This is a genomic window from Pedobacter alpinus (assembly GCF_042684645.1).
Lineage (GTDB): Bacteria > Bacteroidota > Bacteroidia > Sphingobacteriales > Sphingobacteriaceae > Pseudopedobacter > Pseudopedobacter alpinus.
Genome location: NZ_JBHULV010000008.1, coordinates 205239 through 262909, shown reverse-complemented (window position 1 = coordinate 262909; position 57671 = coordinate 205239). Strand labels below are relative to the sequence as shown.

The 57671-nt window shown below is 32.6% G+C and carries 58 protein-coding genes and 1 tRNA gene (2 of these 59 cut by a window edge); 16 read left to right on the top strand and 43 right to left on the bottom strand.

The features are described from left to right. The 3 genes from ACFSSE_RS02260 to metG form a co-directional block, all read right to left on the bottom strand. A protein-coding gene (locus ACFSSE_RS02260; RefSeq protein ID WP_379040726.1) for a tetratricopeptide repeat protein crosses the window boundary here: on the bottom strand, positions 1-63 show its start. Its footprint begins 1287 nt before the window's first position; only the first 63 of its 1350 coding nucleotides appear in the window; it begins with the start codon at positions 61-63; its stop codon lies off the left edge, out of view. Between the two features lie 372 nt (positions 64-435). Beyond that, positions 436-507 (bottom strand) — tRNA-Arg (locus tag ACFSSE_RS02255). Positions 508-513: 6 nt separating this feature from the next. Next, complete coding sequence (gene metG, locus ACFSSE_RS02250) at positions 514-2577, bottom strand: methionine--tRNA ligase (protein WP_379040727.1); 2064 nt, start codon at positions 2575-2577, stop codon at positions 514-516. 101 nt (positions 2578-2678) lie between these two features. Between metG and ACFSSE_RS02245 the strand changes: the two genes are divergently transcribed. After that, positions 2679-3572, top strand: coding sequence for a S66 peptidase family protein (locus ACFSSE_RS02245; protein ID WP_379040728.1), 894 nt, complete (start codon positions 2679-2681; stop codon positions 3570-3572). A 1-nt stretch (position 3573) separates the two neighbouring features. On the opposite strand, the gene ACFSSE_RS02240 is transcribed toward ACFSSE_RS02245, so the two are convergent. The 4 genes from ACFSSE_RS02240 to ACFSSE_RS02225 all read right to left on the bottom strand — a co-directional run bounded on the left by ACFSSE_RS02240 (position 3574) and on the right by ACFSSE_RS02225 (position 8720). Continuing rightward, on the bottom strand, positions 3574-4503 hold the full coding sequence (locus ACFSSE_RS02240) for a hydrogen peroxide-inducible genes activator (RefSeq protein ID WP_379040729.1): 930 nt from the start codon (positions 4501-4503) through the stop codon (positions 3574-3576). A gap of 72 nt (positions 4504-4575) precedes the next feature. Then, the gene (gene glmS, locus ACFSSE_RS02235) at positions 4576-6417 is read right to left on the bottom strand and encodes a glutamine--fructose-6-phosphate transaminase (isomerizing) (RefSeq protein WP_379040730.1); all 1842 of its coding nucleotides are present in this window, start codon (positions 6415-6417) and stop codon (positions 4576-4578) included. Between the two features lie 71 nt (positions 6418-6488). Continuing rightward, positions 6489-7874 carry a DUF4270 domain-containing protein gene (locus tag ACFSSE_RS02230; protein ID WP_379040731.1) on the bottom strand — a complete coding sequence of 462 codons (1386 nt, stop codon included), beginning with the start codon at positions 7872-7874 and terminating at the stop codon, positions 6489-6491. Positions 7875-7895: 21 nt separating this feature from the next. Continuing rightward, entirely contained in the window at positions 7896-8720 is an 825-nt protein-coding gene (locus ACFSSE_RS02225; RefSeq protein ID WP_379040732.1) for a glycogen/starch synthase, read from the bottom strand. 147 nt (positions 8721-8867) lie between these two features. Here ACFSSE_RS02225 and panC point away from each other — a divergent pair, with 147 nt between their 5' ends. The 3 genes from panC to ACFSSE_RS02210 are packed head-to-tail and all read left to right on the top strand — an operon-like array spanning position 8868 to position 11062. Beyond that, the gene (panC, locus tag ACFSSE_RS02220) at positions 8868-9701 is read left to right on the top strand and encodes a pantoate--beta-alanine ligase (protein ID WP_379040733.1); all 834 of its coding nucleotides are present in this window, start codon (positions 8868-8870) and stop codon (positions 9699-9701) included. A gap of 34 nt (positions 9702-9735) precedes the next feature. Then, positions 9736-10086 carry an aspartate 1-decarboxylase gene (panD, locus tag ACFSSE_RS02215; protein WP_379040735.1) on the top strand — a complete coding sequence of 117 codons (351 nt, stop codon included), beginning with the start codon at positions 9736-9738 and terminating at the stop codon, positions 10084-10086. Between the two features lie 4 nt (positions 10087-10090). Continuing rightward, on the top strand, positions 10091-11062 hold the full coding sequence (locus ACFSSE_RS02210) for a lysylphosphatidylglycerol synthase transmembrane domain-containing protein (protein WP_379040736.1): 972 nt from the start codon (positions 10091-10093) through the stop codon (positions 11060-11062). A gap of 1 nt (position 11063) precedes the next feature. On the opposite strand, the gene ruvC is transcribed toward ACFSSE_RS02210, so the two are convergent. After that, positions 11064-11630: a crossover junction endodeoxyribonuclease RuvC gene (gene ruvC, locus ACFSSE_RS02205; RefSeq protein ID WP_379040996.1), complete on the bottom strand. Its 567-nt coding sequence runs from the start codon at positions 11628-11630 to the stop codon at positions 11064-11066. Between the two features lie 50 nt (positions 11631-11680). Between ruvC and ACFSSE_RS02200 the strand changes: the two genes are divergently transcribed. The 4 genes from ACFSSE_RS02200 (at position 11681) to ACFSSE_RS02185 (ending at position 16276) form a co-directional block, all read left to right on the top strand. Beyond that, positions 11681-12655, top strand: coding sequence for a lysylphosphatidylglycerol synthase domain-containing protein (locus ACFSSE_RS02200; protein WP_379040738.1), 975 nt, complete (start codon positions 11681-11683; stop codon positions 12653-12655). After that, on the top strand, positions 12636-13769 hold the full coding sequence (locus ACFSSE_RS02195) for a glycosyltransferase family 2 protein (protein WP_379040739.1): 1134 nt from the start codon (positions 12636-12638) through the stop codon (positions 13767-13769). The genes ACFSSE_RS02200 and ACFSSE_RS02195 overlap by 20 nt, the downstream gene beginning before the upstream one ends. A 10-nt stretch (positions 13770-13779) precedes the next feature. After that, a complete protein-coding gene (locus tag ACFSSE_RS02190) occupies positions 13780-14892 on the top strand; it encodes an ABC transporter permease (RefSeq protein ID WP_379040740.1) in 1113 nt (370 codons plus the stop codon). Between the two features lie 136 nt (positions 14893-15028). Beyond that, complete coding sequence (locus ACFSSE_RS02185) at positions 15029-16276, top strand: PP2C family protein-serine/threonine phosphatase (protein ID WP_379040741.1); 1248 nt, start codon at positions 15029-15031, stop codon at positions 16274-16276. Between the two features lie 52 nt (positions 16277-16328). On the opposite strand, the gene ACFSSE_RS02180 is transcribed toward ACFSSE_RS02185, so the two are convergent. Both ACFSSE_RS02180 and uxaC read right to left on the bottom strand, forming a co-directional pair. After that, entirely contained in the window at positions 16329-17348 is a 1020-nt protein-coding gene (locus ACFSSE_RS02180) for a sugar kinase (protein ID WP_379040742.1), read from the bottom strand. A 122-nt stretch (positions 17349-17470) separates the two neighbouring features. Then, positions 17471-18877 (bottom strand): glucuronate isomerase, encoded by a 1407-nt coding sequence (gene uxaC / locus ACFSSE_RS02175; protein WP_379040743.1) that lies wholly within the window; start codon positions 18875-18877, stop codon positions 17471-17473. Positions 18878-19169: 292 nt separating this feature from the next. On the opposite strand from uxaC, the gene ACFSSE_RS02170 reads away from it, so the two are divergent. Together ACFSSE_RS02170 and ACFSSE_RS02165 are read left to right on the top strand one after the other, a co-directional pair. Next, positions 19170-20027: a hypothetical protein gene (locus tag ACFSSE_RS02170; protein WP_379040744.1), complete on the top strand. Its 858-nt coding sequence runs from the start codon at positions 19170-19172 to the stop codon at positions 20025-20027. 62 nt (positions 20028-20089) lie between these two features. Then, complete coding sequence (locus ACFSSE_RS02165) at positions 20090-20407, top strand: phosphoribosylpyrophosphate synthetase (protein WP_379040746.1); 318 nt, start codon at positions 20090-20092, stop codon at positions 20405-20407. Positions 20408-20414: 7 nt separating this feature from the next. Here ACFSSE_RS02165 and ACFSSE_RS02160 read toward each other — a convergent pair whose 3' ends face one another. From ACFSSE_RS02160 to ACFSSE_RS02105, 12 genes are all read right to left on the bottom strand, one after another. Beyond that, on the bottom strand, positions 20415-21707 hold the full coding sequence (locus ACFSSE_RS02160) for an HlyD family secretion protein (RefSeq protein WP_379040747.1): 1293 nt from the start codon (positions 21705-21707) through the stop codon (positions 20415-20417). Positions 21708-21784: 77 nt separating this feature from the next. Then, positions 21785-23962 (bottom strand): peptidase domain-containing ABC transporter, encoded by a 2178-nt coding sequence (locus ACFSSE_RS02155; RefSeq protein WP_379040748.1) that lies wholly within the window; start codon positions 23960-23962, stop codon positions 21785-21787. Between the two features lie 75 nt (positions 23963-24037). After that, entirely contained in the window at positions 24038-25174 is a 1137-nt protein-coding gene (locus tag ACFSSE_RS02150; RefSeq protein WP_379040749.1) for a redoxin domain-containing protein, read from the bottom strand. 200 nt (positions 25175-25374) lie between these two features. Continuing rightward, entirely contained in the window at positions 25375-25650 is a 276-nt protein-coding gene (locus tag ACFSSE_RS02145) for a cysteine peptidase family C39 domain-containing protein (RefSeq protein WP_379040750.1), read from the bottom strand. A 14-nt stretch (positions 25651-25664) separates the two neighbouring features. After that, positions 25665-26153 (bottom strand): TlpA family protein disulfide reductase, encoded by a 489-nt coding sequence (locus ACFSSE_RS02140; RefSeq protein WP_379040751.1) that lies wholly within the window; start codon positions 26151-26153, stop codon positions 25665-25667. Then, positions 26140-27111 carry a hypothetical protein gene (locus ACFSSE_RS02135; protein WP_379040752.1) on the bottom strand — a complete coding sequence of 324 codons (972 nt, stop codon included), beginning with the start codon at positions 27109-27111 and terminating at the stop codon, positions 26140-26142. The genes ACFSSE_RS02140 and ACFSSE_RS02135 overlap by 14 nt, the downstream gene beginning before the upstream one ends. 58 nt (positions 27112-27169) lie before the next feature. After that, a complete protein-coding gene (locus ACFSSE_RS02130; protein WP_379040753.1) occupies positions 27170-27382 on the bottom strand; it encodes a hypothetical protein in 213 nt (70 codons plus the stop codon). Positions 27383-27571: 189 nt separating this feature from the next. Next, positions 27572-28039, bottom strand: coding sequence for a thioredoxin domain-containing protein (locus tag ACFSSE_RS02125; RefSeq protein WP_379040754.1), 468 nt, complete (start codon positions 28037-28039; stop codon positions 27572-27574). A 125-nt stretch (positions 28040-28164) separates the two neighbouring features. Continuing rightward, the gene (locus ACFSSE_RS02120) at positions 28165-29157 is read right to left on the bottom strand and encodes a vitamin K epoxide reductase family protein (protein WP_379040755.1); all 993 of its coding nucleotides are present in this window, start codon (positions 29155-29157) and stop codon (positions 28165-28167) included. A gap of 261 nt (positions 29158-29418) precedes the next feature. Further along, positions 29419-30381, bottom strand: coding sequence for an AAA family ATPase (locus tag ACFSSE_RS02115; protein WP_379040756.1), 963 nt, complete (start codon positions 30379-30381; stop codon positions 29419-29421). Position 30382: 1 nt separating this feature from the next. Continuing rightward, entirely contained in the window at positions 30383-31750 is a 1368-nt protein-coding gene (locus ACFSSE_RS02110) for a peptidylprolyl isomerase (protein ID WP_379040757.1), read from the bottom strand. Next, positions 31747-32601, bottom strand: coding sequence for a hypothetical protein (locus ACFSSE_RS02105; RefSeq protein WP_379040759.1), 855 nt, complete (start codon positions 32599-32601; stop codon positions 31747-31749). The genes ACFSSE_RS02110 and ACFSSE_RS02105 overlap by 4 nt, the downstream gene beginning before the upstream one ends. An 83-nt stretch (positions 32602-32684) precedes the next feature. Between ACFSSE_RS02105 and ACFSSE_RS02100 the strand changes: the two genes are divergently transcribed. Then, the gene (locus tag ACFSSE_RS02100; RefSeq protein ID WP_379040760.1) at positions 32685-33326 is read left to right on the top strand and encodes a hypothetical protein; all 642 of its coding nucleotides are present in this window, start codon (positions 32685-32687) and stop codon (positions 33324-33326) included. 206 nt (positions 33327-33532) lie between these two features. Next, complete coding sequence (locus tag ACFSSE_RS02095) at positions 33533-34111, top strand: non-canonical purine NTP diphosphatase (protein ID WP_379040761.1); 579 nt, start codon at positions 33533-33535, stop codon at positions 34109-34111. 51 nt (positions 34112-34162) lie between these two features. Here ACFSSE_RS02095 and ACFSSE_RS02090 read toward each other — a convergent pair whose 3' ends face one another. After that, positions 34163-36292 carry an OstA-like protein gene (locus tag ACFSSE_RS02090; RefSeq protein WP_379040762.1) on the bottom strand — a complete coding sequence of 710 codons (2130 nt, stop codon included), beginning with the start codon at positions 36290-36292 and terminating at the stop codon, positions 34163-34165. A 47-nt stretch (positions 36293-36339) separates the two neighbouring features. Between ACFSSE_RS02090 and tilS the strand changes: the two genes are divergently transcribed. The 4 genes from tilS to ACFSSE_RS02070 all read left to right on the top strand — a co-directional run bounded on the left by tilS (position 36340) and on the right by ACFSSE_RS02070 (position 40065). Next, on the top strand, positions 36340-37686 hold the full coding sequence (tilS, locus tag ACFSSE_RS02085; protein ID WP_379040763.1) for a tRNA lysidine(34) synthetase TilS: 1347 nt from the start codon (positions 36340-36342) through the stop codon (positions 37684-37686). Positions 37687-37705: 19 nt separating this feature from the next. Then, positions 37706-38188 carry a hypothetical protein gene (locus ACFSSE_RS02080; RefSeq protein WP_379040764.1) on the top strand — a complete coding sequence of 161 codons (483 nt, stop codon included), beginning with the start codon at positions 37706-37708 and terminating at the stop codon, positions 38186-38188. 121 nt (positions 38189-38309) lie between these two features. After that, complete coding sequence (locus tag ACFSSE_RS02075) at positions 38310-39296, top strand: pyruvate dehydrogenase complex E1 component subunit beta (RefSeq protein WP_379040765.1); 987 nt, start codon at positions 38310-38312, stop codon at positions 39294-39296. 106 nt (positions 39297-39402) lie between these two features. Then, the gene (locus ACFSSE_RS02070; protein ID WP_379040766.1) at positions 39403-40065 is read left to right on the top strand and encodes a hypothetical protein; all 663 of its coding nucleotides are present in this window, start codon (positions 39403-39405) and stop codon (positions 40063-40065) included. Positions 40066-40124: 59 nt separating this feature from the next. On the opposite strand, the gene ACFSSE_RS02065 is transcribed toward ACFSSE_RS02070, so the two are convergent. The 20 genes from ACFSSE_RS02065 to ACFSSE_RS01970 form a co-directional block, all read right to left on the bottom strand. After that, complete coding sequence (locus ACFSSE_RS02065) at positions 40125-40625, bottom strand: acetyl-CoA carboxylase biotin carboxyl carrier protein subunit (protein WP_379040767.1); 501 nt, start codon at positions 40623-40625, stop codon at positions 40125-40127. A 3-nt stretch (positions 40626-40628) separates the two neighbouring features. Further along, entirely contained in the window at positions 40629-41456 is an 828-nt protein-coding gene (locus ACFSSE_RS02060; RefSeq protein WP_379040768.1) for a DUF4159 domain-containing protein, read from the bottom strand. Beyond that, on the bottom strand, positions 41423-42127 hold the full coding sequence (locus tag ACFSSE_RS02055; protein WP_379040769.1) for a 16S rRNA (uracil(1498)-N(3))-methyltransferase: 705 nt from the start codon (positions 42125-42127) through the stop codon (positions 41423-41425). The genes ACFSSE_RS02060 and ACFSSE_RS02055 overlap by 34 nt, the downstream gene beginning before the upstream one ends. Positions 42128-42129: 2 nt before the next feature. Continuing rightward, positions 42130-43470: a hemolysin family protein gene (locus ACFSSE_RS02050; protein ID WP_379040771.1), complete on the bottom strand. Its 1341-nt coding sequence runs from the start codon at positions 43468-43470 to the stop codon at positions 42130-42132. 3 nt (positions 43471-43473) lie between these two features. After that, a complete protein-coding gene (locus tag ACFSSE_RS02045; protein ID WP_379040772.1) occupies positions 43474-44022 on the bottom strand; it encodes an inorganic diphosphatase in 549 nt (182 codons plus the stop codon). Continuing rightward, positions 44012-44674: a DedA family protein gene (locus ACFSSE_RS02040; RefSeq protein WP_379040773.1), complete on the bottom strand. Its 663-nt coding sequence runs from the start codon at positions 44672-44674 to the stop codon at positions 44012-44014. The genes ACFSSE_RS02045 and ACFSSE_RS02040 overlap by 11 nt, the downstream gene beginning before the upstream one ends. A 51-nt stretch (positions 44675-44725) precedes the next feature. Then, a complete protein-coding gene (locus ACFSSE_RS02035) occupies positions 44726-46111 on the bottom strand; it encodes an NADH-quinone oxidoreductase subunit N (protein WP_379040775.1) in 1386 nt (461 codons plus the stop codon). Between the two features lie 8 nt (positions 46112-46119). Further along, on the bottom strand, positions 46120-47574 hold the full coding sequence (locus ACFSSE_RS02030) for a complex I subunit 4 family protein (RefSeq protein WP_379040776.1): 1455 nt from the start codon (positions 47572-47574) through the stop codon (positions 46120-46122). 21 nt (positions 47575-47595) lie between these two features. Next, positions 47596-49497, bottom strand: a complete 1902-nt coding sequence (gene nuoL / locus ACFSSE_RS02025) for an NADH-quinone oxidoreductase subunit L (protein WP_379040777.1) — start codon at positions 49495-49497, stop codon at positions 47596-47598. Positions 49498-49513: 16 nt separating this feature from the next. After that, positions 49514-49843 (bottom strand): NADH-quinone oxidoreductase subunit NuoK, encoded by a 330-nt coding sequence (gene nuoK, locus ACFSSE_RS02020; RefSeq protein ID WP_379040778.1) that lies wholly within the window; start codon positions 49841-49843, stop codon positions 49514-49516. Continuing rightward, complete coding sequence (locus ACFSSE_RS02015; protein WP_379040779.1) at positions 49836-50339, bottom strand: NADH-quinone oxidoreductase subunit J family protein; 504 nt, start codon at positions 50337-50339, stop codon at positions 49836-49838. The genes nuoK and ACFSSE_RS02015 overlap by 8 nt, the downstream gene beginning before the upstream one ends. 82 nt (positions 50340-50421) lie before the next feature. Then, positions 50422-50946: a NuoI/complex I 23 kDa subunit family protein gene (locus ACFSSE_RS02010; protein WP_379040780.1), complete on the bottom strand. Its 525-nt coding sequence runs from the start codon at positions 50944-50946 to the stop codon at positions 50422-50424. An 87-nt stretch (positions 50947-51033) separates the two neighbouring features. After that, positions 51034-52071, bottom strand: coding sequence for an NADH-quinone oxidoreductase subunit NuoH (nuoH, locus tag ACFSSE_RS02005; protein ID WP_379040781.1), 1038 nt, complete (start codon positions 52069-52071; stop codon positions 51034-51036). Next, the gene (locus ACFSSE_RS02000) at positions 52071-53075 is read right to left on the bottom strand and encodes a 2Fe-2S iron-sulfur cluster-binding protein (protein ID WP_379040782.1); all 1005 of its coding nucleotides are present in this window, start codon (positions 53073-53075) and stop codon (positions 52071-52073) included. Before ACFSSE_RS02000 ends, nuoH begins: the two co-directional genes overlap by 1 nt. Before the next feature lie 141 nt (positions 53076-53216). Beyond that, the gene (gene nuoF, locus ACFSSE_RS01995) at positions 53217-54581 is read right to left on the bottom strand and encodes an NADH-quinone oxidoreductase subunit NuoF (protein WP_379040783.1); all 1365 of its coding nucleotides are present in this window, start codon (positions 54579-54581) and stop codon (positions 53217-53219) included. 154 nt (positions 54582-54735) lie between these two features. Next, positions 54736-55248 carry an NADH-quinone oxidoreductase subunit NuoE family protein gene (locus tag ACFSSE_RS01990; RefSeq protein ID WP_379040785.1) on the bottom strand — a complete coding sequence of 171 codons (513 nt, stop codon included), beginning with the start codon at positions 55246-55248 and terminating at the stop codon, positions 54736-54738. Continuing rightward, positions 55241-56476, bottom strand: coding sequence for an NADH-quinone oxidoreductase subunit D (locus ACFSSE_RS01985; protein ID WP_379040786.1), 1236 nt, complete (start codon positions 56474-56476; stop codon positions 55241-55243). Before ACFSSE_RS01985 ends, ACFSSE_RS01990 begins: the two co-directional genes overlap by 8 nt. 9 nt (positions 56477-56485) lie before the next feature. Beyond that, a complete protein-coding gene (locus ACFSSE_RS01980) occupies positions 56486-56989 on the bottom strand; it encodes an NADH-quinone oxidoreductase subunit C (protein ID WP_379040787.1) in 504 nt (167 codons plus the stop codon). Continuing rightward, positions 56989-57531, bottom strand: coding sequence for an NADH-quinone oxidoreductase subunit B (locus ACFSSE_RS01975; protein WP_379040788.1), 543 nt, complete (start codon positions 57529-57531; stop codon positions 56989-56991). Before ACFSSE_RS01975 ends, ACFSSE_RS01980 begins: the two co-directional genes overlap by 1 nt. Before the next feature lie 115 nt (positions 57532-57646). Next, on the bottom strand, positions 57647-57671 hold the end of the coding sequence (locus tag ACFSSE_RS01970) for an NADH-quinone oxidoreductase subunit A (protein ID WP_379040790.1). Its footprint extends 350 nt past the window's final position; the window shows 25 of its 375 coding nt (coding positions 351-375); its start codon lies beyond the right edge, outside the window; the stop codon is at positions 57647-57649.

Sequence of the window (57671 nt, the reverse complement as noted above, 5' to 3'; positions counted from 1 at the left end):
CTGACCATTAGAATGATTGATAATTATAAATAGAACAAAAAGTAGCGTAAAAATTTGTTTCATTTAAGTGCGATATTCAAGTTTATGGATGTAGCAGTTAAAGCGTCAATAAATATATCTTATAAAAGTCATAAATTTAATTTAATTTCTTGATAATAAATTTAGTTGCAACACTATACTTTAAAAGATTAATAATTATGACAAACTGTAATAAAGCATTTTTTTCAATTTGATAATCCTTTATTTTAAATAGAATTGAAATTCTGAATACAAAAACTTTATGATTTTTAATGTAGTAACCTAGGCTTTTAAGCTAAAACTACCATAAAATAATTAACGACGGTGTTGGACTATTACTGTTTTAATATTGGACATAAAAACAAACGGCTATTCTGATGCAGAATAGCCGTTTTTCTCAATTGATTTTTGTTAATGTGGCCTCGACGAGAATCGAACTCATATCTAAAGTTTAGGAAACTTCTATTCTATCCGTTGAACTACGAGGCCTTTAATTTACCTAATCACACTCCCAGCTGCAAAATTTTCTTTAGGAGCCACAAAAGTAAGTTTTCCATCTGAATTTTCAGCCATTAAAATCATTCCTTGTGATAAGATTCCTTTAATCTCTCGTGGTTCAAGGTTTATTAAAATACTTACCTGCTGACCTACAATACTTTCAGGTTCAAAAAATTCTGCAATTCCAGAAACTACCGTTCGGTGGTCAATACCTGTATCAACAGTTAATTTCAACAATTTCTTTGTTTTAGCTACTTTTTGGGCACTTAAAATTGTTCCCGTTCGTATGTCTAAGCCAACAAAATCATCAAAAGTTACGTTTGTTTTTGCAGGTATAGCTTCAACTATAACATTGGCTAATGCCTCTTCTTTTTTAGCCACTAGTTTTGCTAATTGTCTTTCCACCTGCTCATCCTCTACTTTCTCAAATAATAAAGTAGCTGGTTTTAATTGATGTCCATCAGCAAAGAAAATCTCTTCATCATAACTTAAAATTTCTCTATCTAAATTCAACATCCCAAACATCTTTTTTGAAGAATGAGGTAAAAATGCTTGAGAAAGTGTTGCTAAATGTGCTATAATGTGTAAACAGTTTTGTAAAACTTCTCTGGCGGCTTCTGGGCTTTCTTTAAAAGTTTTCCAAGGCTCATTTTCTGTTAAATACCTATTTCCTAAGCGGGCAACATCCATTACAGATGCAATAGCACTTCTAAATTTAAAATCTTTTAAATAAGCTTCAACATCATCATAAGCTTGGCCAATTTGTTTGTAAACAGCTTCATCTTTTAAAGTTTGAGCGCCCAAAGTTTTACCGTCGTAATATTTGTGCATTAAAATCATTACGCGGTTAATAAAATTACCTAAAATGGCAACCAATTCGTTATTCACTCTAGCTTGGTAATCTTTCCAAGTAAATTCACTATCGCTAGTTTCGGGCATAATAGACGTCAAAACATAACGTAATTCATCCTGCTTACTTGGAAACTCTTCTAAATACTCATGCAGCCAAACCGCATGATTTCTTGAGGTAGATAGCTTATCGCCCTCTAAATTTAAAAACTCATTTGCAGGTACATGGGTTGGCAAAATATAATCGCCATGAGCATGTAAAATAGAAGGGAATGTAATACAATGAAAAACTATATTATCTTTCCCAATAAAATGAATTAAACAGGAATTATCAGCTTCGTTTTCTTGTTTTTTCCAGTAAAGCTGCCAATCTTTATGATGATCAATTGCCCACTGTTTAGTTGCAGAAATATAACCTATTGGTGCATCCATCCATACATAAAGTTTCTTTCCTTCAGCTTCCATTAAAGGCACATCAATACCCCAGTCTAAATCACGCGTCATAGAGCGAGGTTGTAAACCTTGCTTTAACCAAGAACTACATTGGCCATAAACGTTAGTTTTCCAAATAGCCTTTTTGCCTTCTAAAAGCCATTCTTCTAACCAAGGCTGATACTTATCTAAAGGCAAATACCAATGTTTAGTAGGTTTCAAAACCGGAAAGTTTCCACTTAAAGTTGAACGAGGATTTACTAAATCTGTTGGGCTAAGCGAAGTCCCACATTTCTCGCATTGGTCGCCATAAGCGTTATCATTTCCACAGTTTGGGCAAGTACCAATAATATATCTATCAGCTAAAAATTGCTGATATTCTTCATCGTAGTATTGGTCAGAAAACTTTTCTATAAACTCATCTTTTTCGTATAAATTCAAGAAAAACTCTTTAGACAAATCATGGTGAATTGGCGAAGATGTACGGTGGTAAATATCAAAAGCTATCCCAAAATCTTCAAAACTTTTTTTTATTTGACCATGATATTGATCAATAATAGCTTGTGGTGTTGTGCCTTCTTTTTTTGCTTTAATAGTGATAGCTGCACCATGCTCATCAGACCCGCAAACGTAAACAACATCCTTTTTTTGCAAGCGTAAATGTCTTACATAAATATCGGCTGGTAAATATGCGCCTGCTAAATGCCCAATATGTAATGGTCCGTTTGCATAAGGCAAAGCAGATGTGATGGTATATCTTTTATAATTTTTATCAGTCAAAGCGAAATTATATTGTTGTTTTATTAATTTGCGAAGATAATTGATATTATTGTAAAGCGTGTGTAATTGATTAAAAAGAAGATGCGCTTTAATTAAAAAAAATGAACCAACCCCCATATTTAAAAAAAGGAGATAAAATAGCCATTACCTGTCCTGCTAAAATATTAAAAGCACCAATTACGGATGCTATAAAATTGTTAGAGTCTTGGGGATTAGAAGTTGTTTTAGGCAAAACAATTGATGCAGTACACCATCAGTTTTCTGGAACGGATGATGTACGAGCTGCAGATATGCAAGATTTCATTAATAATGAAAGCATAAAAGCAATCATTGCTGCCAGAGGAGGTTATGGCTGCATTAGAATTATTGATAAAATTGATTGGACTCCTTTAGTCTTAAATCCAAAATGGATAATTGGTTTTAGCGATATTACTGTTTTTCACATGCAGTTGCAAGCAATGAGTTTGCAAAGTTTACACGCTCAAATGCCTTCAACCGTTAAAGAAAGTTCAAAAGAAAGTTTAGAAACTTTAAGAAAGGCTTTATTTGGCGAAAGTTTTAAATACATATTTAAATACCATAAAGACAATAAGCTAGGAACAGCAAGCGGTGAATTAATAGGTGGCAACTTAACTTTATTAACTGCATGCATAAATGCTGTTAATGATTTAGATTATACCAATAAGATATTATTTATAGAAGACATAGGCGAATATCCTTACGTAATTGACCGCATGATTAGAACTTTAGACAGAGCAGATAAGTTTAAAAACTTAAAAGGATTGATAGTTGGTGGCTTTACAGATATTAAGCATAACGAACCATCCTTTGGTTACACGATAAATGAAATTATAAATACGGTTATTGAAAAGTATGATTTCCCAGTGTGTTTTAATTTTCCTGCTGGACATATTTCTGATAACAAAGCATTAATTTTTGGTAAGCAGGTGGAGATGAAAATAGGATCTGAAGAATCGGAAATTTATTACTTGTAATTTAAATTGCAATAATTTCTTTTTTCTTTTTAGTTTTTAATCTTTTTGGAATACTATTTAAAATTTCTTGTTCAAGTGCATCAATCATTCTTTTTTTGATGAAATTTTTGTGTGTAACAATGCTTATTTCTCTGCTTGGTTCTGGGCTTTTAAAATAACGTAGTTTATCCATTTGTTTAACAGAAAAATCTTGAATAGCTAACTCAGGTAAAATGGTAATGCCATCATTTAAATCAACCATTTTAATTAATGTTTCTATACTTCCTGTATTATAATCTAATTGTACATGGTTTGATTTGGTATGTTTACAGATGTTAAGCACTTGATTTCTCATACAATGTCCTTCATTTAAGAGCCATAAATTATCTACATCTAAATCATTTGTGGTGATATTTTTCTTTTTATAAGCGGGACTATTTTTAGATAAATAGCTTACAAAATTTTCGTAAAATATGGGTCTTTCTGTTAAATAATTCTCTTCTAACGGTGTTGCTAAAATGCCACAATCTAACAAACCTACTTTTAATTGGCTTATTATAGTTTCTGTAGTTAATTCAGAAACTACTAGTCTTATTTTAGGATACTTCTCTAAAAAACCGCCAATTACCCGTGGAATTAAATATGGCGCAACTGTTGGTATAACTCCTAATTTTAGTTCGCCACTAATTTCTCCTTTACGTTCTTCAATAATATCTTTTATCTTGTAGCTTTCTTGCAATAAAATTCTAGCTTGTTCAATCACTTCTATACCAATTTCTGTAGGTGTAATTGGTTGTCTTGATCTATCAAACAGTTTTACGCCCAAAAGTTCTTCTAACTTCTGGATTTGCATACTTAAAGTAGGTTGCGTTACAAAACATTTTTCGGCGGCTGTTACAAAACTTCTGTAAGTATCTACAGCTACAGCATATTCTAATTGAACTATAGTCATGATGTAAAATAGATAAATTCTATAAAATTCAAGAAAATTATCATAAATAAAAAAGAGGCGAAAGCCTCTTTTTTATTCTACTGTAACAGATTTTGCTAAGTTTCTGGGTTGATCTACGTTACAACCTCTTAAAACGGCAATATGATAGGATAAAAGTTGCAATGGAATTGTTGCTAACAGTGGCAAAAAAGCCTCATCGCTAGCAGGTATTTCAATACTATAATCAGCCATTTTAACAACATCTGTATCACCTTCAGTAACAATAGCTACAACTATTCCTTTTCTTGCTTTAACTTCTTGTATGTTAGATATTACCTTTTCGTAAGATGAATTTTTAGTAGCAATAACAATAACAGGCATTTCTTCATCAATTAAAGCAATAGGCCCATGTTTCATTTCTGCTGCTGGGTAACCTTCTGCATGTATGTAAGAAATCTCCTTTAACTTCAAAGCCCCTTCTAAAGCCACAGGAAAACCGCTTCCTCTACCTAAAAATAATGCGTTTCTAGAATCTTTAAATTTTTCTGCTATTTCTAAAATCAGTTTATCAGACTCTAAAGCCTTTTCTACCAAACTAGGTATGCGCTCTAACTCACTCAATAATGCAATTAATTTTGTTTTAGGTAATGTTCCTTTTACTTCGGCCATGTAAAAAGCCATTAAGGTAAGTGCTGTTACTTGTGCAGTAAAAGCTTTTGTAGATGCAACACCAATTTCTGGCCCAGCGTGAGTGTACATACCAGCATCTGATAAACGAGGAATAGAAGCACCAACTACATTACAGATACCAAATATTGTAGCACCTTTACTTTTAGCCATCTCAATTGCGGCCATGGTATCTGCAGTTTCGCCAGATTGAGAAATAGCAATTACGATATCATTTTCACTAATAATTGGGTTTCTATATCTAAATTCAGATGCATATTCTACCTCTACAGGTATTCTTGCATACTCTTCTATTAAATACTCTCCAACTAAACCTGCATGCCAAGAGGTTCCGCAGGCAACAATAATTATTCTATGGGCGTTTTTGAATTTCTCGGCATACTCTTTAATACCACCTAATTGAATTTTACCTTCTAAAGGATAAATACGACCACGCATACAATCGTTTATAGATCTTGGTTGCTCGTAAATTTCTTTTAACATAAAATGCTCATAACCGCCTTTTTCTAACATTTCTAGTTTAATTTCTAGTTGTTGTACGTAAGGTGTCTTTACTGTATTATCAATGGTTCTAATAGTGAGCTCATTGGTTTTTAAGTAAGCAATTTCATTATCATTTAAGTAGATTACATTTTTAGTGTATTCTACAATTGGGGTAGCATCAGAAGCTATAAAGTATTCTTTTTCGCCCACACCAATAACTAATGGACTTCCCTTTCTTGCTGCTATCAGCATTTCCGGGTCTTCTTTACTCATGATAACTATCGCGTAAGCACCAACAACTTCTTTCAAAGCTTCTCTTACAGCTTGTTGTAAGTCAATTTTGGCCTCTTTTTGTATATCTTCAATTAAATGAATCAATACCTCCGTATCGGTATCGCTATTAAAAATATGACCTCTACTAATTAACTCCTCTTTTAAAGGGCCATAATTTTCGATGATACCATTATGAATAATAGCTAAATTACCGTTACCAGACTCGTGAGGATGGGAGTTTCTGTCTGAAGGAGCACCGTGGGTAGCCCAACGAGTATGTCCCATACCAATAGATCCAGAAGAATCTTTCCCGATTACAAAATTTTCTAATTCGGCTACTTTACCAGCCTTTTTGTAAATATTTAATTTTGAAGAATGATCTAACAAAGCAACACCAGCGCTGTCATAACCGCGGTATTCTAAACGTTGTAAACCTTTAATAACAATGGGATAGGCCTCTCTAAAGCCTATATAACCAACTATTCCACACATAAAAAAAACTATATTTTGAAGACGGTGGCAAATCTACAAAATATAGTTTCATTAATGTAAAAACCTATGATTTACTTTTGGTCTGTGTAAAATATTTTAAGTTTCACTTTATAATCGGGGTTTGTAGCACCACCCACAACAGATCTTCTTAAAGTGTTAAATACAGAACCTGGTCTAGTGATATCTGAAGGACTTATAAATGTACCGTAATTAACTGTTCTGCCTCTTAACAAATCTTGTATGTACCCTGTTACATTAACTGAATAGCTTTTTGTGGTGGGGCTATAAAAACCTCCAACAAAACCAGCTCCAATATATCTTGGATCATTCGGTGTTTCATCAGCTATTAACTGTGGCCTGTTTGCAATATCCCATCTATATACTCTTAATCCTGCTATTGGACCATAAGGTATTTCTGTTCCGTTTTTAACGGTGAAAATTAATTCGGCTCTGTTAATAGTTAAATTAGTAGCTAAAGCTTTTAATTTAGCTAAATTTGGAAACTCAACCTTAACCTGTGTACCTCCTAATCCGCTAAAATACAACAAATCGTTACTTCTATTCGTAGATTGCAGCTCGGTTTGAACCGCTGTGCCTGTTAAATCCCAGTTTAATTCTGTTGCTGCATAACCAGAACCACCGTTAACAGCAAAAGTATTTACTAATGTATCTCTACCACTAGTTGTACTATTTTTTTTATAGAAAACATCTAATCTAGAGGCACCATTTGTAAATGTATCAAATGAAAACAAACCACCTCTGTTTGTTATTGTGGTTTTATTTACAGAAATGTACAGACCTTTAAAAATATTATTAAATGCGGTGTTTGATATCTTACTTAAAGAATCTAAACCTATAATATTATTGATAATAAAATTGGGGTCTAACTTAATTCTTAACTGTCCAGGCACTCTTTTTATAGTATCTCTTTTACCAACAACAATATCTTGCAAAGTGATGCTATCTCTATAAGCCGCACTAATTGTTTTAGTGGCTAACAGAGTAGAGTTTACTTGCCATTGTTTATTAGCATAATAAGTTCTTGGATTTACATTATAAATTAACTCATTTAACTGCCTTACTTCAATAGTGTAACTTGTACCAACACTATCGCCATAAAAATCTGCATAAGGCAAAACTAAAACAGCCGAATCTAATGTTGGTGCCGTACCAAAAGTATAATTTACTGAAGGCATGATTATACCTAATGCCATACTTGCGGTTGTTTTGCCAAAAATAGGGTCATTAAAATAACCTAAAACACTTCTATCCGTAAAGTTGCCCATTACACTATCTTGCTTCTGTAGTTTTGTTATTAATGTAGTAGTATCAACAACAGCGCTATTTAGTGAAAAATTAGGATCAAGATCTAAACCTACACCTGATGGATTTTCACAACCCGCAAAAACAAAAAGACTTACTAACAAGGTTAATAAGTCTGATTTTTTAAATCTCATATATTTTATTGAAAATTTTTATTATGCAACAGATACTAATACATCAGCAGCAATTTCTTGGTAAAAATTGTAATAATTTTCCATATCTGAAGTAGCAGAGTACTCTAAAACGGTTTTATCTGCCTTTTTAACAAAGTTTAACAAATCTTCGTCCACATTTTCGTCGCCTATTACAACAGCATCTGAATATTGAATAGCTGCTTTATTTAAACCTGTATGGGTTGCATCAGCATAATCTTCGGTATCCTTAACATCCATGCCTTTCATAACAGCTTTTTTAGCAAAAGCATCTCCTAAAGAACTCGTAAATGTTGTATCATAAACAGAATATACAACTTTACAATCTTTAAAAGTAGGATCGTCTTTGTAATTTGTTTTTAAATAAGCAGGAACTAATGCACTCATCCATCCATGACAATGAACAATATCTGGAGCCCAACCTAATTTCTTAACTGTTTCTAAAGCACCTTTACAAAAGAAAATTGTACGCTCATCATTGTCTGCATAAAATTTGCCTTTTGCATCATTAAAAACATGTTTTCTGTGGAAGTAATCTTCGTTATCTAAGAAGTAAACTTGCATTCTAGCAGAAGGAATTGAAGCAACCTTAATAATTAAAGGATTATCATTTTCTCCTATGATGATATTCATACCAGATAAACGTATAACTTCATGAAGTCTGTTTCTTCTTTCGTTAATGTTACCAAAACGAGGCATTAAGATCCTTATTTCGAATCCTTTTTCTTGCATTGCTTGAGGTAAATTTCTGGTAATCTTTGAAATACTTGTTAAATCTAGAAATGGCGACATTTCATGTGTGATAAACAAAAGCTTGGTTTTTCCCATCTCCTAATCTTTGATAAGTTTTTGTTAAGAAGTTTTTTTTTAAAGTGCAAATATAACAATAATCTTGCACAATTACAATCTTTTACGTAAATGCCCATTGCATATTAGGAACTAAATACTCACATTTGCCCCCTTAAATTTATTTTTTTGAAAAGCTTTAAAACCAAAGATAGCCTGAAGAATTATTTACAATCCTTAAAAAAAGGAAATGTAAAAATTGGACTTGTACCAACTATGGGGGCTTTACACCAAGGTCATGTTTCATTAATTGAGGTATCAAAAAAACATTGTGATATTACCATAGCTACAATTTTTGTAAACCCTACACAGTTTAATAATGTTGATGATTTATTAAAATATCCCAAACCTATTAACCAAGACCAAAAAATATTAGAGGCGGCTGGTTGCGATATTCTTTTTAACCCAGAAACACGTGAAATGTATGATGATCCTGAGGTTTGGGATTATGAGGTAGGAGAGCTTAATACTGTTTTAGAAGGTTACTTTAGACCTGGACATTATAAAGGCGTTACACAAATTGTTTATAAATTATTTAATTTGGTTAAACCTGATTTGGCATTTTTTGGACAAAAAGATTATCAGCAGTTTTTAGTAATAAAAAAAATGACTGAAGACTTTAATTTAGGAATTAAGCTTTACGCTTGCCCAATAATTAGAGAAACTGATGGCTTAGCAATGAGTTCTAGAAACATTAGGCTTAGCCCTACTGAAAGAATAGCTGCTTTACAAATATCTAAATCTTTATATTTTACAAAGAAAAATTATACAGTAATGCCAATTGCAGATTTAAAAGAAAAAGCACTTAAATTTTATACTAACAATAGTTTACTAAATTTGGAATATTTTGAGATTGTAAGTAATGATGGTTTAAAACCACTAAGTAACAAAAAAAATGCAATAGCTTTAGTAGCTTGTACTGTGGGCAATACTAGACTTATTGATAATATGATGCTTGATTAACAATGTTTCTAAATTCTATTTTTAAATTTGCGGTATGGTTATAGAAGTTTTAAAATCTAAAATTCATAGGGTAAAAGTTACCCAGTCTGAACTTAATTATGTAGGTAGCATTACTATTGACGAGGATTTGTTAGACGCTGCAAACATGATTCCTAACGAAAAAGTGCAGGTGGTTAATAATAATAATGGCGCAAGGTTTGAAACTTACATCATTAAAGGAGAAAGAGGTACAGGCACCATATGTTTAAATGGCTCCTGCGCTAGGTTGGCTCAAATAGGTGATATAGTTATTATAGTTACCTATGCACATTTAGAATTTGAAGAAGCTAAAAAATATCAACCTATTTTAGTTTTTCCAGACGAGAACAACAAACTTATTAAGTAAACTATTGAAAAAAAAACTATTACCTGCTTTTAAATATCTCCTTTTTTTATTAGCAGGGATAGCTATTATATATTACCTATTTAAAGCATATTATACCCCAGCTTTTATACAAGATTTAAAAAGCGTAAGCATATTTTGGGTTTTAATATCTACAATTGCTGTTACTATAGCCAATATTTTCAGAACGTTGAGATGGCAATTGATGATTACTCCATTAGAATATCGTAAACCAAAATTTATTCAAGTATTTAACGCGTTAATGGTAGGCTATTTGGTTAATTTGGCATTACCAAGAGCAGGTGAATTAGCCAGATGTGCATTTTTAGCTAAGAAGGAAAAAATGAATACCGTTTCATTAATTGGAAGTGTAATAGCCGAACGCATTTTTGACCTTTTAATGCTGATCCTGATTGTTTTCATATCAATATTTCTTTATGCTGATATAATTTCAAGCTTTTTAAAACCTATAAATTTTGCCCTTATCTTAAATAATAATTTACCGCTGCTTATCTTATTGTCAATCTGTTTTACCTTATTTATTTTCCTTTTTCTTAAACTTTCAAAAGCTAAAAATCCATTTTTTTTAAAAATTATTGGATTATTAATGAAATTGAAAGATGGATTATTATCAGTTAAAGACATTAAACAGCCTAAATTATTTATGCTGTACACTTTTCTGATTTGGTTTTTTTACCTATTAGCAACTTATTTAGGATTTATGATGCTCAAAGAAACTTCAAATCTAGATTTCTCAACATCTATTTTAACTTTAGTAGCCGGTAGTTTTGGTATGATAGCCCCCATACAAGGTGGTATTGGGGCTTATCATTTTATGGTTTCACAATGTTTAGTTTTACTGGGAATTGGTGGTACAGCAGCATTGGTGTATGCTACTATTTTGCATGCATCACAAACTATAACTGTTGTGGTGTTAGGTTTTTTAGCGTTGATGCCTAAAATTGGAAAGAAGCAATAATTTATTTTACTCTTTTTGTATTATCTTTTGCAAAAGCTTCCCAACCGCTGTAGCTTTTGCCTTTACCGGCAGTACTAATTTTTTGAAAAGAATGGCAAACCGCTACTCCTAACCCATCTGTTGCATCTAAAAATTCGGGTGTTTCTGTAAATTTCAATAACTGCTTAAGCATTGCTGCAAGTTGCTCTTTTGTTGCGTTACCATTACCTGTAATAGATTGTTTTATCTTTTTTGGCGAATATTCAAAAATTGGTAAACCTTTTGCCAAGCCTGCTGCCATTGCTACACCTTGCGCCCTGCCTAGTTTCAACATTACTTGTATATTTTTTCCGTAAAAAGGGGCTTCTAAAGCAATGCAATCTGGGTTGTACTGCTCTATTAAGCTAGTTGTTCTTTCAAAAATGCGCTGAAGTTTTAAAAAATGATCATCTAGATGATTCATTTTAACCACCCCTAAACTTATTAATTCAATTTTATTACCGGTTTCTTTAATCAAACCATAACCCATTACAACAGTACCTGGGTCTATCCCCAAAATTATACGTTCTTTGGATTTTTCTATTAACATGGTAGCAATATTAAGGTAAATTCTTAACATTGTAAATATTCAAATTCCGGTTGACTACAAAGCAAAAAAAAATACTTAGCTATACTTTAAAGATAATTATTATCTGCTTGGCTGCTTTTTACATTTTCAAGAAATTAAACAATCATGAAAATTTAACAAATTTTTCTAACCTTATTAAAGGATTGCCTAGTATTAGCGTTTACATTACAGTTTTTTTAATATTAGCTTTAATGTTTGTTAACTGGCTAATAGAAAGCATTAAGTGGAAGTTTTTGATTAGTAAAGTTGAGCAAATTAGTTTGTATAAAGCCATTGAGTCTGTTTTTTGTGGCTTAACTTGGGCGGTGTTTACACCAAATAGAATTGGAGAGTACGGAGGACGTATTTTTTTTCTTTCTCCTCGTAAAAGAATACAGGGAGCTGTAGCTATGAGTGTTGGACACATTGCACAAATGGTAATTACCAATGTTGTAGGTGCAACAGCGTTAATGTGGTTTATTTATAATTTTAAACCAATAGACGATTTAATTTTTGTAGCAATATGTTTCTTAACCTTCGTTTTTTGTAGTTTCTTCATCCTTTTTTACTTCAACATTAGATGGATAGAAAAGTCACTAAAAAGCATTAAATTTTTAAAAAAATATAAACGTTTTTTATCTGTTTTAAATAGGTATCACAGTAAAGAATTAATTAAGGTAATGCTATATAGTTTGGCAAGATTTGCTGTTTTTACAACACAGTACATTTTAATTATTTATTTATTGTTACCTGAAATTCCAATATATCAATCTGCTTTAATGGTTTTTATATTATTCTTTATACAATCAGCTTTACCATCATTAGATTTGTTGGATGTTGGGGTACGCAGTTTAACTGCAACCTACTTTTTTAAAACCATTACAACACATGAGGTAGCAATTATGGCTGCAATTGCGTTAATTTGGCTTGTAAATTTAATTATCCCAGCAATATTGGGTTCATTTTTCGTTTTTAAATTAAAATTCTTTGACTACCGTAATAATTAGTTGCTTATCATTAGCACTCACTTTTTTATATGCCATTTTGGTACTTATATTAAGAACTGGATGGCAAAAAATCCCATCTTTTTCGGCTAAGGTTAATCCTTGTGTAACAAAAGTTTCTGTATTAATAGCGGCAAGAAATGAAGCAGAAAAAATTCATCTTACCATTGAAGATATTTTAGCTCAAAACTACCCTAAAGAACTTTTTGAACTAATAATTGTTGATGACCATTCAACAGATGGCACTTCGCAAGTGATTAGTAGCTATGCAAATATGGGCGTTAAATTAATTGTGCTTAACGAAAGCCAAGCTTTAAATTCTTACAAAAAGAAAGCTATTGCAAAAGCCATTGATTTAGCCAATGGCGAGTTAATGGTTGCAACAGATGCAGATTGCCGCATGGGGCAAAATTGGCTACATCAAATTGTAAGTTTATACGAAGAAAAAAAATACAATTTAATTAGTTCACCGGTAGTATATTTTGAAGAAAAATCATTGTTTGAAAGAATGCAAACCTTAGAATTTTTGTATCTCATTGGTTTTGGAGCGGCAGGGATAGGTCATAATATGCCATCAACCTGTAATGGTGCTAACTTGGCTTATAAAAAAGAAGTATTTTTAGCTTTAGGAGGTTTTAAAGGTATAGATGATTTAGCGTCTGGAGATGATGAACTTTTTTTACATAAGGTTGCATCAACCTACCCAGGTACAGTTGGCTTTTGTAAAGCAAAAGATGCAATTGTTTATACACATGCAAAGCCAAATCTTAAAGAATTTATTTCGCAAAGAAAAAGGTGGGCAAGTAAGAGCGTGAAATATAAAAACAAAAAAATAATTGCTTTAGCTATTGCTATGTGGCTATTTAATATTTCGCTTGCTTTAAACTTTTTCTTAGCCTTTTTTTACACCGATTTTTTAAAATTGGTAGTGATACAATTTGCTATAAAATTTACCGCCGAAATGTTTTTTTTAGAACTACTTACTTCCTTTGCAAACAGAAAAAACTTACTTTTTATACTCACATTTACAACTTTTCTACATCCAATATATTTAATCTATATTGGCATAATAGGCAATTCTGGCAAATATAGTTGGAAAGGTAGAATGGTAAAATAATACAGCCAAATTGAATAAAAACAACAACAAAACATGGCATAAGTTTATAAAGAATAAGTTTTCTTTATTAGGATTTTCTTTTATTGTTTTGATAGTTTTATTATCATTTTTAGGATATACTATCACACCCGATGATAGCCCTATGGCTAATCAGATGAATCTTCAAATAAATATTGAGAAACCTGGGTCATCTTTTACATTTATTAAAACACCAAAGCACCCAAAACCTACTGAGGTTAGTTTTTTTTATAAAATGTTTTTTGGACAGCCATCAGGTTTTGATTATGTACCAATCTCTACTTACAACTTCGATAAGCAATTTTTAAATTACAAAGAATATTTAGGTGCTGGCGAAAAAGGTGAATGGAAACATTTGAAAATCAATTTATTTGACAATCAAAGCATCGAAAGCATTCAGAACAACAACATTGTAACCAAAACCTATTGGCTTGGTACTGATATATATGGTAGAGATTTGCTGAGCCGAATTATTATTGGCGCAAGAATATCGCTTATGGTTGGGTTTATGGCTGTTGTAATTAGCCTTATTTTAGGTTTATCATTAGGTGCAAGTGCAGGCTATTTTGGCGGTAAAGTTGATGCCGTTATCAGTTGGTTTATGAATGTTGTGTGGTCTTTACCTTCTTTATTATTAGTTATTGCTATTTCATTTGCTTTAGGAAAAGGTTTTTGGCAAGTGTTTATTGCTGTTGGTTTATCTATGTGGGTAGAAGTGGCAAGGTTAGTACGGGGCCAAGTCTTATCGTTTAAAAACGCCCAATTTATAGAAGCTGCAAAATCTTTAGGTTACAGTAATTTAAGAATCATTTATGTGCATATTTTACCCAATATTATAGGGCCAATTTTGGTAGTTGCCTCTTCAAATTTTGCTTCTGCTATTTTATTAGAAGCTGGTTTAAGTTTTTTGGGCTTTGGAGCACAGCCACCAATGCCAACTTGGGGCGGCATGATAAAAGAACATTACGGCTACATTATTATTGATGCTGCTTTTTTAGCCATTATACCTGGCTTAATGATTATGTTAATGGTTTATGCGTTTAACTTGGTTACTATAGGCCTCAGGGATTTGTTTGATTTAAAATCGGAGAGTACCGATGTTTAAGTTAAAGGCAATAATTTCAACTTATATACCAATCATTTATGCAAACGAATTTTAACAAATAAAATTCAAATGTTTTTTGATGGTTTGTATCTAATTCAGTACATTTAATTTATAATCACACACTATAATAACAATAATGCAAAAGCATGGTTCATCAGAATCTGATGCACAGATTGATATAGTAGAGCTTTTATTAAAGCGACAAGCTGAATTAAATGCCTTACTAGAGATTACCCGAGCTATTAATAGCAATGTCCCTAGCCAGACGTTGGTAGAAATGCTTGAGATGATTATGCGGAATAATTTAAAGGTTAAAAAGTTTAGATTACTGCTACTTAATATAGAGGAATTTCATTGCGTTTCTAACTTTGGTGGAGAGTTAGAATCTTTTGAAGATTTACAATTTATTGCAAATGAATTACTTCCTTTAAAAATCCCGGTCAATATCACCAATCACCAAAACCCAATTATTAACTCTTTTGATTATTTTATTCCGGTACACCATAAAGATGAGGCATTGGCTTTTGTATTGGTAGGCAAGTTTGAAAATGACGAGAAATTACTTGATAATAGTGTAGATTATATTCAAACATTAATAAACGTAATTATTGTTGCGTTTGAGAATAAAAAACTTTTTAAAGAGCGTTTACACAGAGAGCGTTTACAAAGGGAGGTTGAACTTGCACAGCAAGTGCAAACCATGCTTATTCCACAAAATTTACCGAAAAATATATTTTTAGACGTAGAATCCATTTATCGCCCGCACCAAAGTATTGGAGGCGATTTTTTTGATTTTATACAAATTAACTCAGATGAGTTTCTATGGTGCGTGGCTGATGTATCTGGTAAAGGAATTTCTGCCGCTTTAATAATGGCTAATTTCCAAGCCAGTTTAAGAGCATTGGTGTCTTTAAACACACCACTAACCATACTTATAGAAAAACTAAACAGTATCGTTTTTAATAACACCAAAGGAGATAGATTTATTACCTTGTTTTTAGGCATTTACAACGATAAAACCAGAATGGTTAAATATGTTAATGCCGGTCATAATGCGTCTTTAGTGATACAAAATGATAAAGTTGAATTGCTTAAAACGGGTACCACTATGATTGGTGCTTTTGAGGAGTTACCTTTTGTTAATGAAGGAGTTTTAAAGTTAGAGCAAGGTGCTATAATTTTTAATTATACGGATGGTATAATTGAGTTTGATGGTGAAGAAGAACAATCTATAAGCGAGGAAGATTTAGTAGATTTTTTACTAAAAAATAAAGACAAAGATCTTAAACAACTACATTTAGAACTTATTAGTAAAATGGATGTTTTAAGAGACTATAGTGAAGCTACGGATGACATTACCATATTATCTCTTAAAATACATTAAAAAAAGCTAATCAAAAAAGAGGCACTCGAAAGTGTAATTCGAAAAAACAAAACTATTTATTTTCTTTACTTCCCTTTTTAACAGTTAAAATATCTTGCCCCGTAGCATCACCTTGTTCTTGTAATTTACCAAAAGCTGCTGCTGCTGCATAATTGATAATATCTTGAGGCTGATGATGATTGTAAAAGCCGTAAATTAAACCAGCCATAAAACAATCCCCACTTCCTGAACGGTCCACCACACCTTCGCATTTAAACTCTGCCGAATTAAAAGATTGATTATTGGTATATAAACTGGTAAAGTATTTTAACTCGTTAGCATCGCTATCAAACCTAAATGTATTGGCTACACTTTTTACTTTCGGAAACTTTTGGATGATTTCTTTTGAAGTTAACTCGGCATGAGCAAAATAATCTTCTCTTTTGCCTTTGAAATGGATATTTTCATCAATAGTTGTTCCTAACAAACTATTTGCCGACCAAATATTGCCCATTACCACATCACAATGCTCAATTAATTTTGGCATTATTTCTACAGGTTCTTTACCATATTTCCATAAACGAGAGCGATAGTTTAAATCGCAAGAAATTGTTATTCCCTTTTTTGATGCTGCTTCTATGGCTTCTAAACAAACATCTGCAACCCTTTCATTTAATGCTGGACTAATTGCTGTAAAATTAAACCAAGAAACATCTCGTAAAACTTTATCCCAATCAATCATTCCGCGTTTTAGTTCCGAAAAAGACGAGTGATCTCTATCGTAAACCATACTGCCTTTTAAATCGGCACCACGTTCTAAATAATAAACCCCTATCCTATTTCCCCCAAACAATATAGACGATGTGAAAATGCCTTGAAATTCTAAATAATCTATCACATGCCTTGTCATAAAATTATCTGGCAAAACAGTACAATATTTTACTGGTACATTCCATCCAGCTAATGCTGTTGCTGTGTTAGCCTCCGCACCGCCCATATATAATGTAAAAGGGTTTTTCTCAGATAAACTATCATCTGCTGGTGAGGGAGAAACTCTTAATAAAAGTTCGCCAAAACAAAGTACTTTTTTCATGAATTTAGCTTTTTCAGTTTCGATTAAATTGGTTAACCAATATAAGTTTTATTTTAGTTTAAAAAAATAGGCATTCCTAATAAATTGGAAATGCCTATTTATAACCTTAAAAACTTTACTGACTATAGATTGAAATATTCTTTTGCGTTATAATAGCAAATATCTTTCACAATATTACCAATCCATACTTCATCGTTAGGGATTTGCCCATTTTCCATTTCGCTACCTAAAAGATTACAAAGAATTCTTCTAAAATACTCATGGCGAGGGTAAGAAAGAAAACTACGCGAATCTGTTAGCATCCCAACAAAAGTGCTTAAAACGCCCATATTTGAAAGTGATGTTAGCTGTTTTTCCATTCCGTCTTTCTGGTCTAAAAACCACCATCCAGAACCAAACTGTACTTTTCCTTTTGTTTTACCATCGGCAAAATTACTTGTCATGGTTGCAAAAACATCGTTGTCTGCTGGGTTAAGGTTATAAATAATGGTTTTAGCTAATTGATCATCCAAACTTAAGTTCCCTAAAAAGTTTGATAAATTTTGAGCTTGAGAATAATCACCAATAGAATCAAACCCAGTATCAGGTCCAATTTTACGCATCATGCCATGGTTGTTATTTCTAATTGCACCCAAATGAAATTGTTGTACCCAACCTTTTTCATGATAAATTTTAGCTAAGGCTGTTAAAACATATCCTGCAAAAGCATCTGTATCAGAATAGTTATCGCTTTCTCCTTTCAAAAATTTACTATACTCCGTTTTTTGAGCATCAGTTAAAGTTACTTTAGAAGGTATTTGGTTTAAACCATGATCAGAAATAGAAGCACCATGTGCTGCAAAAAACTCAATCCTATTTCTTAATGCTGCAACTAATGATTCTACATCGGTAATTTCTATACCAGAAACTGCTGAAAGCTTTTTAACGTAAGCCCTATAAGTTGCTGCATCGTTTATTATCAATGATTTATCTGGGCGAAAAGATGGTTTAACTTTAATCTCAAAATTTTGATCAATCAAAGCTTTGTGGTGTTCTAAAGAATCAGTAGGATCATCTGTTGTACCCACCATTTTAACATTAAATTGTTTTAATAAACCCTGTGTAGAAAATTCTTTTGTGGCTAATAATTGGTTACCATGTGCATAAATTTCTTTAGCAGAATTTTCATTCAAAAACTGGTTTATACCAAATGGTTTTTTAAGTTCCATGTGGCTCCAATGAAAAAGTGGGTTTCTAACAGTAGCCGGAACAATTTTTGCCCAAGCCATAAATTTCTCTTCGTCACTTGCATCGCCAGTAATAAGGCGTTCATTTACACCTAAAGTACGCATTGCCCTCCATTTGTAATGGTCGCCTTTTAACCAAATTTCAGACATATTACTGAAGTTTTTTGCTTCGGCAATTTCATTTGGGGGCAAATGGTTGTGGTAATCAATAATTGGTAAATCTTTAGCATAGTTATGGTAAAGAATTCTTGCGCTCTCAGAATTAAGTAAAAAATCTTCTGGAATTACGTTTCCGTTTGTCATTAATATAAAGTTTTTTATTTCTGTTAGATTTATATGCTATTAGGAATAATATTTCGGTTTATAATAAGCTGTTTAATGGTTATCAAAAAAAGCTAATTAACAATTTTAGCTAAATTTGGTTAATAATGAATCAAATATCCTAATTTATTTATGCAATCGTTACCGGTAAATGTTTGTAAAACCCCATTTCAAATAATATTCTAATTAATTTTATGAAAAAAAATTAGATATTACCTGAAATATATTATACTGGAATAAGTTTAATAAATCTATGAGATTAAAAAAAATAAATATGAGCCATTTTTGCGTTTCTAAAGTCCTTATGATTTTATTGTTATTAACTTTTGTTAAAGCAGCAAAGGCTCAAAAAACCAATGGCACTGTTAAATCTTTAGTACAAATTGAAGAACATTTTACAGCACTAGTCAAAAAGAAAGGATTAAATAAAGCATACATTGAAATAGCTGCTAATAAAGGTGTTATTTTTAAACCAAATGCTGTTAATATTAAAAATTACTACAACCAAACCAACCCAGAAGAAATCAATTTGACTAAAATCCCAAATTATGCGATGATTTCTAAAGATGGATATTTTGGATTTACAAGTGGTTTAATAGAAATTACAACTGAAAATAATACCATGTATGGCCATTATTTGAGTATATGGAAAGCAAGCACCAATAAAACTTGGGAATTAGAACTTGATGCTAATATTAAACATCCTAAACAAATTGCTGATATTGAAAATAAATTTATAGACCCGCCAAATTATAAATACCCTAAGTTAATTGGCCCTAAAAAAATTAAAATGCGGGAAGATATTATTTTCAGCACCGATTTACTTTTTGGCAAAGCCTTAAAAGGTTCGGGGAATAAACATTTTAATGAATTTTATGCAGATGATGTTAGACTGTACTTTCCAGAAAGCCTGCCGCTAATTAGCAAACAAGAAGCTATTAATTTTATTGATAAAAAAAATCAACAAATTGTTTCTAATCCTAATTTCAGTGACCGGGCCATTAGCGGAGATTTAGCTTATACTAACGGTAAAGCAAGTATTGGTTTAAAAAAATATAATTATGTTAGGGTTTGGAGAGCAGATGAAAACATGAAATGGAACATTATTATTGATTTGTATATGCCTGAATAGACAAAACTATTTTAATTAGGTATGAATTTTGTTTTATAGCTTTTATTATAAAACTATAAATTATGAAACTGCCACACGGAAGCTACGAAACGCTGTCACAAGCGATGAATGTATTAAAAGAAAAAGGTTTTACCTACGATTTCGATTTTAAAGATGGGCTATTATGTTGCTCTTCTGAAGCTGGAAAATATGATAGTAAAGATTTAAGAATTGTTGAAATTCATAGGTTTGAAGGAATTACAGACCCAGAAGATAGTTCTATACTTTATGCTATTGAAGGTAATGACGGCACTAAAGGTTTAGTAGTTGACGCTTATGGAATGTATGCCGATGCAGATAAAACTGAATTTATGAGTAATATTGAGGTGGTTGAGGAGTAACCACTTTTTATTCATTACTAAACATAGCATATAAACTACCAAACAACTTGGTTAATAAACTTCTTTTTTTAGTGATGATTTCTGCTTCGGCAACTAAGCCATTTTTTAAATCCAGTCGTTTTTTATAGGACGTTATCGCACCATTTTCAAAAACTACTCTTGCTATATAAATAGAATCTGAAACAGTTTGATTAGACAAATAACTAATTTTACCATTTAACACCCCATATTCTTGGTAAGGAAAAGCATTTAAACGCACCACCACATTTTGCCCTTCTTTAACTTTACCTAAAGCATACTGCCCAATCGCCATTTCCCCAATAAAACCGCCATTATTTTTATTCGAGATATAAAACAGTACTTTGTTGGGTTCTACAAAATCTCCTTGTTTTAAAAAACGATTAAATACAACTTTACCGTTAGTTTTTGCTTGCAATACATGGTTCAATTTCCAGCTATCTATCTCACTTTTAAACTGGTTAACTTTTGCTAAGAAGTTCAACTTTTGAATCTGTATCTGATTTGCTAAATCTTCTAATTCTTGTTTCTTCAAATTTTGAGAACTTTGGTTTCCTAATATTGAAGATTCTATATTTTCTAGCGGAATTTTTTTGTTTAAATATTTACTTTCCTCTCTTTTATACTCTAACGAAGAAATTACCTTACCCTCCAAAAGCTTTTTATTAGCTTCAAATTCTTTTGTGGCTATTTCAAAATCTTGTTCGTAAATTTTTTGTTGATTAAATAACCTTTGTTTTTGCAAGCCGAGGTCGCTTATTTCTTTTAAAATTGCAAACCTTTTTTGACTGTTATAACCTCTACTTAAAAAGGTTTTAAACTCTATAAATGACTGAGAAAATATCAGAAATGGATTTTGTAGTTCTCCCAAATGCTGAGGGTTAATTAGGTTTAAATTACTTAAGCTTTCTAGATTATTGGTACTCGCAAATTTTTGGATGGTATCCATCAAGCTATTTATCTGCAAAACCTGTTCTGGCTTGGCATTGCTTTCCATGTATCCTAAAATTGCAAAACTATCTACCAAACTATTTTCTTTCACAAATAAATGGGTAAGCTTGCCTTGCGTATGAGCAATAATTTCTTCCGGCTTGTTTGCGCTTTCTATTATTAATTTACCATTTACCTTATCTGGCATTTTTATAAAGGCAGCAAATAAAATGATGCTTACCAGTACCAAAAAAAATACAGTTAAACCCCAACGCAGTAACCATGGCGGTGTATCAGTAATAATTTCTTGTACTTCTTCGCTGTGTAAGTTTTGTTCTTCAGTTATCGGCATTTTTTATTAAGCTAGTGGCAAAAGCCTGTTTTTTTTCTAGACTTACAAAGTTTTAAAAACTCCGTAAGCCCTTCTATTTAAACTCCTAATTCTAACTGGTTTTTGACCAAATCATAATATTTACCTTTCAAACTTGTCAATTCTTCATGTATGCCAAATTCAGCAATTTCACCCTTATGTAAAACCACTATTTGATCTGCATGGCGTACAGTGCTTAATCTGTGTGCAACTACAACTACTGTTTTACCCTTGGTAAAGGCGTTCATGTTTTCAACAATTTGGCTTTCATTATTGGCATCTAAGGCATTGGTAGCCTCATCAAAAAATAGATAAGCTGGGTTTTTATAAATTGCCCTCGCAATCAATAACCTTTGCCTTTGACCCTGACTAATTCCATTTCCCTCTGCTCCAATTTTAGTTTGTAAACCTAGGGGCAAAGCCTGTATAAAATCTTGAATATTAGCCATATTAATGGCATTGTTTAGTTTCTCATGGTCGGGATAATCTTCACCAACGGCAATGTTGTTGGCTATGGTATCAGAAAAAATAAAACCATCTTGCATTACTACGCCACATTGTTGTCGCCAAAATTTAGGTTTTATGCTCCCAAAATCTGTACTTCCAATTTTTATTTCTCCGCTTTGTGGAGTATAAAAGCCTAATAACAATTTTAATAAAGTAGTTTTTCCGCTACCGCTCATGCCTACAATAGCTGTAGTTTTACCTTGCGGCAATTGTAAATTAATGTTTGATAAAACAGGCTCATTACCTGCGCCAGGATATTTAAAACTAAGATTACTGATATTTATACTTTTATCTAATGGTAAAACATTCATAAAAACCTTGTCTTTAGGTTCTTCATCTTCTAATTCATGAATTTCATTTAACCTTTCCATACTAATGCTGGCATCTTGGTAAGATTGTATAAAACCCAACAATTGCTCTACTGGGCTGCTTAATTGCCCAATAATGTATTGTATAGCTATCATGGCTCCCAAAGTAAGCTGACCATTAATCACCGCTTGGGCGACAATAAATATGATCAAAAAGTTTTTCCCTTCGTTAATAAACATTGCCCCTGCTTGTTGGGTTTGCCCTAACGAAAGACTTTTGATATTATAATGAAAAAGTTTTGCCTGTATGCGTTCCCAATTCCAGCGTTTTTGTTGTTCGCTGCCGCTGAGTTTTATCTCCTGCATCCCGTTTACCAATTGTATTACCTCGCTCTGGTTTTGTGAGGATATTGCAAAGCGTTTATAATCCAATTGCTTACGCCGATTGAGAAAGGCTACAACCCATAAACCATAAAGAATACTCGCCACTAAAAAAACGATAAAAATATTGAGGTTATAAAAGGCCAATACAAAAGAAAATATCACCAAATTGAACATGGAAAAAATAATCTGTAAGGACTGCCCCGTTAAAAAGCTTTCAATTCGCTTTTGGTCGTTCATGCGCTGCATAATGTCTCCCGTCATTTTGGTATCAAAATAACTGATAGGTAAACGCATCAACTTTATCAAAAAATCTGACAGCACAGATATGTTAAGCCGAGTGCTAATGTGCAACAATATCCACGAACGGATAAAATCAACACTCATCCGGCCCAATAGTAATACAAATTGAGCAATAAGAATAATGTAAATAAAACCAATATCGTTAGTGTTAATACCAACATCTACAATGGCTTGCGTTAAAAAAGGTAAAATTAATTGCAATAAACTACTAATGGCAAAGCCAAAAGCCAATTGTACCAATAACTTTTTATGCTTAAAAAAATAGCTGTAAAACTCCGCAAAGCCTTTGCGCTTTTCGGTGTCCCCTTCTTCTTTATAAAATTCCGTAGTGGGTTCTAATAACAGGGCAATACCGAAAGACGAACCGTTGTTCTTATAGCCGTACCAATTTTCTGCAAGTTCTTTTTGGTTATAGGTTATCATCCCTTTGGAGGGGTCTGCAATGGTAAATTTATTATTTTTGCATTTATACAATACCACAAAATGGTTTTGCCCCCAATGTAAAATAACTGGTAAAACGGCTTCTTTTAGTTGGCTTAAATTAATTTTTACTCCCGTTGCCCTAAAACCAATTTGCTCGGCAGCATCTGCTATGCCTAATAAGGAAACACCTTCTTTAGAAAAACCAGAGAGGTTACGCAACCTTTGTACACTAAAGTTACGTCCATAATGTGCTGCCACCATGCGTATACAGGTTGGCCCACAATCCATTTTGTCTTGTTGGCGGTAGAGTTTCAAAATTATTTTTTGTTAAATAACTATCAAAAAAGTTAGAAGATCAGAACTGTAGGTTACGAAATTTAAAAATCCCACTTAATTTTTGATATATTTTTCTAAAAATTCATCCAATTCCGATGGCAACAGATTAACAGCTACAACCTTACCTTGCTTATCTAACAAAATATTGCTTGGAAAAGCCCTAATACCAAGCTTCGCACTTTCAACGCCGCTATCATCTAAAAACTGCGGCCATTTCAAATTTTGCTTAGCAATCATATTTAACCAAGACTGTTTGTTTTTTAATTTATCGGTAGAGATACCAACAATTTCAAAACCTAGCGGCTTGTAATTCTGATAAATTAAACTTAAGTGCTTAAACTGAGCTATACATGGACTGCAGTTGCTGTACCAAAAATCTAAAAGTGTAAATTTATTAGCTGCGTAGTTGATAGCTGTTTTTTCATAATAAGTGGCATTTAATGGTTTAAAATTTTTAAGCTGAATGTTTAAAGCTTCATAATTGCTTTGCGCTAAATAGCTTTTTAATTGTTTCCCTACAAAAGTAGCTTTTAAAGAGTCCGAGAATGCCAAATAAATAGCATTAAACTTTTCATCGTAACCAAATTGTATTAGTCTTATAAATGTCCAAAGCGCATAATAGGAATTAGAGTTTTCTTTTACATAACCTAATAAAGTACTATCAAATTCTCTGTAACTTTGTTTAAGTTCCTTATCTAAACCACTTTTTATGTTAGGTGGTATTTTATTTGAATATGCTTTTGATAAACTATCCCACTTAGCGTCTAATATTTTATTTTTTAATCTTACATTTTCAAAAGCAATTAAGTATTTAGGATAATCATTCTCCATAATTATATTACTAACTTTTGGAGTCGTTTTGTTTTGATTTATATCAATTTCAATGTTTTGTTCATCTATATCAATAATAAATAGCTTAGTTAATATCTGCCTATTGTCTACAGAAATCTCAAAAGCAGTTGGTTGATTAATTTTGCCTTTAAAATTAAACTTACCCTTTACAATTCTTGAAGATAATTGCCTCAACTTTATTGGATAATAGCTAGTATCTCCAACCAATTCTAAAGTAACAATCCCTGTATCTAAGTTAATTGAACCTTCTAAAGTAAAATCGTAAAGTTTTATTTGAGAAAAACAGGTATTTGTGATTGTGAGTGAATACAGGCTAATTATAAAAATTATAGTCTTCATTATTTACAGTTGAAAACAAGCTGGATATCTCCCAGCTTGTTAATAAAATTTAATTTCTGCTTTTGCATAATCCGTTTACACACCAATCCCTTGAATCAGAACATGGACACTCGCTACTACATTTATTAACACAACCTCCAATTCCATCGTCATCTCCATCTTCTTCCTCATCCCAATCACCACCCTAAACCATTTTCATTTCATTTATACAATACCACAAAATGGTTTTGCCCCCAATGTAAAATAACTGGTAAAACGGCTTCTTTTAGTTGGCTTAAATTAATTTTTACTCCCGTTGCCCTAAAACCAATTTGCTCGGCAGCATCTGCTATGCCTAATAAGGAAACACCTTCTTTAGAAAAACCAGAGAGGTTACGTAACCTTTGTACACTAAAGTTACGTCCATAATGTGCTGCCACCATGCGTATACAGGTTGGCCCACAATCCATTTTGTCTTTTTGGCGGTAGAGTTTCATACAATACGATTTGCTTATTTAACCAACTTTTCAATTTCCTCTCTCAATTTAGCTATCGTATTTTCCTCATAGCCTATGGTTTTGACAACTAAATTACCTTGTTTATTATACAAAAAATTAGTAGGATACAAATCAACCTCTAAGCTTTCAATCAACTCTTTATTAGGTAAAATCTGAGTAAAAGAAAAAGGAAACTTTTTGATAAAATATTTAATTTGATCTGCAGAATTATCTTTTGAAACAGCAATAAAAACTATTTTATCTTTAAACTCCGCTGCTATTTTGTTGAGTTCTGGAATTTCTCTAATGCAAGGGTAACAGCCTATAAACCAAAAGTTCATCAGAACAATTTTATCTTTAAAGTAGGCTTGCTTTAAGGTGTCCTTATCAATAGTTATGAGTGTATTATTTGCATAAAATGTTTGCGCACTTAAATTCGCAGATAGAAGTAAACCAACAAAACACACCAAAATTAAAACTATTCTTTTGCTAAAACTCCCCATATCTTATAAAACTATGATTACCTATAAAAACTGAAATTATATAATTAATTGTTAGATTAACATCAACATGATTACCCAAGTCAAAATGATTTTTATTAAATACATATCGGGTTTTTAAAATCTCTGGAATTAAAATATTCATTTCTTTGTTTTTCTTGGAATAATATTTAAAATCAACATAAATGGAATCTTTATTTAAAGACTCATTAAAATTCAAATCCACGGAGTAATCTGTTTTGACATTAATTAATCGCTTCTTGTTGTTATAAAAATTAAGGAAAAATTGATTTCTAAATTTTTGTAGTGGCTTGACTCTCATGTTATTCTTCTCAACATATTTAACAAAACTATTATTGATTATTCTTGAGAAATATTCTTTTTGTTCTTTAGAAAACTTATTTTTTTGAAATGTTAAATTATTTAAAGAAAAACTAATTGCATTATTTTGAGGACAAGGAGTTTTAATATAAAATTGCCACGGTAATAAATTAGAAATAAAATTAACATTGAAATACGTATTAAACCCTCTTTTGTAATTGCTTTTAAAAATATAAAAAGAATCAATCTCATTTAAATGATTTGATTTCATCCCAAAAACCTTATATTTTTTCTTAACATAAATATCTGAATGAACTGGCTTCAAATCAACTTCATAATTAATATATTTCTTTCCTTTTATAGTCGAAAATTTTGTTTCATAAAACAAACTAAAGTTTGAGATTCCACTACCTTTAAAAGTTGAATCCATCTCAACTGTTTTATTTAGTAAAGAAATAGAATCAATACCTTCTAATACCCATTTATTATGATTATTAAAAAAATCCCCACAAGCCCCATTTAAAGAATCAATATATTTTATATTACTTATTACGACAGGTCTAAAAGTATTTAAATCTTTTAATTTACATGAAGTTATAATTCCAAGAATTACTATTACAATGAATTGATATCTTTTCATAGCTTAAATAAAATGTATGCTTAAATTAATTTAAGCATACATAGGTATAATTTAAAATCTAATTACCTGTACAACCACTACATCTATTTCCGTAAGTTTCAACACAGGAGTTTAAACAACCTATTAAAGAACCTTCACAATTGTATGGCGCATCGTTATTGCCACAAGTTCTAACAGTCCCTCCTCCTTCACCTGGATCCTCTTGCTCTTCCCAATCACCACCCAAAACCATTTTCATTTCATTTTTGCTTAATCTTACAAAATTTTTCATGTTATTTATTTTTATAAATTTGCAATTCTTTAGGTTTTACAAGAACCTAAAGACCCAATACCTTATTGGGATTTTTTATTGTTGTTTATTGACCGAGAGGTTGGTAAAACCAGGTTGGGCTGCCCCTAGGGCGGCCTTTCCTATTTATGTTTTATTTAGAAGGCTGTGAATTTTAGTTTAACATTTGGGTTAATTATCAAGGTTCATCAATACATACTTTAATTCTTTTAAACTGTAGCCATTTGGTATTTCATTACCATTAATATAAAAAGTTGGTGTGCCTTTTATCTCATTCAGTTTGCACCAATTTACTTGTTCTAACAGCAGTAATTTATCTACTGCTTTGTTTTTTACAGGGTGTTTATCTTTCCAAACAGCTAATTTTTGGTAATCGCTGCTGTACCAATCTTTTAAAGCCATTTCTATATTTAAACCTTCTTTTTGCAATTGCATTAGGTGTATAAAAAATAGTTTTTGTTGGTCATCATCAGCCATGCTAAAGGTGTAAACTATATTCAATTTAAAATCTACTCCCTTTTCTATCCATTCTTCTAAAAACTGGTGTGCTTTAGCGCAAGGATTACAAAACGAATTAGACACCATGGTAACTTCTAAACTGGCGTTTTTGTTACCCATTATAATGGTAGTTTTAGGCAAAGCCCCTATATATTGTTTTTGGCTTTTTAAAAGGTTGGTAAATGCTTCTATATTGTATTTAAACTTATTAAGCTGCGCTTTTAAGGGTTCAATTTGTTTTTGGCTTTTAAATAATGCTTTGCTATTTAGCCATAATATGGTGGGGTAATGTAAACCAATAAAAACAGCAACACACTTTGCACATCAACTGTGCTAAAATCAAAATTACTTTGTGTAATAAAATAAACGCTAAATAAAGCTTGCACCCAAAATAAGCCTTGTATTACCAAACATAACCTGCACCATGTTTTAGCAATGCGCCATTGGTAATAAACAGACCATAACGTAAAAGGCAAAGCCAAAAAATTAAAAGCAACAATAAATATTACTGCGGTACTATTTTGGCTAAAGAATAGTAATAATAAATTACCAGCAAAATAAAGAAAGCCTAAATCTGATAGGGAGAACCATTGGGTAACATTTGCTGCCTTTGAATTTATAATGTGGTTGCAATTATGTTTTGCATCTGCACCGCACAATTGTTGTATAAATGCACTTCCTTTACCTAAACTTTGAATCAGCAGTAATACTACAACTGTTAACCCACTTAGTAAACACAAAAATATGCCCGTAAACACAAAGGGTTCAAAAATACTGGCTGAGTAGGTATTTAGAAATATAAAAGTTAAAAGAGTTAAAAATAAAGCAGGTATTATGTAGGGCTGTATGTCGGTTAGTTTTATTCTTTTTTGGAGTGTCTTCTTTTCTACTTCGGTTAGCAATGCAACGCCTGTCCAAATTTTCTCAAAATCTGCAATGGTTATGCTCAACTTTTTTCCATTAATTTCATAAAAAACTGTATCGCTTTTTATTTGGCTAATTAAGGCGTATTCGCCCCCCTTAGTTTTCAGATGTACCAAACAGGGTAAATTTACTTCTTGCAACTGCGCTAAAGTTATTTTAACAGCAAAGTTTTCAATTCCTGCTTCTTGTTCTAAAACTTCACTTATGCTAAATAAACTAGGGTAATAAGGATGTTGCTGTAAAGCTTGGTTAAAACTTAATTTTGGGTTAAACCCAAATAACTCGGAAAATCTGATAGCAGAAATGGTAGCATTATCAAAGGCCTTGAATTTCATACGGTTGAGATTTGATTAGATAGATAAACAAATCTAAATAGAAATAAATCAACAGTAAAAAAAACAATAAAATTAAAATATATTATGATTTCAGTTAATTTAATTAACTGAAATGATTATTTGTATTGGCAGGACAAGCCTGAGAATTAACTTCGTTACAACACAAAATACATTTACAGGTTAATTATTTTTCAAATTTAGTTTAAAGACAATACGGAATTTACAAAATATTAAAATGAAGTTAATTTTAAAAGAATTTGATTAAAACAAACCTTCAATAATCTGTTCTGTACTTAAACCTTCGGCCTCGGCTTTGTAATTGCGTACTATCCTATGTTTTAATATTGGCATTGCAACGGCTTGTATATCTTCAATATCTGGAGAGTATTTTCCGTTGATGGCTGCATGGCATTTTGCCCCAATTACTAAATTTTGTGAAGCTCTTGGCCCTGCACCCCAGGATAGGTATTTGCTAACAGCTTCTGTTGCATATTGCCCTTTAGGTCTTGTTTTGGCAACCAACTTCACTGCATATTCTAAAACATGGTCAGAAACTGGAATTTTTCTAATCAACTGTTGAAAAAAGTTAATCTGATCAGCGTTTAATATTCGCTTTAATTCATTAACCTTACTTCCGGTTGTATTTTTAACAATATTTAATTCTTCTTCAAATGAAGGGTAGTCTAAATTTACATTAAACATAAAACGGTCTAATTGTGCTTCTGGCAAAGGATAAGTTCCTTCTTGCTCAATAGGGTTTTGTGTGGCTAAAACAAAAAATGGTTTTGGTAATTGATGCGATACACCAGCTGCGGTAACAGATTTTTCTTGCATGGCTTCTAATAAAGCAGCTTGGGTTTTTGGTGGTGTACGGTTTATTTCATCAGCTAAAATAATGTTTGAGAAAACTGGACCTTTTATAAATTTAAAATTTCTATCGTCTCCTAAAATTTCACTTCCTATAATATCCGAAGGCATTAAATCTGGAGTAAACTGTATGCGGTTAAATGATAAATCTAACACATTTGCCACTGTTTGCACCAACAATGTTTTTGCTAAACCAGGTACACCAACTAACAAACAATGTCCGTTACTAAAAATAGAAATCAGCACAGATTTTACTACATCATCTTGCCCAACAATTACTTTTGAAATTTCGGTGCGTATCTCTTTGTAAGTGGCACTAAGTGCATCAATAGCTTCTGCCTCAGAATTGTAATTCATCTTATTTAGCCGCTGTAGGTGTTTCAGTAATCCACTCTTTTAAAATATCACAACTGCTGTAGTCTTTATCAATTTTAACGTAGGTAGATTTTCTTCTTTTCTCAAACCAAAGGCTTACTGTTTTATTTATTTTATCTTCAAAAGCAGCATCTTTAATTTTTGGTAAATCTTGTTCTAAACTTGCTTTATGTGGAGGTATTTTACTTTTTAGATATAAAAATTTATAGCCCATTTTTCCTCTCGCATCAGAAAATACTGCTGGGGTAGAATAAGTTCCAACCTTCATGGTATCAATAGTTAAAAACACTTTAGGGTCTAACCTATCTGTAGGAATAAAAGTAGTTCTTGATTGTACGTTTTCTGCATTCAACATCATCCCACCGTTATATTTGGTTTCGTTTTCATCAGAAAATAAAGAAGCAGCTGTAGAAAAATCTAATTTACCTTCTTTTACTTTGCGATATGTTGAGTCAATTTCAACCCTAGCTCTTTCTAAAGCTTCCACAGGTACTTCCGGAATAATTAATATATGTCTTGCTCTTACTTGTTCGCCCCTACGTTCAATTACTTCTAAAAAATGAAAGCCAAATTCTGTTTCAAAAACCGGAGAAATTTCACCTTCTTTTAATTTAAAAGCCCAAGATGTAAATTCTTTAGCCATTGTTTGTCTGTCAAAAAACGGCAATTCACCACCTTCTCTAGCCGAACCTGGATCTTGAGAATAAAGTCTTGCTAAAGTAGCAAAACTATCACCTCCTTTAATTCTTAACCTTAAAGCTTCTAATTTATCTTTTGGTACTTCTTTTTCTTTTTTGTTTAACTCTGGATACACTACCAATTCTCCAATTTCTACTTCTGTCCCAAATTCTGGTAAAGAATCTTTAGGGAAAGCATCAAAAAATCGTTTAACTTCTAAAGGAGTTACTTCTACTTTTTCAGTAATTTTTGCTTGCATTTTTTGCGCAACTAATTGTTCTTGTATTTCAGGTCTAATCTCGTCTTTATATTGAATCAAAGATCTACCTAAAAATTCCTCTAACTTATCTTGCCCACCCGCTCTTGATGTCATCGTACGCATTCTACGGTTTATTTCACCATCTATATCTTCTTCATCTACAGTTATAGAATCTAAAACAGCTTGTTGCGTTAGCAATTTTTGGCTTAACATATTCTGTAAAAACATGCATTTTGTACTTTCATCTGCAGTATTACCTTGTACAATGTATTGTGCGTACTGTTGGTCAACCTCAGATTTTAAAATAATATTATCTCCAACAACGGCAATCACTTTATCTAAAACCTTATTTTGAGCATAAATATTGGTAATATTTAACAATATGATGCCTACTAAAACTATATACTTCTTCATTTATCGTATGTTTCTAATTCGTTATTTTTTTGTGCCTCCTCAAAAACCTCTTTCTCCATTTGGTTAATAAGGGCAAGCTTACGCTGATTTAAAATCAGATTTTTAATGTTATCTTTTTCAAAAGCCAGAGGCGACAAACTATCTCTAAATTTCGAATCTCGCAAAATTATGAGATATAATGCATTATTATCAGAAATTTCAAAAATACGATTTATATTGTTGTAATTGTTTTCTGAAATTTTAGAAATCGGAAATATTTTCTCCCACTCTTCTGTATAATGCCAAGTAGTATCCATCAAAGAAAAATTAGGCGAATATTTAAAACAATATTTCTCTAATAAATCAATGTCACGCATATCTTTTGACGCAAAAAGTTTTTTAACCATTGATACTTTAGGCGCACCTTGTGGTAGTTTAATGTAAGATACTTTTAAGATTGGTTTTTTTAGCTGAAAATTATCTTTATTGCTATCGTAATATTTCTTTATTTCATTGTCAGAAACCAAGGTATCTAACTTTTGCCTAATTAACTCTTGCTCGTACTGGAACCGAATTAAAGATTTTCTATAAACCTCTAATTGCGCTTGAATACTTGTTTCATCAACTTTAACATTTTCTTCTGCTTGGTGTTGCATCACTTGCTCATGCTGCCATTGGTCTATAAATGCATTTACAATAGCAATACTATCATTACCATGCGTATTTTTAGGCACAACACTTTCTAAATCTTTTAAATACAAATATTTATCATAAGCTTTAGCAATTGGCTTATCATTAGATGAGTTATTACAAGAAATGATAATTAAGCACCCTATTAGCAGCTTAATTGTATTTTTGACTAATTGCATCATTAATGCAACGAAAGTAAAGTCTTTTTAGCTTATTTTAGCCATGCTTTAACTTTTTTTAACAATAATTGAACAAATTTGTAAATATGAATAACCTACAAACAGATAATTTAATAGCCTTAAGTTTGTTAATAGACGAAGATATTTATTTGTTAGCTGAGGATAAAAAAAATGCTAATTATCAAGAAGTTACTGAACCTGCTATTACTAAAGCAATTGAACCAGAAACTGCTAAAACACCAGAAATTAAAACTACTGAACCTAAAATAAATATTACAATTCCTAAACTTGAAACTCCTGTTAAAGCAACATTACCTGCACAAGCGCCAAATAAATCTAATAAAAACACCAGTTTTAATTACTTAGGCGAAAACAATAAATACATTTTAATTATTGTAAACAACCCCGATGTTGATTTTATAAACAAAACTGATTTAGATTTTTTGGTTAAAATAATGGGTGCAAAAAAATGGACTTTAGAAGATGTTGCCATTTTAAATATGGCAAAATATGATAGTTTAGATTTTGCAGATCTGAAAACATTTTTTGCTTGTAGTAAAATAGTAACTTTTGGTTTTAACCCAGCTATATTAAATATTGTTGGTGCAGTAGCAAATCAAAAATTGATATACAATGGTGTAGCAGTTTTAGGCACTTGGGATTTACCTAAGCTACAAAAAGATGTCCCTAAAAAAACCATTTTTTGGAACCAGCTAAAAGTAATGTAGTGAGTTTTAATGAGTGAGGGATTGAATGAGAGAATGAATGAAGGATTGAATGAGAGAATGAATGAATGAATGAATGAATGAATGAATGAATGAATGAATGAAGGAAGGATTGAATGAGAGAATGAATGAATGAAGGATTGAGTGAGTGAGAGAATGATTTAAATAACACTTACACCATTTACCAAATAAAATTTACTTTTAAAAACATGGAGCATCAATTGGTATTTGCAACCAACAACCTTAATAAATTAGAAGAAGTACAAATTAAAGTTGGCAATAGTTTTAAATTATTAAGCTTAAAAGAAATAGGTTGCTTTGAAGATATTGCCGAAACTGGCTTAACGCTTGAAGAAAATGCGACTATTAAAAGCACTTATGTGTACAAAAATTATAATATTAGTTGCTTTGCAGACGATACGGGTTTAGAAATTTTTGCTTTAAATAATGAACCTGGTGTATATTCTGCTCGCTACAGTGGCGATAGAGACCCGATAAAAAACATGGATTTAGTTTTAGAAAAATTAAAAGGCATTGAGAATAGAAGTGCCAGATTTAGAACGGTTATTTCTTTAATTATTGGCAACAAAGAACATCTTTTTGAAGGCATTGTAAACGGAACTATCCGTAAAGAAAAAAGTGGTGCGGCTGGTTTTGGTTACGATCCTATTTTTGAGCCTGAAGGATATGATATTACTTTTGCTGAAATGAATATAGCTGATAAAAATAAAATTAGCCACCGCGGTAGAGCTATGGAAAAACTGATTACTTTTTTGAAAGGTGGTTGAAATTCCCAGAAATAAATTCTAAAATAATTGTTGTAAATAATCACAAAAAACTTATTCCACCACTTTTTTAGGTGGCTCATAAGCAGGCTTAGCTTGCTTAACCTTATCAAATTCTAATGGTTCATCTTTTTTTGGATCAACCTTTTTAGCTGCAGGTTTAGTCGCCGGCTTTTTAGCCACAGGTTTTTTTGTAACAATAGCTTTAGGAACTAAACTTGGTAATATATCTTCCTTTGATTTCGGTCTTTCTTTAGGCTTCCAATTAAAATTTGGAAGTGTTTTTAACTCCTCTGTAATTTTATCTTCGGGATAATAATTATGTTCTGGTTTTTTAATAAACGAAATACTCATCACACTATCCTTATCAAAATCAATCCGCATTCTAGAGGCTATAGAACGCATCATTCCATCACTACCAGCGCTATCTTTTGGGAAATAAATACTCTCGGCATTTCCATTCACAAAAATAACATCTAGCTTTTCATCTTTAAAAAAGCCTTGCATAAATTTACCTGCAATTTGGTTATACTTTACTGAATCTTCGTCGGTATTAACAACAATTGAGTTTCTTATCATCTCCAAATTATCCATTTTTTTATTCTTCATTTGGATATACATGGTATCGGCAGAAAGCTGACTGCCTTGCGCCCAAACCAAAGGTTTTTGAAAAATACGCATGGTAGAATCTCCGTAGCTAAAAAAAGCGGAATCTGCTTTCGCTTGCAAATCTGATTTAAAAATCTTTACTTTTCTGTAAGCCTCTACAATTCGTATTTTGGTAGTATCTACAGCGTTCGGATTTGCAGAAACAAACTCTACCTTTTTTGGTTTGATTGGCTTAATTATAACCAAACCCAGTTTATTATCATCGGTTTCTTTTAACATTGGCCAAATAATAGCATTATTTGGCGCCCTTTTAACAATTGGTATGGCTAAAGCTTTAGGTTTTTTATTTTGCTCTCGTAACAATTGATCTTCTTTCTTTTGTAGCGTTTTAACATTAATCAAACTATCTTTAACAAACTGTTTTCGGGTAGCCAAACTGTCTTTTAAAAAAACGGTTCTTGCGCTATCTGTGGCTGTGCTATCATTTAAACCTACACTTAATTCGGGTGTTAAATTGTCGTTTTCAGCTTCTTCGCTATTCACAGCTAAGCTTATATTTTTTAAGCTATCTGTTTTTGCACTCGCTTTAATAATAGCCAGTTTAGCAGCTTGCTGCATTTTATACAAATCCATTTTCATCAATACTTTACTTTTTAAAGTATCGGCAGTAAGCCAAATGCTATCTTTTGTAACAGAATCTTTTTCGGTTAAAAAAATAACGTAAGCGTTTTTAGTAACCGTAATGCTTTCGTCTTTCTTCTTATAAACTCCCAAATCGCCACGTAGCTCTATTTTTTGTGCAGTATCTATAAAAACAATATTTTTAACCGCCCTACCATAGCCAACTTTGCCATCGTAAAACAAACTATCTCCTTTTAAACTTTTAGAATTTTGTGTGTAAAGGTTCCTTTTCCCAAAAGAAGCTTGGTCGTTATTGGTATTGTACTGGCCGTTTTCTGTGTATAAAGTATCGGTTTTACCGTAAATATTTGTGGGGCCAAAAAAGTAAGCTATTTTAGATATGGTATTGTATTTTAAAGTATCAGATTTAATTAATACTTCTGGCGATTTTACCTCAACTTTATACCTAAAATAAGCATCCTTATTTTGCGTAAAATAAAACCCGTTTTGACTGGTTAAAGTGTTTTTTCCGTTAACAATTTTCCCTCCGTTAAAGTATTGCCCTATCTTGGTTCCTAAATTATAGTTTAAATTATTGGTGGTTAAAACTGCATCATTATCTGTTAGCTTAACATTATTTGTTAAAATTGCATTCTTAGTATTTCCATCGTAATTTAAATTATCGGCATATATATTTACAGTATCGGCTTGGTTAATATGCACATTTCCAAAAGCTTCAAAACTATTTTTTGTTAAATAAAAATACGCACTATCACAAGTTAATGTGGCGTTATCTTGTTTAAAAACAGGTTTAATTACTTTGTTAGTGTTTTCGCCATTTCTTTTTAAACCAATAAAAGATTCGGATTGGAGCAACTCTACACGGGTAACTTGTTGGGCAAAAGCACCATTGGTACAGCTAAAAATTAATAAAAACAGTAAATACTTTCTCACACAACAAAATTAGTTTTTTGCTAACGATTTTAAACGGTTATTTTTGAATGATGTTATTAGCAAAAAAGCAATTTACCGATTTTGTAAAAACTAATGGACTTTTTAGTTCTAGCGATGTTATTTTACTAGCGGTTAGTGGCGGTAAAGATTCTGTTTTAATGGCTCACTTATTTGCGCAATGTGGGTTTAAGTTTGCAATTGCACATTGTAACTTTAATTTACGTGGAGAAGAATCTTTAAGAGACCAACATTTTGTAGAAGCCTTGGCTAAAGAACTTAATGTTAAGCTTTATTTTACTCACTTTGATACTTTAGCTTTTGCAAAAGAACAAAAAGTGAGTATTCAAATGGCTGCTCGCAGCTTACGTTATACTTTTTTTGAGCAGATAAGAACTAAAGAAAACTTTGTCAAAATTGCAGTTGCTCAACATCAAAACGATGCTACAGAGACTGTAATGATTAATTTAATTAGGGGAACTGGAATAAAGGGTTTGCATGGAATAATAATAGAAAGAGACTTCATTATAAGGCCAATGCTTTGCTTTACAGCCGATGATATTCAGAATTTAGTTTCTCAAAATCAGCTTAATTATGTGGAAGACAGTTCAAATGCTGCTACTAAATACATGCGTAATAAAGTTAGATTAGAGATTATCCCTAAAATGAAGGAACTTAATCCTTCTTTAGAAAAAACGTTTCAGCAAAATTTAAATTATTTTAAAGAGTTAGAAACTTTACTAAACGAAAATGTTAAAAATTTAGTAAAAGAAATTGTTGTGGTTGAAAATAACCAAGTTTCTATAAGTTTTGAAAACATTCGCAAATTAAATCCTCAGCATTTGTTGCTTTTCGAATTATTGAACCCTTACGGATTTAATGCTACACAGGTTGAAAATGTAATTAATGGATTAAACAACATCAGCGGTAAGCAATATTTTTCTAAAACCCACATATTAACAATTGATAGGGATTGTATTTTAATAAACCTAGTAACGGCTAAACATTTAAAAGAATTAAAAATATTGGAAGATGCTACCGATGTACTTTTTAATGATATTTCTTTAAAAATTACCAATTGCAAAACTACACCAACATCATTTAAAGGTAAAAAAAACATCCTTTATGCCAATGGAAAATCTTTGATTTATCCCTTAACTTTAAGATATTGGAAAGACGGAGATGTTTTTAAACCCTTTGGCATGAACGGATTTAAGAAGCTGAGCGATTATTTTATTCAACAAAAAGTACCACAACAGCAAAAAGCTGACATCCCAATTTTAGCAAATGGAAACGGAGAAATTGTTTGGGTTTGTGGTTTTAGAAGTGATGATAGGTATAAAGTAAATTCAAACACCAAAAAAATAATTATATTCGAGCTAAATACTAAAGGCTAAAAATTGTACTATAAATAACATGACAGAGCATTATCCATTTCTGGAAAAGCAATATTTAGGAAGAGATTACAACTTCATTAGCATAAGAATGGTGATGGCTGTTTTTTGTTTAATAGCCTATTACATTACAGATAACAGAGAAAAAAATGGCGAGCTGTTGTTGCTTGTAGGTTGCACTATACTGGTAGTGAGTGTTTTGATGCTTTTTTTATTACATTACCGTACTATCGTTATTAATAAAGCTTTAATATTAGATGGTTTATGGACTACACGCTTGGTGAAAATTGATTTGAATAGTATTGTTAAAATTGAAAAATCTCCATACAGCAAATATTTTTTAAATAACCCTGTTTACAATTTACACCGCAGCGGCACCATTAGGTTTTACGCTGGAGGCAAAGATGCCGTTAAACTAACAGACAGAGACGGATTAGTGTATGTTATTGGCACACAAAAGCAAGCAGAATTATATAATTGCATACAAGACGCATTAAAAAATTAGACTTTAATCTTTTTTTTTAAAAAGAATATTTGCTTTAAATACATTACAACACATTTAAAGATTGTTTTTAAAACAACAATAATTATATTTGCGTTCCTTAAAATAATTTAGAAACATCATAATGAGAGAAATACAATTCAGAGAAGCACTTCGCGAGGCAATGAACGAAGAAATGCGTAAGGACGACAAAATTTTTTTAATGGGTGAAGAGGTTGCCGAGTACAACGGAGCATACAAAGTGAGCCAAGGAATGCTAGATGAGTTTGGTCCAAAACGTGTAATAGATACTCCAATTGCCGAGCTTGGTTTTACAGGCATTGCAATAGGTGCTGCAATGAACGGCTTACGCCCTATTGTAGAATTTATGACTTTTAACTTCTCTTTAGTTGCAATAGATCAAATTATTAATGCAGCTGCAAAAGTACTTTCAATGTCTGGTGGTCAGTTTAACTGCCCAATTGTTTTTAGAGGCCCAACTGGTAACGCTGGCCAATTAGGTGCACAACACTCTCAAAATTTTGAAAACTGGTTTGCAAATTGCCCAGGTTTAAAAGTAGTTATACCATCAAACCCTTATGATGCTAAAGGCTTAATGAAAGCTTCTATTTTAGATAACAACCCTGTTATTTTTATGGAATCGGAGTTAATGTATGGCGATAAAGGCGAAGTACCAGAAGAAGAATATATTATTGAAATTGGCAAAGCCAAAGTAACCAAAGAAGGTACAGATGTAACCATCGTTTCTTTTGGTAAAATGATGTCGAGAGTAGTAGCACCTGCTGTTGAGGCTTTAACCAAAGAAGGAATTAACGTTGAAGTAATTGATTTAAGAACCGTTAGACCAATTGATTTTGATGCTATATTAACTTCTGTTAAAAAAACCAACCGTTTAGTAGTTGTTGAAGAAGCTTGGCCTTTGGCTTCAATTTCTTCTGAAATTGCTTTCCATGTTCAAAAAAATGCTTTCGATTATTTAGATGCGCCAGTTTTACGTATTACTTGTGCAGATGTACCATTACCTTACGCACCAACATTAATTGCAGCTAGTTTACCTAATGCAGAGCGTGTGGTAAAAGCGGTGAAAGATGTAATGTACGTTTCAAAATAACATTTAAATCATATAATTTTTAAAAGCTGTTCCAATAATTTAGAGCAGCTTTTTTTATTTAAAGCTCCTGAAAATTAAAATAACTTATTTAAACCTCATAATGATTATGAAAAAATTTAACCTGATTGCTTTTATTTTTATGGTAAGTGCTTTTGTTGCAAAAGCACAAGACAAAATTTACAAAACTAATGGACAAGTTTTAGAGACCAAGGTTTTAGAAATTAGTACAATAGAAATAAAGTATAAAGTTTTTGCTAACCTTAACGGACCAACTTATACCATCCCAAAGACAGAAGCTTTAAAAGTTGTTTACGAAAACGGAACAACTGAAACTTTTACTGATAGTGAAACTAAGGTTGCTGTCGAAGCTAAAAGGGCGCAAAACATATTTGTAGAATTAGGTGGACAAGGCCTAGTTTTTACGGCTAACTACGATACAAGATTTAGCAACAAAAGAAATGGTATTGGAGGCAGAATAGGAATTGGAGCTATTGGTGGTGACGGAGCTAATGTGATGACTATACCAGTTTCTTTGAATTACCTTTTAGGCGAAGGTAAAAATTTCTTTGAAATTGGATTAGGGGCAACTTATGCTAATGCTTCAATTTTTGATTCTAATGGCTCAGCGGTATTTGGCACAATGAGTTTTATGTATAGGTTGCAACCCGTAAAAAGCGGATTTTCTTTTAGAGGAGGTTTTACACCTTTCTTTAATTCAGACGTATTTATACCTTATTATGTTGGTATAAGTTTAGGCTATACGTTTTAAATAACATCAAAAAAGAGAGCTTTTCATGTTCTCTTTTTTTAACTAAGATATTTATTATCCTACTCCAAAACCAACATCACTTGGTTTTTCTCAACGGTTTCTCCAGCTTTAATGTTAATTTTTTTGATTTTTAAATCACTAGGTGCTTTAATAATATTTTCCATTTTCATAGCTTCTAAAATTAATATACTATCCCCTTTTTTCACCTCGGTATCAGGTTCAACTAAAATTTTCAATACCAACCCGGGCATTGGTGCCTTTATTTCTTTTAGTTTTTGTGCGTTTAGATTATCTAAACCTAAGTTTTTTAATAGTGCGTCAAACTTATCTTTAACCTCCAAATCGTAAATACCAGTATTTAGTTTAACTTTAAACTTTTTCTCCCCATAATTAACCTCTAAAACTTCGGCTAAATAGTTTTTTTTATCCACTATCAGATGAAATCTGTTTTCAGAAATGGCAATCAAATCTATATCAATAGCTTCGCCATCAATGGTAATTTGCTTGTTGTTTACCTCAGTTTTAAAAGCTGAGTGGTTATTAACTTTAATATGATACATATTCTATTGCGTTAAAGCATACTGAACTAAATTTGCGCCCATTTTTAAGGCTTTTTCTCTTGTTGTTAAGTTATCTTCCGGGTAGGTTCCAAAATCTTCCCAGCCATTTCCTAAATCGCTTTCGTAACTATAAAAGCATATTACCCTTCCTTTAAAAACTAATGCAAAACCCTGCGGTCTTTTATTATCATGCTCATGAATTTTTGGTAAACCTGCGCTAAATTTAAACTTTTGCTGATAAATAGGATGGTTAGCTGGCAATTCAACAAATTCAAGCTCTGGAAACACCTTTTTCATTTCTGGCCTTATAAATTTATCTAAGCCATAATTATCGTCAATATGCAAAAAACCACCAGCCAATAAGTACTTTCTTAAATTCTGTGCTTCTTGCTGGGTAAAAACAATATTACCATGCCCAGTTAAATATATAAAAGGATAATTGAATAAATCGCCACTTCCAACCTCAACAATAGCTTCTTCCGCTGCTATTTGAGTACCCAAATTTTTATTACAGAAATCTATTAAATTAGGTAAAGCGGTACGGTTGGCATACCAATCACCACCGCCGTTGTATTTTAGCTTAGCTATTTTATAGGTAGGATTTGTGAATGAAATTAAGAACCAAGAACCAAGAACCAAGAGCCAAGAAACTAAACCAGACTTTATAACTTTTGAGTGAAAAGTAGAATAGGGAAGAATTAATGAGCAAAGAGCAAAAACACTTTTTATTGAGGCAAAAGATTTACTTCTAAAACCATCAACTAGCTGTTTTAAATTTTGACTTTTAACTTTTGACTTTATGGCCTGTTTAAATAATTGATTTCGAAGCATGCTTGTAGTGCAGCCGTTTCTGTGCGTAATCGGCTTTCGCCTAAAGTTATGGGAACAAATCCATTTTGCAAAGCATATTCTATTTCTTGTATAGAAAAATCTCCTTCGGGACCAATTAAAACTAAATAATTTAAGTTTGGTTTAAAATTATCTTTCATAAATCCTTTATGCCCTTCCTCACAATGGGCTATAAACTTTACATCGGTTTTAGCCTTGGCAATAAATTCTTTAAAAGAAATTTGGGGATTTAAAACTGGATGGAATGCTTTTAAAGATTGTTTAATAGCAGCGGTTAATATTTTATTAGATCGATCATGCTTAATTTCTTTACGCTCAGATCTTTCACAGATGATTGGTGTTATCTCATCAATTCCAATTTCAGTTGCTTTTTCTAAAAACCACTCAAACCTATCAATATTTTTAGTTGGTGCAACAGCTATATGTAAATGATGGTTTCTTTTTGAAAAATCTTTTTGTGCTTCTAAAACCTCCAAAATGGTTTTTTTAGGATGATCTTGTATAATTTCGGCAAGGTAAAAACCACCCTTGCCGTCAATTAAATTTACTTTATCGTTTAGTTTTAAACGTAAAACTCTAATGCAGTGCTTACTCTCCTCTTCATCTAATTGGTAAATTGTAGATGCAATATCTGGGGTGTAAAACAAATGCATTATTAGTGAATATCTATTTGTTCATCCTTCTCTAAAAACAATTGAAGTTTTACTGATTCTATATTTTGATCAATTTTTTTAAGAATGGTAAAAGTGTAACCGTTAAATTCTTTGGTTTCGCCAACTTCAGGTATTTTCCCGAAAATCTCACTTAACAAACCTGCCACAGTATCGTAATCTTCATCTTCAGGTAAGTCATGAGGCAAAAATTCATTAGCATCGTAAACCGAAGCTGATGCTGTTACAATAAACTCGTTATCAGAAACTTTTTCTACCAAAGGTTTTTCTTCATCATACTCATCTTGTATATCGCCAACCAATTCTTCTACAATATCTTCTAACGTTACCATTCCTGCTGTGCCACCAAACTCATCTAAAACTATTGCAATTTGAATACGTTTAAGTTTCAGCTCGGCCATTAAGTCATTAATTTTTTTAGACTCAGGTACAAATAATGGTTTTCTTAAAATATCTTGTAAATTAAATTTTCCGTGTTTTACAATAAGTGATAAAATATCTTTGGCATGCACTATACCTACAACTTTATCAATTGTTTCATCGTAAACTGGTATTCTGGAATAACCCTCAGAAATAATAGTGTCTAGTAATTCTTCTTGTGTAGCAGCAAGTTCTATAGCAGAAATTTTGGTTCTTGGAACCATAATATTTTTTACAACACGTTCATTAAAATCGAAAACGTTTTTAATTAATTCATGTTCTGCTTTGTCTAGCGCACCAGATTCTTTTCCTTGATCTAACAAATACTGTAACTCTTCCGAAGAATGTAATGAATCGTGAGCGTTTGCAGAACTGATACCAAAAAGTTTTAATATTAGGTTTGCAAAACCATTTAAAACATAAATAAATGGTTTAAACACAACATAAAATACTTGTAGAGGCAAAGCAATTGCCATTGTTGTACCTACCGGACGCTGAATAGCTAAAGTTTTTGGAGCCAATTCGCCAAAAACAATATGTAAAACAGTAATAATGGAAAAAGCGAAAACGTGACCTAAAGTAGTAGCTAAACTATCTGAAATTGGAAGATTTAAGAAGTTGAACATGTTGCTCATTAAACCAGACATTACACCTTCACCTACCCAACCCAAACCTAAAGAGGCTAAAGTTATTCCTAATTGTGTAGCTGCCAAATAACCATCTAAATGGCTAGTCATGTGCTTAGCCATACCCGCAACTCTACTGCCGGTTTTAGCTTTAATTTCAATTTGTGAGCCTCTAACTTTTACAATAGCAAACTCTGCAGCTACAAAAAAGCCATTTAATAAAACCAAAAATATGGTTAAGAATATGTGAAAGCCACTAATTTCGAGATGGGGGTCCATTATTTATTTTAAGTTTACTCTAATTTCTGTGTTATATAAATCGATACTGTCTTGAATTACTTTGTAAGCATACTCTTTACCGTGTAGTGTTTCTATAGTTACATTTTTATGCTCTAAGGCTTTGTAATCTTGAAAAAACCTTACTATTTCTTTCATAGTATGTGGAGGTAACTCAGATAAATCTTCAATATAATTTACAGACATATCATTTTTAGCTACGGCAATAATTTTATCATCTTGTTCACCATTATCAACCATGTGCATTACGCCAATTACTTTGGCTTCAATCATGGTCATCGGATAAACATCTGCAGAACATAACACTAATATATCTAAAGGATCATGGTCATCGCAATAAGTTTGCGGAATAAAACCATAATTTGCTGGATACATCACAGACGAAAATAGCATTCTATCTAAAATTAATAAGCCGGATTCTTTATCAATTTCATATTTTGCTTTAGAACCTTTTGGTATTTCTATGATTGCTGTAACGCTTTCTGGTAAATTTTTTCCTGGTGGAACAGAGTGCCAAGGGTGATTATTCGTCATTATTATCTAAATTATTCTGTTTTATTTTGTTGATGTTTTTCTTAAAAAAGGCTAATACTAATGGAATTGTTGTTATTATTACAAAACCTAAAATGATATAACCTAAATACTTTTCTATTTCTAATTCAAATTTCTTACCTAAAAAATATCCAAGAAATGTGAGCGATGTAATCCAAATTATGGCTCCTACTATATTATAAAAAGCAAAACGTTTAAAATCTAATTTTACCACTCCAGCAATTATAGGCGCAAAAGTACGTACTATTGGCACAAATCTACCCATTATTAATGCGAAAGCACCTTGTTTCCTATAATATGCTTCTGCTGCCTTCAAATACTTTTGCTTAAAGAAAAAACTATCTTTCCTCTTGTATAGCATAGGCCCAGTTCTGTAACCAAACCAATAACCCACAAAATTTCCTGCAGAAGCAACAAATATCAAACCAATTACCATTGTAATGATGCCAACATCTAATCTTCCTGTGGCAACAAACATTCCTGCTAAAAATAAAAGATAATCTCCGGGAAGAAAGAAACCAAAAAATAATCCAGTTTCTGCAAATACCACAAATAGAATAAGGTAGAATCCTCCTTTATGAATGATTTGCTGCGCATCTAGCAGCTTGGTAAATTGATCCCAGAGTTCTTGCATTTTACCTTATAAAACTACAAATATTATTGCAATTTTATAATCATAAAAACTTTAAAATAAATCTGTGATTAATGAAGGATAAACTCCTAAAATAACTGTAGCTATTACAGAAGCACCAATAACCAATTTATAGTAACCAGAAGAAACCAATTCTTTGCGTTCTGCATCTTTAAAATACATGGCTACAATTACTTTAAAGTAATAGAAAATTCCGATAATAGCATTGATAATAGCCATAACTATTAACCATGTATGGTACTGCTCTAAAGCTGCTGAAAACATAAAGAACTTTCCAATAAACCCTGCCGTTAAAGGGATGCCAGCTAATGAAAGCATTGCTACTGTTAATACAAATGCTAAAAATGGGTTCTTTTTTCCTAAACCATTAAAGTTTTCAAAGTTTTCTCCCCCTGTTTGTTCTTTCACTAAAATCAACACTGCAAAAGCAATTATTGAGGCTACAGAATATGCAGCAGCATAAACAAATACTGAGTTTATTGAAGTACTACCTAAAGCTACAATTGCAAAAAGCATGTAACCCGCATGAGATATACTTGAATAAGCCAACATTCTTTTGAAATTGCTTTGATAAAGGGCAGTAATATTTCCAATAAACAATGTTAAGATTGTTATCACTAATAAAGTTGGCATCCAAAAATCTGCTAATGGAGCAAAACAGGTGGCAAACAAACGCAAGAAAGCAGCAAAACCAGCAGTTTTAACAACTGTTGACATAAATGCTGTAATTAACGTTGGCGAACCTTCATAAACATCTGGTGTCCAGAAATGAAAAGGTGCAGCGCCAATTTTAAAACTTAAGCCAACCATTACTAAAACAATACCCACATAAAACATTGGGTCTATTCCCTCGGCGGTTGGCCTATCAATAACGTATTGAGCAATTACGCCTAAATCAAAAGAATTAGAAGCTCCGTATAATAATGCGATACCAAATAACAAGAAACCTGTTGAAAAAGCACCCATTAAAAAGTATTTTAGAGCTGCTTCATTCGAGGCAAAATCTCTTTTTTTAATACCTGCTAAAATGTATAAACTTACCGACATGATTTCTAAACCTACAAACAGCATAGAAAGATTATGGTATGAAACCATAACAACAACTCCCACAAGGGCAAATAGCATGATTGTATAATACTCGGCTACGTTTTCACTAATTTTTTCAAAATACGATTTTGATAATAATAGAATAAGAATAGTAGAAATAATAGTTAATGCAGAAAACGCTACAGCAAAATTATCAAAAAGCATCATTCCACTAAAGATTGGGGCAGCACCGCTATTCCACTCCATAATAGCTAAAACTAAAGCGCCTAACAAACCAAGGATACTTACCGGTAACAATGCATTTTTTGCTTTAAATAATCCTAAATAAAGGACTATAAGAGCTAAAATTGATATAACTATTAAAGAATTCATTCTTAAAATTAAAATGCTAATTTATTATTTACTTGACTGATTAATCCGTTTACCGCAGCTTCAGAAATATGAAGAATAGGTTTAGGATAAACTCCAATCACAATTACTAAAGTACAAACAATAGCTAAAAGAGCTATTTCTGTACCTTTAATATCCTTAAAAGATGATGTTAAATCATTTAACTGACCTTGCATAACATCTTTATACATTCTTAACATATACACAGCGCCAAGTATGATGGTTAAACCAGCAATTGCACCAGCCCATATTTGATATTGATATACAGCGTTAAGCAGTAAAAACTCGCCAACAAAACCATTTGTTAACGGTAAACCAACTGTACCTAAAAGGATAATTAAAAATGCTATTGAGAATTTTGGGGCAACTTTAGCAATTCCACCCATGCTTGCAATTTCTCTTGTATTTAATCTGTTGATGATGATATCCATCACAAAAAACAAACCTATAACGTTTATTCCGTGGTTTAACATCTGTATCATTGCGCCTTGTAAGCCTTCTACATTCCAAGCAAAAATACCTGCTGCAATTAAACCAACGTGGCTAATTGAAGAATAAGCAATTAATCTTTTAATATCCTTTTGTTTAAAAGCGATAATTGCTGCATACACAATTCCAATGATAGAAAGAACCATGGCTAATTGTTTCCACTCCATAAAACCTAAAGGCACTACAGGGATTAACCATCTGATGACTCCATATATACCCATTTTTAGCATAATACCTGCTAATAACATTGTCCCAATAGTTGGAGAATCTGTGTAGGTATCTGGTTGCCATGTATGGAAAGGAAAGATTGGCATCTTAATAGCAAATGCAATAAAGAAACACCAAAACAACCATCCTTGAGAAACAGCATCTAAATTAAGCGCATAAAATGCCTCTAAATCGTAACTGTTATTTGGAGTTTGCAAATGCAGATAGATAATACCTAAAAGCATAAACAGAGAACCTGCAAACGTATAAATGAAAAACTTAAGCGTAATTCTGATTCTATCTTCTCCGCCACATAAGGCACAAATAAAATATATTGGAATTAAAGCAGCTTCCCATCCTACATAAAATAAAAATGCATCTAAGGCTGTAAACACCACTAATAAACCTGATTGCATAAACAACACTAAAGCAAATAATGCTGAGGGATTTTTAAATTCTCGGTTAAAACCTGATAATATAATTAATGGAACTAAGCCTGTGGTTAGTAAAACCATCATCATGCTTATACCATCAATACCTGCTTTAAAATTTATACCTAATTGCGGAATCCAAGGAAAATCAACAACAAACTGTTTTGTTGCATCAGCCTCAAAATGATTAAGCATTACCAAAGCAAAACCTAAAGTTATAAGTGCACTAATTAATGCGGTTTGCTTAGCATAATTTTTGTTCAATAAACAAGCTATTGAGCCAACTAAAGGAAAAAACAATAAGATTAATAAATTCATCTATTTCTTTAATTCGGAATCTTAAAATTTAATAAAACTATATAACAAAACTGCAACTATACAAATTACCATTGCAAAAATATAGAAACCTACATTTCCTGTTTGTAATAGTCGCAATCCTTTACTGGCTTCAATCGAGCCTTTACCTAAACCATTTACTAATCCATCTATTCCAGATTTATCAATCACTTTAAAGAAAAATCCTGAAAGTGCATCTAAAGGTTTTTGAATAATGGCTGAGTAAAACTCATCAAAATAAAATTTGTTGTATGATATCTTAGCTAAAGCTGAACGAGGTTCGCTATCTGAAACAGGAACATGAGCACCTCTAACATATTTGATATATGCATAAATTATGGCTACTACAACGCCCCCAACTGAAATACCCATTAATATATATTCTGTTGAATGAGATAAAGACAATTCACCTAAACGTGAAGTTGAGCCTTCAAAAACAGGGGCCAAATAATGAGCTAACCAATGTCCACCGTGTAATGCCTCTGGCACTCCAATGAAACCACCAACCACAGAAAGTATAGCTAATACAATTAAAGGGAAAGTCATTGAAATTGGAGATTCGTGTAAATGATGTTTCTGTTCCTCAGTTCCTCTAAAAGAACCCCAAAAGGTTAAAAACATCATCCTAAACATATAGAAGGCGGTTAGCAAAGCACCAAATAAACCTATAGCCCAAAGTATTTTATTATGCTCAAAAACATGAGCTAAAATTTCATCCTTAGAAAAGAAACCTGCAAATGGTGGTAAACCAGAAATTGCAATGGTTCCCATTAACATGGTGAAAAAAGTGATTGGCAATTTCTTTTTTAAGCCACCCATGTTACGCATATCCTGTTCATTACTCATAGCATGAATTACAGAACCCGCACCTAAAAACAATAAAGCTTTAAAGAAAGCATGAGTTAAAACATGAAAGAAAGCCCCAGTATAAGCACCAACTCCTAAACCTAAAAACATATATCCCAATTGAGATACTGTAGAATAAGCCAATACTTTTTTAATATCTGTTTGTGTTAATGCAATTATTGCAGCAATAATTGCAGTTGCTAAACCAACTACTGCAATAATGCTCATGGTAATTGGGGATAGGCTGAATAAGATGTTGGACCTTGCAATCATATAAATACCTGCTGTTACCATGGTAGCAGCATGTATTAATGCAGAAACAGGTGTTGGACCCGCCATTGCATCTGGTAACCAAGTAAACAAAGGTAATTGTGCTGATTTACCTGCTGCACCTACAAATAACAAGATGGTAATTAAAGTTAGGGTGGCATCACCAGAAATCATTCCTTGTGCTTGTGGAAAAATTTCTGTAAAAGAAACACTTCCGAAAGTACTAATAATAATAAAAACACCAATTAAGAAACCCAGATCACCAATTCTATTCATAATAAAGGCTTTCTTAGCTGCATCAGCGTAAGCGCCATTGGTGTACCAGAAACCTATTAGCAAATAAGAACACAAACCTACGCCTTCCCATCCAATAAACATGATGACATAGTTTGAACCCAAGACTAATAGCAACATAAAAAACACGAACAAGTTTAGGTAAGCAAAAAACTTCCCAAAACCAGCATCGTGACTCATGTACCCAGTTGAGTAAATATGTATGAGCGAACCTATTCCTGTAATTATCAGCAGCATTAAAATGCTCAATTGATCTATTTGAAAAGCAAAAGGAATACTAATTTTACCAACTGTAATCCAATCAAAAAGAGTTATAACAACAGGTTCTGTTGCGTCAAATTCAAAAAATATCCCCAAACTTACCGCAAAAGATGCCACAACGGCTAAACTTGCTATGGTTCCAATAACTGCTTTAGGAAAAACATTTCTTCCTAAACCACATATAAGGAAACCTACTGCGGGAAATAACGGAATTAACCAAACTAAGTCTATCATTTAATCTTATAAAAAATTACCACTTTAACCTATTCAATACATTAATATCAACAGAACTGGTATTTCTGTAAACCATTACTATAATAGCTAAACCAACAGCCACCTCGGCAGCGGCTAAAGCCATAATAAAGAATACGAATACTTGCCCAGATGCATCACCGCTGTAAGCAGAAAATGCTGTCAATAATAAGTTAACTGCGTTTAACATCAACTCAACCGACATAAAAATGATGATTGCGTTTCTTCTTATCAAAACTCCAATAACTCCAATTGTGAAAATAATTGCACTTAATAAAATATAATGATTAAGTGGAACTACTTGAATAGTTGCTGAAATATTATCCATTATGAGTTCTTTTGTCTTTTTTAGCTAATAATACTGCACCCACTAGGGCGGTGAGTAAAAGAATTGATGATAATTCGAAAGGCAATAGGAACTCGCTAAAAAGCACTTTTCCTAAATTTTCTACTAAACCAATATCAGAATTTGGGAACTGGCTTACCGCCGATGTTTGCATTGCTTTGAGAGCACCAACTAAAGTAACCAATAAGCTACCACCAGCTATAACCCCAATAATCATTGCCAATTTTGATTTAAAAGGCGTTGCTTCTTTGTTGAGGTTCATTAACATCAATACAAAAAGAAACAGTACCATAATTGCACCCATGTAAACTATAAAATTTACAACTGCTAAAAACTGAGCATTTAATAAAATGTAATGGATAGTAAAGGTGAAAAATGTTGCAATTAAATACAGTACACTATAAACCGGATTCTTGGTAAAAATTACCAGAAGGGAGAATAGAATGGACAGAAATGCGACTAAATAAAATAAACTCATCTATTTGTTATCTGCGATTACCTTTTTTTGATGGGGCAAAGGTAAAATTTTTGATTAAAATTATGTTATATATTATCGAAAACTAAACTGTTGATCCTTTTAAAGCTTCCAACTCTGTAATAGGCATTTCTACCAATTTATCTTTACCGTAAATAAAATCTTTACGTAAATAATCTGCTGGTACAATTGGGCCATCTAAATAAATTGCTTCTTTAGGGCAAGCTTCTTCACACAATCCACAAAAAATACAACGCAACATGTTGATTTCATAAACTGCCGCATATTTTTCTTCTCTATACAAATGCTCTTCTCCTTTTTCACGTTCTGCAGAAATCATTGTTATTGCTTCTGCAGGGCAAGATAAAGCACATAAACCACAGGCCGTACAACGCTCTTTTCCTTGTTCATCTCTTTTTAAAGAATGCATTCCTCTCCAGTTTTCAGAAAATTCTCTTTCTTCTTCTGGGTAATGCGTTGTTTCTTTCTTTTTGAACATGTGCATAAAAGTAATGCCCATCCCTTGAAATATTGCAGGCAAATACATGCGCTCCCAAAAATTCATTGGTTTTTGTTCTAATACTTTTTTTCTACCACTTAATGATTCCATTATCATCTTTTATTTAGTCTTCTCTGCTTTTGTCACATTGAGCGGAGTCGAAATGTTATTTTTGTCAGGCTGAGCGGAGTCGAAGCCCTATAATTTATCAACTACTACTATTACTATTGCCGTTATTACAATGTTTGCAATTGCTAGAGGAATTAAAACTTTCCATCCTAAATCCATTAACTGATCATAGCGGAAACGTGGAACTGTCCACCTTACCCACATAAAAAAGAAAATGAATGCAATAATTTTAAAGAGCATAACACCAACGCCAATAAGCGGACCCCATGTTGGACCTAAAAGTTCGTTAACTGTATCCATACCTGGATAATTGTAACCACCAAAGTATAAAACTGCCATTACTGCTGATGAAACAAACATATTAATATACTCGGCAAACATGTAAGCTCCCATTTTAAAGGCAGAATACTCTGTTTGATAACCCCCAATTAACTCAGTTTCACACTCCGGTAAATCGAAAGGAACACGGTTTGTTTCTGCAAAAGCACAAACCAAAAAGATTAAAAACCCTAAAGGTTGCACTAAAATGTTCCAATGCCAGCTGTGTTGCTGCTCTACAATTACACTAAAGCTTAAAGAATTAGTTACTAGGAGCAAGGCAATAATAGACAAGCCCATTGCAATCTCGTAACTTATATTCTGAGAAGCGCCACGAATAGCACCCATTAAAGAATATTTGTTATTTGATGCCCAACCACCAATCATAATTCCGTAAACTCCTAAAGAAACCACTCCAAAAATGTAAAGAATACCTACATTAATATCAGTAACTTGTAAAGGAATGCTTCTTCCAAAAAGCTCGATATTTTGTCCGAAAGGAATAACTGCTGTACCCAAAAAAGAAACCAATAAAGCCAAAGAAGGCCCAGCAATAAACAACCATTTATTAGATCCGCTAGGAATAATTTCTTCTTTAAAAAACATTTTACCACCATCTGCTAATGGTTGTAACAAACCAAAAATTCCGGCTCTGTTAGGCCCAACCCTATCTTGAAGCCAAGCCGCAACTTTACGTTCGGCCCAGGTAGAATAAGCTGCAATAGTTAGTGTTAAAGTAAATAACACTAAAATTAAAACCGTTTTTTCTATTAAAAATGCTACTTCCATTAAAATTTAGTTGCTCTTTCGAATTGTTCTTTATTTGCTTCTATCAACTCCAGGTTCTTCTTAACAACTTGTGCTGGTTGCAATTTATCGTAATGATTAGAGTTAATTACAGATTGACGAGAAACATTTCTCGGTCCTTCAATAACCCAATCTTTAGTTTCTTTTTTATCAAAACGGCAAGTGTTACAAATAAAATCTTCTACCTCGCCATATTCATCTTTTCTTGCTGTAACACGTAAAACCTCTTCTCCTTTGTACCATAAAGTTACTTTACCAGTACAAGTTGGGCAGTCTCTGTGCGCTTCAACAGGTTTTGTAAACCAGACTCTGTTTTTAAAACGAAAAGTTTTGTCGGTTAAAGCACCAACAGGGCAAACATCAATTACGTTTCCAGAGAAATCGTTATCAACTGCTTTTTTTATGTACGTAGAAATTTCTGCGTGGTCTCCTCTTCCTAAAATACCGTGAACACGGTTGTTTGTAATTTGATCTGCAGTAAACACACAACGGTAACATAAAATACAACGCGTCATGTGCAATTGGATTTTATCACCAATGTCTATTTTCTCAAAAGTTCTGCGGTCAAATTCATAACGTGTACCCTCAGAACCATGCTCATACCCTAAATCTTGTAAATGGCACTCTCCGGCTTGGTCGCAAACTGGGCAATCTAATGGGTGGTTAATCAACAACATTTCTACAACGCCTTTTCTTGCTTCAACTACCTCTGGCGAAGTGATATTTTGCACTTCCATACCGTCCATTACGTTGGTACGGCAGCTTGCAACTAACTTTGGCATTGGGCGAGGATCCTTTTCAGAACCTTTACTCACCTTAACTAAACAAGTACGGCATTTACCACCGCTACCTTCTAACTTAGAATAATAGCACATAGCAGGTGGCACAATATCTCCACCAATTTGACGAGCAGCATTTAAAATGCTAGTTCCTGCCTCTACTTCCGTAGGAATTCCGTCTATTGTTACTTTAAATTTATCAGCCAATTTTAAAATTTTTTAAAATGTACTTTTAATGTTTTATTATTTTGGGCGTTCGAACAGGCTTTCCGCTATATCTTTTTTGTTTGTCCTTCGACTACGCCCAAGATAACAAAAAAGGATGCCGCTTCAATCCCTAACGCAAAACTATGCCTCAGTTGCTACCGGTATTGGCAAAGGATCTGCATAATGTGCCAAACCGTAATTTTGTTTAACGGCCAATTGCGGATTACTTACATGCCATTCAAACTCATCTCTAAAATGACGAATTGCACTTGCAACAGGCCAAGCCGCTGCATCTCCTAACGGACAAATGGTGTTTCCTTCTATTTGTTTAGAAACATTTACCAATAAATCCATATCGCTCATTTTACCATGACCGTATTCTAACCTATGCAGCACTTTTTCCATCCAACCTGTACCCTCACGGCAAGGAGAACATTGTCCACAAGATTCATGGTGATAAAAACGAGAGAAATTCCAGGTGTTTCTAACAATACATTGGTCTTCATCTAAAGCTACAAAACCTCCTGAACCTAACATCGTTCCACTAACAAAACCACCTTCAGATAAAGATTCGTAAGACATTAAGCGTTTATCGCCGTTAACTAAATTCAATATTAAATTAGCAGGTAATATTGGTACAGATGAACCTCCAGCAACAACTGCTTTTAGTCTTTTTCCGTTCGCAATACCACCACAATATTCGTCAGAGTAAATAAAATCTTCAACAGAAAGACCTAATTCTATTTCATAAACACCTGGTTTATTTAAGTTTCCAGAAGCAGAAATTAATTTAGTACCAGTTGAACGCCCAATGCCAATTTTAGCATATTCATCTCCACCATCGTTAATAATTGGCACAACTGCTGCAATAGATTCTACGTTATTTACCACTGTTGGGCAACCATACAATCCGGCAATAGCTGGGAAAGGGGGTTTAATTCTTGGGTTTCCTCTTTTACCCTCAAGCGATTCTAATAAAGCAGTTTCTTCTCCACAAATATAAGCTCCACCACCCGGTTGAACGTATAATTCTAAATCGTAACCAGAACCCAATATATTTTTCCCTAAAAATCCTGCAGCTTTAGCCTCAGCAATAGCTTTTTCTAAAATTCGGATTTGAGGCATCATTTCTCCTCTTACATAAATGTAACTTACCTTTGCACCAAGTGCGTAGCTCGATACAATCATTCCCTCAATTAAAGCATGAGGGATATGAGTCATTAAATAACGATCTTTAAAAGTTCCTGGTTCAGATTCGTCGGCATTACATACCAAATAACGAGCAACTCCTTCTGGCTTAGCCAAAAAGCTCCACTTCATCCCGGTTGGGAAACCAGCGCCACCACGGCCACGTAAACCAGATTTTTTCACTTCTTCCACCACCTCATCTGTTGACATGGTTTTGATAGCTTTTTCAACTGCCCTGTAGCCTCCCATTTTGCGGTAAACTTCCAAAGTATTGATACCCGGTACGTTAATATGTTCTAATAATAATTTGCGACCCATGTTTATTAGATTTGAGATTTGAGTATAGAGTATAGAGACCTTTAATAGTCCCCAATCCTATCCTCATCATCTACTTTATCATATTTTTATTTTCTTTTCCGATTTAAATTATTCGTTTGCTAAGCACTCAATACTCAAATCTCACGACTCAATACTACTTGCTCTTTAAATCTGCAATTAATCTATCTACAGAATCAGTTGTTAGATTCTCGTAGAAAGTATATTCTGGACCAATTTGTAAAACCGGAGCATAACCACAAGCAGCTAAACATTCTACTCCTCGATAGCTAAATAAACCATCGGCAGTTACTTCACCTTCTTTTACGCCTAATTTTTCGCCAATGTAGTCCATTATTTTTTCGGCACCTACTAAACAACATGGACCTGTACGGCAAACCTCTAAAACATATTTGCCTTGAGGACGCATAAAATACATGGTGTAAAAAGTAGCTACTTCATAAACTTCAATAGGCTCTATTGAAAGTATGGCAGCAACTTTATCCATTGTTGCAGAGCTTAACCAACCAAATTCTGCTTGTGCTTCGTGTAAAATTGGTAACAAAGCCGATTTTTGTTTACCTTCTGGATAACGACTGATAATTTCAGTGCATTTACTCAATAATTCAGTAGAAAATTCTACTGCTGCGGTATCTTCTACTCTAAGCATCTAATTCTCCTGCTATAATGTTCAAACTAGACATGTTAATAATGGCATCAGAAAGTAACATTCCACGACTCATTTCTGCATACATCTGATAATTGATAAAACTTGGACGGCGGAAATGTAAACGGTAAGGCGTTCTACCACCATCATTTACTAAATAAAAACCTAATTCACCGTTTCCACCTTCAACAGCATGATAAACTTCCGTTTTTGGGGTATCAACTTCGCCCATCACAATTTTAAAGTGATAAATTAAAGCTTCCATGTTATTATAAACTTGTTCTTTTGGAGGCAAATAAAACTCAGGAACGTCAGCATGAAAAATGCCTTTTGGTTCACTTTTGATTTTAACTAAAGCCTGCTCAATAATTCTTAAGCTTTGCCACATTTCTTCGTTTCTTAAAATAAAACGATCGTAAACATCGCCAGTTGTACCTACCGGAATTTCAAAATCGAAATCTTGGTAAGAAGAATAAGGCTCATTTACACGCACATCATAATCAACGCCAGTTGCTCTTAAAATTGGACCACTCCAACTATAATTCAATGCTGTTTGTGGGTCAACTGCTCCAACACCTGAAGTACGTTCAATAAATATTCTGTTTCTATTAAATAAAGTTTCAAACTCTTTTAGAACAGGTGGGAATTTTTCTAAAAATTTTTCAATTTTAGCGAAAGCGATATCATTGAAATCTCTTTCAAAACCACCAATTCTACCAATATTTGTGGTTAACCTAGCACCGCATATTTCTTCAAAAATTTCGTAAATATGTTCTCTTTCTTCCATTAAGTAAAGGAAACCAGAGAAAGCACCTGTATCAACACCTAAAATACCATTGCAAATTAAGTGATCTGAAATACGGCTTAATTCCATCACAATTACTCTTAAATAATCAACTCTTTTTGGAGTTTGAATACCTAAAAGTTTTTCTACCGTCATGTGCCAACCCATGTTGTTGATTGGCGATGAACAGTAGTTCATTCTATCTGTTAAAGTGGTGATTTGATAAAATGGACGGTGTTCTGCTATTTTTTCAAAAGCTCTGTGTATATATCCTATGGTAGAAACTCCGCTTACGATACGCTCGCCATCCATTTGTAACACATTTTGGAATACACCATGTGTTGCTGGGTGAGTTGGGCCTAAGTTTAAAGTAATTAATTCTCCTTGCGGATCATTATCTGTATAAACGGGTCTGTTTGGCGTTGTTTCTGTTATAAAATTGCTCATGTATTTTACTTAACGTCCAAAGAAAAAATCTTTTTTATCTACTCTGTTCGGGTCTTCTAATTGATATTCTCTTCTCATTGGGAAAACAGTCATATCATCAACGTTTAATATCCTCACTAAATTTGGGTGACCTGTAAACTGAATTCCGAAGAAATCAAAAGTTTCACGCTCCATCCAATTTGCACCTTCCCATAAGGTAGTTGCAGTTGGTATTGTTGGATTAGAAACCGGAATTGAAACTTTTATTCTAGCTCTCACATTATTGGTTAAACTATGCACATGATAAACTACACATAAAGCATTTGTTTTTTCCGGATAATGAACTGCTGTTATATCAGTTAAATAATTAAACTTTAATTCAGTATCGTTTTTTAAGAAAGCCAATAAATCAGAGATTACATCTGTTGTGGTTTCAAAAGTTAGCAAACCAAAAGGCTCGGAAAGATTGTTGAATTTTTCTCCAAACTGAGCGGTAAGCTTCTCTGTAATATGTTGATTAGATATTTTACCCATTACTGGATTCCGTATTTAGCTAATAATTCTGTATATTCTGGAGAATCTCTTCTTCTTAAAGATTCTGTACGTACTAAATCTTGAATTTTATTAAATCCGTTGATAATAGCTTCTGGACGTGGAGGACAACCAGGCACATAAACATCTACCGGGATAATTTCATCAATACCTTGTAAAACAGAATAAGTATCAAAAATACCACCGCTACTTGCGCAAGCACCAACAGCAATTACCCAGCGTGGCTCTGCCATTTGGATATAAACTTGTTTTAAAACAGGTGCCATTTTTTTAGCAATGGTACCCATTACCATTAATAAATCTGCCTGACGAGGAGAGAATGATGGACGCTCGGCCCCAAAACGAGAAAAATCGTAGTGAGAACCCATTGTTGCCATAAACTCTATACCACAACATGAAGTAGCAAAAGGAAGTGGCCAAAGAGAATTAGCTCTTGCCATGCCAATTACTTTATCTAAAGAAGTAGCAAAAAAACCTGATCCTTCAACCCCGGCTGGTGCTTCTACTAAATTTATATCGCTCATAATTTGTATTCCTTTTCCAATAAACCAAAAAGGCTAATTGGTGTTTTACTAAGTCGCAAATTTATTAAGTTTATAACAATCAAATGCTTCCTATTACTATTTAGAACATTTCTACTTAATCCCAATCTAAAGCCTTTTTC

Coding starts and splice junctions, on each gene's coding strand:
- ACFSSE_RS02245 (WP_379040728.1), top strand. CDS start 2,679: ATGAACCAACCCCCATATTTAAAAAAAGGAGATAAAATAGCCATTACC.
- ACFSSE_RS02240 (WP_379040729.1), bottom strand. CDS start 4,503: ATGACTATAGTTCAATTAGAATATGCTGTAGCTGTAGATACTTACAGA.
- glmS (WP_379040730.1), bottom strand. CDS start 6,417: ATGTGTGGAATAGTTGGTTATATAGGCTTTAGAGAGGCCTATCCCATT.
- ACFSSE_RS02230 (WP_379040731.1), bottom strand. CDS start 7,874: ATGAGATTTAAAAAATCAGACTTATTAACCTTGTTAGTAAGTCTTTTT.
- ACFSSE_RS02225 (WP_379040732.1), bottom strand. CDS start 8,720: ATGGGAAAAACCAAGCTTTTGTTTATCACACATGAAATGTCGCCATTT.
- panD (WP_379040735.1), top strand. CDS start 9,736: ATGGTTATAGAAGTTTTAAAATCTAAAATTCATAGGGTAAAAGTTACC.
- ruvC (WP_379040996.1), bottom strand. CDS start 11,630: ATGTTAATAGAAAAATCCAAAGAACGTATAATTTTGGGGATAGACCCA.
- ACFSSE_RS02185 (WP_379040741.1), top strand. CDS start 15,029: ATGCAAAAGCATGGTTCATCAGAATCTGATGCACAGATTGATATAGTA.
- ACFSSE_RS02180 (WP_379040742.1), bottom strand. CDS start 17,348: ATGAAAAAAGTACTTTGTTTTGGCGAACTTTTATTAAGAGTTTCTCCC.
- uxaC (WP_379040743.1), bottom strand. CDS start 18,877: ATGACAAACGGAAACGTAATTCCAGAAGATTTTTTACTTAATTCTGAG.
- ACFSSE_RS02170 (WP_379040744.1), top strand. CDS start 19,170: ATGAGCCATTTTTGCGTTTCTAAAGTCCTTATGATTTTATTGTTATTA.
- ACFSSE_RS02165 (WP_379040746.1), top strand. CDS start 20,090: ATGAAACTGCCACACGGAAGCTACGAAACGCTGTCACAAGCGATGAAT.
- ACFSSE_RS02160 (WP_379040747.1), bottom strand. CDS start 21,707: ATGCCGATAACTGAAGAACAAAACTTACACAGCGAAGAAGTACAAGAA.
- ACFSSE_RS02150 (WP_379040749.1), bottom strand. CDS start 25,174: ATGAAGACTATAATTTTTATAATTAGCCTGTATTCACTCACAATCACA.
- ACFSSE_RS02145 (WP_379040750.1), bottom strand. CDS start 25,650: ATGAAACTCTACCGCCAAAAAGACAAAATGGATTGTGGGCCAACCTGT.
- ACFSSE_RS02140 (WP_379040751.1), bottom strand. CDS start 26,153: ATGGGGAGTTTTAGCAAAAGAATAGTTTTAATTTTGGTGTGTTTTGTT.
- ACFSSE_RS02135 (WP_379040752.1), bottom strand. CDS start 27,111: ATGAAAAGATATCAATTCATTGTAATAGTAATTCTTGGAATTATAACT.
- ACFSSE_RS02130 (WP_379040753.1), bottom strand. CDS start 27,382: ATGAAAAATTTTGTAAGATTAAGCAAAAATGAAATGAAAATGGTTTTG.
- ACFSSE_RS02120 (WP_379040755.1), bottom strand. CDS start 29,157: ATGAAATTCAAGGCCTTTGATAATGCTACCATTTCTGCTATCAGATTT.
- ACFSSE_RS02115 (WP_379040756.1), bottom strand. CDS start 30,381: ATGAATTACAATTCTGAGGCAGAAGCTATTGATGCACTTAGTGCCACT.
- ACFSSE_RS02110 (WP_379040757.1), bottom strand. CDS start 31,750: ATGAAGAAGTATATAGTTTTAGTAGGCATCATATTGTTAAATATTACC.
- ACFSSE_RS02105 (WP_379040759.1), bottom strand. CDS start 32,601: ATGATGCAATTAGTCAAAAATACAATTAAGCTGCTAATAGGGTGCTTA.
- ACFSSE_RS02100 (WP_379040760.1), top strand. CDS start 32,685: ATGAATAACCTACAAACAGATAATTTAATAGCCTTAAGTTTGTTAATA.
- ACFSSE_RS02095 (WP_379040761.1), top strand. CDS start 33,533: ATGGAGCATCAATTGGTATTTGCAACCAACAACCTTAATAAATTAGAA.
- tilS (WP_379040763.1), top strand. CDS start 36,340: ATGATGTTATTAGCAAAAAAGCAATTTACCGATTTTGTAAAAACTAAT.
- ACFSSE_RS02080 (WP_379040764.1), top strand. CDS start 37,706: ATGACAGAGCATTATCCATTTCTGGAAAAGCAATATTTAGGAAGAGAT.
- ACFSSE_RS02075 (WP_379040765.1), top strand. CDS start 38,310: ATGAGAGAAATACAATTCAGAGAAGCACTTCGCGAGGCAATGAACGAA.
- ACFSSE_RS02070 (WP_379040766.1), top strand. CDS start 39,403: ATGAAAAAATTTAACCTGATTGCTTTTATTTTTATGGTAAGTGCTTTT.
- ACFSSE_RS02065 (WP_379040767.1), bottom strand. CDS start 40,625: ATGTATCATATTAAAGTTAATAACCACTCAGCTTTTAAAACTGAGGTA.
- ACFSSE_RS02060 (WP_379040768.1), bottom strand. CDS start 41,456: ATGCTTCGAAATCAATTATTTAAACAGGCCATAAAGTCAAAAGTTAAA.
- ACFSSE_RS02055 (WP_379040769.1), bottom strand. CDS start 42,127: ATGCATTTGTTTTACACCCCAGATATTGCATCTACAATTTACCAATTA.
- ACFSSE_RS02050 (WP_379040771.1), bottom strand. CDS start 43,470: ATGGACCCCCATCTCGAAATTAGTGGCTTTCACATATTCTTAACCATA.
- ACFSSE_RS02045 (WP_379040772.1), bottom strand. CDS start 44,022: ATGACGAATAATCACCCTTGGCACTCTGTTCCACCAGGAAAAAATTTA.
- ACFSSE_RS02040 (WP_379040773.1), bottom strand. CDS start 44,674: ATGCAAGAACTCTGGGATCAATTTACCAAGCTGCTAGATGCGCAGCAA.
- ACFSSE_RS02035 (WP_379040775.1), bottom strand. CDS start 46,111: ATGAATTCTTTAATAGTTATATCAATTTTAGCTCTTATAGTCCTTTAT.
- ACFSSE_RS02030 (WP_379040776.1), bottom strand. CDS start 47,574: ATGAATTTATTAATCTTATTGTTTTTTCCTTTAGTTGGCTCAATAGCT.
- nuoL (WP_379040777.1), bottom strand. CDS start 49,497: ATGATAGACTTAGTTTGGTTAATTCCGTTATTTCCCGCAGTAGGTTTC.
- nuoK (WP_379040778.1), bottom strand. CDS start 49,843: ATGGATAATATTTCAGCAACTATTCAAGTAGTTCCACTTAATCATTAT.
- ACFSSE_RS02015 (WP_379040779.1), bottom strand. CDS start 50,339: ATGAGTTTATTTTATTTAGTCGCATTTCTGTCCATTCTATTCTCCCTT.
- ACFSSE_RS02010 (WP_379040780.1), bottom strand. CDS start 50,946: ATGGAATCATTAAGTGGTAGAAAAAAAGTATTAGAACAAAAACCAATG.
- nuoH (WP_379040781.1), bottom strand. CDS start 52,071: ATGGAAGTAGCATTTTTAATAGAAAAAACGGTTTTAATTTTAGTGTTA.
- nuoF (WP_379040783.1), bottom strand. CDS start 54,581: ATGGGTCGCAAATTATTATTAGAACATATTAACGTACCGGGTATCAAT.
- ACFSSE_RS01990 (WP_379040785.1), bottom strand. CDS start 55,248: ATGCTTAGAGTAGAAGATACCGCAGCAGTAGAATTTTCTACTGAATTA.
- ACFSSE_RS01985 (WP_379040786.1), bottom strand. CDS start 56,476: ATGAGCAATTTTATAACAGAAACAACGCCAAACAGACCCGTTTATACA.
- ACFSSE_RS01980 (WP_379040787.1), bottom strand. CDS start 56,989: ATGGGTAAAATATCTAATCAACATATTACAGAGAAGCTTACCGCTCAG.
- ACFSSE_RS01975 (WP_379040788.1), bottom strand. CDS start 57,531: ATGAGCGATATAAATTTAGTAGAAGCACCAGCCGGGGTTGAAGGATCA.